This is a genomic window from Pantoea dispersa, from assembly GCF_014155765.1.
Taxonomy (GTDB): domain Bacteria; phylum Pseudomonadota; class Gammaproteobacteria; order Enterobacterales; family Enterobacteriaceae; genus Pantoea; species Pantoea dispersa.
This window is the reverse complement of the sequence record NZ_SCKT01000003.1, coordinates 230,686-288,356: the sequence shown is the minus strand read 5'-3', so window position 1 is coordinate 288,356 and position 57,671 is coordinate 230,686. Positions and strand designations below refer to the sequence as shown.

Here is a 57,671-nt window from a genome sequence, read left to right as displayed (position 1 = left end):
GCAGGCTCACCAGGGCCTGCATCCCCTCCTGGGTTTTACCTGGCTGCTGCAGCACACCCAGCAGCGCCAGAAATCGGGACACCGGGGTGGCGATGTGCTCTGCGGTGCCCGGTATCCCAAGTCCCACCAGACCCAGCAGTGACTGCGAGATAGTATCAGTACCGCCGGGCTCAAATGTGGCCGGGTAGGAGTATTTACGCCAGATACGGTAAAACTGCGTCAGGATACGGTGGCTGAAGATATCCAGAAAACCCTGCAGCGCTTCGTGACCTTCGCGACGCTGAGTGATGTCATCGAGATAGGCGGTCGGCAAGGGGGAATCAACCCCGTACATCCCCATAAAGGTCGTGCGGATGAGCGGTGGCTTGCTGTCATCCTCCTCGTCATATTCGACAGCCTTTATTTCGCTGGCCGGAAATCCCATCCCCGGATGTGGCGCAAACCGCACCGGGTCATCCGCCGGGTGGCTGGTCGAACCCATCAGCGGCCTGCCAGGATTACGCTTCTCCAGCAGCTGGCATAAGCGGTAAAAGTTGATGCGGTGAAGGTCGGCTTCCAGCCGCGGGGTCAGCCGGGAATGCGGCGGTTGTGCTTCTCTTCCCATTCCAGGCGCTCTCCGGTCGGTTGCAGGATGATAATCAGGCGGTTGAACAGATAGATATCGGTATACAGCGCAAAGAAGCGGCTCAGCATCTCGCCGAACAGACAGATGTCGCCGCGCCCGGCAAAGCCGTGACTGTCCAGCGTCACCTCAATCTGCACACCGCGTACCAGATAGCCCTGCTCGAAACGCTCGGTTTCGCGGTGCTTAACGTCAATGATGGCTTCCAGCCGACGGCGGTTCATCTCACTGTCGGTCCATTCGTACAGCGCCAGCGTCCCGCGTAGCACGTCGGCATTGTCCATCATCGACAGGAATCCGCTGCCGAGATGGCTCAGCACGCGCCAGTGGAAACGGTCCTGCGCCGGTGGATAACAGGGTAGTGTCGGCGCACATAGGTTACGCACGGCGATACTGGCTGAGGTGGTTTTCATCACCGTATCAAGCACCGTGCTCTGCAGAGCTCGTCGTGGCAGCTGGCCGTTGGTGCCAGTGAGCGTCAGCGACAGGCTCTCGTCTTCCGGCACCGTGTGGTTATCAAACGCTTCACCGCCGAGGATAAGCCAGGTGTTATGCAGACCAGACGGACCGCGACGTACGCGCGTGTGGTAGTAATATTCGGGGGCCTGATGGCGCATCATGCCGCCTTTATGGCGAAAGCTCGAAAACGGCACATAGCTATGCTGGCTGGATGACATCACCGAATCCACCGCATAAATCTCGGTATGACCATCCTGCACGCGCATCGGGCGCAGCATGTATTCGGTCTGCAGGGAGTTGAGCGTCAGCGGGTCAGATTCCAGCGGGAACAGATTAATCACCGGCACACAGTTCAGGCGCAGATGCTTTTCGGTAAAGCTGAAGTCATGCTCCCAGCGCTCCGCCAGCACCACGTCGATTTCAAACCAGGGGAGTTCAGCCGGAAAGACCACGGTCTCCAGCCCACGCAGGCCCGTGAACATGAATTTCTCGCGGAAGGTGAAATACTCCAGCAACAGCTGATAGCCGCTGAAGCTGCTGCTGCCCTTCTGCCACAGGTCGTCGTTATCGCCAAAGCCCAGCGCGGTGAAATACCCGTTGAGCGGCCTTGTGTCGATGTCACCCGGCAGGCGCAGCCACAGGCGGTCGACATTCATGGTGAAGGCTTCATGCATGGCACAGGCCAGCGGCGCGTCGGCGTTGAAATACAGCGCAATACAGCTCAGATCGATGCGCGTCCAGTCAGCGAGGTCACTGCAGTGAAAACGCAGAGTAATAACCGAACGCCCGTCAGGGTCAGTCGACAGACGGGCATGTTCCAGCGACAACGGCTGAAGCGTCATCTCTCTGGTGGTGGTATACCGGCAGCGCGTGCCCTTCTCGCCGATCGGCCGCGAGTTCACCTCAAAACCTTTGACGATGCGCATCGGCTCTTTCATCTCGCGCCAGTCAGGGGTGAACTCGACCACCGACATTGACGGAATGGTACGCAGGTAATGTGGCCACAGCAGGCTGACCAGCCCTTCGGTTAATTCGGGCAAGTCGTCATCGAGCTTCTCGCGCAGCCGGCCCATCAGGAAGGCAAAGCCCTCGAACAATCGCTCCACGTACGGATCGCGCGCCCCCGCTTTATCGAGATTGAGCATTGCCGCCTGCTCGGGGTGAGCACGGGCAAACTCTTCACCGGCTTCCAGCAGGTAGCGCATTTCAGCGTCGTAGTAACGCAGGGTTAAATCATCCATAAAAACCTGAATATGTGTGTTTGAAAGGTATGCCTGGCGTTTTAGCCGCAAAGCACCGCGCTGCTGGCCGGATCGAGCGCAATCAGACCCGCCAGAAGCTGGTCCATCTCTGGCTGTAACCGTGATTTATCGGTTTCACTGCGTGTGGCTTTCATGCGAAGCAGTCTGAGCCGTCGGGATTTCACTTCAAACAGCAGTGCCGGTGTCCACTGTATGAGGGTGATGGACTGGGCGGCACTGTCGAGCTCTCCCAGCAGATGCAGTGCCAGTTCATTTTTGCCCTTCTGCTCGACCACGCGGGCCATCAGCAGACGCAGCAGCCATCTGTCTTTTGTCGAGTCGGTGCCCGGGCGTGTCTGTAGCCAGCGAAGCGTGGCATCCAGACCGTCGGTGTCCGCTTTATCCAGCGCTTCCGGCTCGAGAGCCAGGATATCGTTATCTGTTTCACCGGCGGCACTGACCGGCTCATCCCGCCAGCCGGACATATCGTCCAGTACGTTCTGATTTATCCAGTTCAGCGTGACCTCATCGGCAAACGGCGTACCGTCATTAAAGGCCAGGGTTTCAAGCCCGGTAAGGCGACGCAGTAATCCTTTCAGGTCGGCGGCGATGATCCCGGCAAGCACCTCCTGCCCCGATTTCATCAGCGCCTGGTGGATATACCACTGCAAATCCAGCCAGAGGTGATTAGCGCCACGCGAAAAGGCGCTGTCTGCCTGCTCCAGTATTTCGCACCAGCTCTGCTGCAGATACAGACGTTTGAGCATGGCACGCTGGTCTGCGCGCGGCGGTTCGATGCGCGTTTTGCCTTGTGCATCCGGGGCAGGAATGCTGTGCAACGTGTCATGACGCAGGCTTTTCATCAGCCGGTGGGCGGCAAGCCAGCCATCGGGTTGCTCACGCAGATATCCGGTCAGTGTACGGGCCTGAGCCAGCAAATCCTGACCGGAGGTAATGCGGCTCAGCACAGGCGCATCTGGCTCCGTCACAGGCGTGGAGATCTGTGACGGTGCCTTATCACCTGCGTTCTGCGGTACCACGGCATCCACACCTCCGGCCTTCATCAGGCGGGATTCCAGCGCGCTGTACAGGGCATTCAGCTCTGGCCGCGACGCTTCCGGCTCTGTATCCAGACTGTCGCGCAACAGCAGCAGCGCACCGGCAGTGCGCAGTGCATCGTCGCGAATCACTTCCGGCCAGAGTGACAAGCTATCCAGAACACGGGAGCCTGCCAGCCACTCCAGCGCCGGTTTACGGCTCCGCTCGCGCTGAGGATGAAGCTGCGTGCCATAACGCTGTAGCAATCCCGCCAGCAGCTCAAGTCCTTCGGCAAAACCGGCTTCGCCGTCCCGGTGCAGGCGCGCCCAGCAGTAATAAGTTGCAACCCGGATATCTTTGGCCGCAGTGGTCAGCAGTTTTTCGGCAAGCGTACAAATCAACCCGGTATCAATGCCGGAGAGCTTATTGACCTCTTCGCGGATACGCTGAAAATCATCATCATAGCCCGGGTCTTCACCGGTCGGACTGGCGCCACCTACCGGCACAAGCCAGGGCTGCCAGTTTTCCGTGCGTACCTGCGCCTGCTGCCGCAGCTGAGTTTCTTGAGCCTGACAGGCGGTGACCAGATTCTGCAGTGTGCTCATTCTTCGACCTCCTCCATGTCACTGTTTGCGGTGTGAGCCATCAGCGCCTGCGCGGTGGCCGCGCTGTCGACACTGAATATCTGATCCGGCAGCGTGAAACCGCGCAGATCCAGCAACGCCAGCGGACCTTTCCCGAGTTGTGAGCGCAGCACCCACTGCAAAGTGCAACCGTCCGGGGCAGTAAAGCTCATCATCCACTGGCTGCGGTCAAGCTGCTGGCGTTTGCCCTGGTCCAGCCAGCGAATAAAGCCCCAGGTCCCGCTGTAATCCCCGAACAGACGCGCACCGGCGTTGACTGAGGTCCAGGTCAGCATCGTCCCCGGCTTGTAAGTGTCACCCGGCCAGCGGAAGCTCTGCCAGTCGGCCATCTGGTTGAAGTAGTGCAGCTTTTGTCCATCAATAATCAACTGGGTTTCCACTACCTGCGGTACAGGACGCGCCTGCAGCTCAAAGCTGATGCCCTGGCTGCCATCGGTGAACAGAATGTCTGACAGTTGGCTCAGCTGATTAATCGCCCGCAGCAAGGCCGGGTTAAAGCTCAACCCCTGGCTGTTGACCTTATCCGGCACCCACTGGCTGCCCTCTTTGTGCAATACCCCGTTGAGCTCTGTGGTCAGGAAGCGCTCGATACGCCCGCTGTCCTTGCGCACAAATTCAGCCAGCATGGGTAAAGAGGCATCACTTTTACTGGCGGCAAACGGGAAACGTCCGTCAAAGGCAGTTTGCCAGTTGGCGACAACCGAGCGGCTCCATTTATCATTCAGGCTCGCCGCCGACGGCTGAAGCACGGTCTCCCAGGCCTGAGTCAGGGGCTGGACAAACATTGTGCTGCCAAAACCACTCCACTCTTCGCCCAGGTTTGCCGAAATCAGACTGCCGTACTGCTGGGTGTCGGTCAGGTCCACACTTTTGCCCTGGAACACGGTCTGCGCCAGAGTCTGCATCATTGCCTGCGGATCAGAGGCGCTGGCCACCTGCTGCAGGCGCAGGCGCACGCGGGTGATGCGGGTCAGATACGTCTGCAGGCTCAGTGAAGTGTCCGCCGACATAACGTTGCTGCCTTTGTTTTTACCTAAAAGCTGAAGCAGCGGGCCAAAGGTGTCATCCAGCGGTCCCTGCGGCCCTGATGCAGACTGGTCAATCGCTGGCTTGTCCTGTCCACTTACGAGATCTTTAGCCGATTTGATAATGGAATCCGACAGACTTTCGCTGTGCTGGCCGGTCTGCCCCTGCCAGGCAATGGTATTCATCAGGGCAATCAGTGGTGACTGGCGGACATCGCTCATCAGCGTCAGCTGGTCGGTAACGTCTGCGATGTTGTTCGCAGGGTTAAGTCGCAAACTATTAAGAAAGCTCAGCCAGCTACCGGCAAAGTCGGTGAAGTAACGTTGCGTCAGACGTGCTTTCAGGGCCTCCGGCGACAGATCTGAGGAGACCGCTTTCCGGCTGTCACTCAGCACCCAGTCAATTTCATCCCGGCGGGAGTTGGCGGCCTTTTCGATAGCCTGCTGAATACCGCCCTCCCACGCCTGACGGGTGAACATGCCCGGTACCACTTCATCAGTGGTGAACAGGCGGCGGGCATCAGTACCGCTGGTCATGTTTTCCAGCGACACATCAGCAAAGTTACGCCGCACCGATGTGAGCATGTTTTCATACAGCGTGCTTTCGGCGTTACGCCGGCCAATTTGCTGCAACAGCACCTGGCGGCTCTGGCTCACCAGCTGCGCATCGGGGGTGATTTTCCACTGTGGTTGCCCGGGCAGTTCGTTGATGTAGAAAGCCCACAAATCCGGCGCCAGGCTTTGCCACAGGCCGGTTGACATGCCCTTTCGCGTCGGCTGCACAGCTTTCATGGTCTGGGCGTAATACGCGCCGTCGGCTTTATCCGGACGCGCCATCATCAGCCAGGCCTTCAGCTGGTCATAGCCCAGCGTCGCCAGCTGAGCGCGCCGATCGCTGTTCGGTTCGGAATTCGCCAGCGCATTGAGTTTTTTAGTCAGCGCAGCACTGGCCGGATCGCGGATCAGGCGGTTGTTCGCCACGCCATACCAGGGCAGCAATGCCTCGAGCAGCTGCGGGTTATGGTCCAGGCCAAAGCGCTGATACCAGGGAGCGCCTTCCTGAATACGGTGCTGCAGGCGGCCGGCATGATTACGCAGCGTATGCAGCGCCGTCAGCTGCTCATCCGATACCGCAGGATGCTCCACCAGGGCATGGGCCTGCTCAGCAACAGAAACGATCTGCTGACGGTTGACCGCGAACGACAGCAGCGTTCCCGCCCCCCAGATACCCATGATGGCCATCAGCGTCCAGGCAAGCGTCTGTTCCCATGCCATACCGACTCGGCGGCCACGAACACGGGTACAGTCGTCCACGATACCCTGCCACGTCACCGGCAAAGTCAGCGCATGGCGTTGTGATTGCGGGATATATTTCTCTGCGTCGGCTGTTTCCTCTGTCGGATGAATTGAGTGCCTGTCCGGCAGGCTGAACATCAGACCACGTAGCGGAACGCGCTGCTGGGAGGCTGCCAGCCATGGCACCAGTTGCTGAGCCCAGCGGGCGATACCGCCGTCTTTGAGGTGCTGACCCAGGCGCAGCAGGAAGTCGTGGCCGTTGTTCTCAGCGACCTGACTCACCCCCTGCGTCCGCAGGTCCGACAGCATCTGTTCAAGCTGACGACAAATATCGTCAGGCTCAGCACGCAGGGGAAAAGTAGCCCCTACCGTCTGTTCAGTGCGTTTTGCCTGCGACCAGGCGCTGTCGCACAGCTGCCACAAATAAACCGGGGCGGAATAGCGCAGCAGTTCGCTGATTTTTTCCAGGCCGCGTAAATCGTTGTCGCTGATTTGCGGGGTCAGATTAAACGACTGCGGCATGACGCGGACAATCCCGTCCAGCGGGCGCCCGCGGCGCAGTTTACGCAGCGCGGTGTATTTTTCCTTATCGGGTTCAGCATTCAGGCTGCCGCCATAAATCAAGACCGTGCGGTTGCCTTCCAGCCACTGGCGGGCTTGCAGGTTGGGCACCAACTGAGCGATGGCGTTTTCACCGCCTGTGACTAACAGCAGGCGGACTTTACTTCGCCAGAAGAGGCTATAACGACGACGGAGATGGTTGCTGATGTCCGCCCTGAGCGGCAGACGGAGCGTTCTTTTCTTTTTGACCGGTCTGGAAGAAGCCTCTCCCATTACTTTTTCCCGAATCATTAAATGAAACGCGATAAACCCCAGCACCAGTACGCAGAGCGACACTCCCCAGACAACAAAACAGGCCGTCATGATTCGACGTATCACGTCCCATTCCGTGGAGAGATCTTCCCCCCAATACCACCACAGTAACCCACCTGCCAGCACAAGTAGCGTGACAGTAGCAACAAACAACACCGCCGTGGCAAACACCGAAAATTCAGCGGGTTTATTTTCCTTCACCATAAGGTTTAATAATTCCAAGAGCGAGAGTATGTAGAGGATCTTTGGCTATCCAGCCGCAGGGTTGTTGATAATTTTTTGCGTAAAGAGCCGCCAGAATCAGCACGATAAGCATTTCCATATCACCGGGGTTCCCCCAGTTGAGGTCCTGAACGTGATGGGTCACATTCCAGCCGCTTTGAGCCAGGGTGGGCAGCGCCGGCTGTGAGAACAGGATGCAGCTGTCATGCGGCGTTTCGAGGTCGCTTTGCTGCTCCGCTCGTTCGCAGACTGCGGTTAAAACCTCTTTCCCGGCGATATCGTAGACTTCCCCCCGGGTGAGGCTGACCAGCCCTTTCTGCGCAACCAGACACAGTGCAGCGGACTCACCGGCAGGCTGCGCAGAATTAAACGAGGCAGCTATCGAATGACACCCGGCGACCAGAATGGCCTCTGTTTCAGGAAGCGTTTGAGCCGTTGCGGCAAGTGCAGACAACGTCTCTTCGCCTTGCCATGTCTCCGGTTTTTCAGGAAGCGCCACGTCAGGAAATGAAACCTGCATTTGGCTACAGAATGCACGCCAGGCATCCAGAGAACCCTGCCAGTAACAGCGCCTTAAGTGTGGCAGAGAGGAATCTGCGCGCTGCGTCCGCCATTGCAGCACCAGCATTTTTGCCAGTAAAGCCTCGCGCTCAGCCACCGTATCGACCAGCGTTCGACCGATACGCAGCGCTTTCCCGCTCGACTCATTTTTTATCTCAGGAACCCGATGCTCCCGCTTTAGCAGCCGCAGCCAGTGTGGCGAATCGGTCCCGGCCGGGCCCAGCAGCACCATTTCACTAAGCGCGAAACGATGTTGATGCTGCTCCCACCAGGCCTGCTGCTGCTGCTCAACCAGTTGTTTGTAGTACCGGGCGTTATGGGCCGACGTCCGGTAATACAGCAGGCGTATTAACCAGAGCACGCCCATCAGAACCACCGCGCCAGCCATTCCTTTTATCACCAGTCCGGCACCGCTCCCGGCAGGATGAAGCAGCGCGCCGCCTCCCCCGCACAGCAACACCATCAGCGCCCCTGCTGACAGCCATCGCTTGCCGTCAGGGGCGCGCGCCACCCGGTAGGGTGGATACTCCGGTAATGGCCTCACAGCTCAATGCCGCAATCGGGAAAGGAGCTCACCAGCGTGCAGCCACAGGCACAACGATGACCATGCAACGCCACCGGCTGTCCGTCCACTTTCGATAACGAACTGCCTTCGCTGATGACCGTGATGCCATGTTTATTGCACTTCACTGCATCGCCTATACAGGCGATCCCTTTACCGAAGCAAAGATAATGCCCGCCCAGCACTTTCCCACCGTACTCCCGCAGGGTATCGCCCTCGCGTATCACTGCTTTCATCCTTCATCACTCCCTGAATCAGGCCGTTACGGTCGCCTTAAGATTTTCCGCCCAGCTGGACTCAATCATCGTTTTTGCCAGTGCCAGCCGCTGATCGCTGATGAGCTGCGTTTGCTGTGCCACCACTGTGCCTGGCTCCATCGTTGGCGCCTGCAGCTGTGCAGCGTTGGGCAGCATTGGCAGCGGTTTGCCGGAAAGCAGATCGATGGCCTGCGTTTCGAGGTAAACGGCACCCACGGTACCGGCAAGCCCCGCGAGTTTGCCCTTCGCGCTTTTCTGTCTGATGATAACGGCCGCGCCTGCGGCAAGGGTCGCAACGCCCACTACCGCTCCGGCAATCATCAACGGCGTCCTCGGTTTACTGCTGCAGCTGCCGAAATAGATCATCCGGTAAAGGAAATAGCTGCCCCAGGGTTCGCGTGAGCCGAAGGCGTTGTGCATAAACCACGCGCGGGAATCGTGGATCTGATCGTCAAACAGTGCCCGCACCAGCCCGCCTGGTTCAGTGGCGTTACTCGCTTCGCCGGCCGCCGGGAAAAGCACTTTTACACGATCGTCTCCGGCGGTTTTCATGCTGAGCCATTCGCCATACTCATTGTCGTTATTCAGCAGGAAGATGGCGTTACTCATTGAATCAACAGCAGTAAAAATCCAGTTGCCGGTACCCGACCGGGAGAGGCCGTGGTAATCCTCTCTGAACTCCTCTGCGGCCTGACGCAGCTGGGTTTGCCCCAGCGCGGCGTCGAAATCCTTTGGCCCCGGTGGGAGCATCAGGAAGCCATCTTCAGGTTTATGTTCGGCAATTATTTCCTTACGAGCATCGTCAACTTTTTTCTGAGCTTCTTTCCAGTCATCCTCAGACTGCTTTCTGACCAGCGGATCGCTGTCTTTATCCAGCCCGTTCGCCGCCGAATCGACATAGAAGCGCTGAGTCTTGTAGGTTCCCCCGGCATAGCGGTTAATACGCCAGGCGGTGATCCAGCCCATCTGATCTTCTAGGGCTTTCTCCAGGCTGACCGGCGCGCGCGGCGGATCGTATATTGCGGCTTGTTCGGGAGAAATGGGTTCGGAGGACGCGGTCAGCCCCAGGGTTATTTCACGCCAGGCGTTAAAACGATTTATGAGTATCGAGTCTGCAAAAAATTCATCTAAAAGATCTGGAGACATTCTTCTCCAATTATCTTTTTTTAAATCTAAAGGTAAGCATTCTTCAGGTACCTTGAATGGGGCACCTTTGAAAAAAGCAGCACTGAATAAGTCATTAAGGACTATCTGAGATAATAAAAGACCATCATCAGATCCATTTGCCTTTCCCTGATCTCCTGGCGGGTAACCACCGCCTATATCCGAGTGCATTCCCGGATAGACGACTTCCTCGCTGTTCGCCGGATACGTACCATCCGGACGGCGGATCGAATCCAGCGGGAAGCACAGCCGCTGCTCGTGGGAAGAGACCAGATGGACACACTTTTTAATCAAGCCGCCGTAGATCTTCTCTGCCGGCAGCTCCTGGCTCCCGTCCGCCCAGCCCATATGCCCTTCTGCCACCGGGGCGATATGCGCCACGCCCACCGAGGCCACCGTATCCAGCAGGCCCAGGAACTCCACACTGAGCGGAATTTTCAGATCGCCCACTGCCAGGCACTGCTCGGGTTTGTCTTTTTCCTCCTTGGGCTTTGGCAGCAACCCGGTGAGCCAGTTGACAAAGGTCCGCGCTGCCGCTGCCCCGCGCGAAAAGCCGTAAACGTACAGCTTGATACTTAATAACTTCGTCTTTCCGGGCTCGGTGGGTACCAAAGCCTTTTGCAGCTCTGGTGCCATATCATTCAGCAGGCTCTGGAAGGTCTCAAAACGGTTGGCAGCGCCGGTCAGCCCAAATGACGCCATAGAGGTCGCCATTTTATCCACCGCGCTCCAGCTCGCACTGTTCGACAGACTCTTCTTAGTTGTCGTCCGCTTCAGGGCATCGATAATTCGCAGCAGACCCCAGTTGATTCTGTCCTCCCCGTGGGTCGCTGTCGCCAGCCCCATCATGCTGAAATCCAGATCGTTCACCTCGGGAAAAGGCGTCCCGACGCCGGGGATATAATATTTGTAGTATTTGTCATCGCCGCTGCCGTCAGCATCCAGCAGCTCCTCCCCTTTTGCTACCCCCCCGGCAGCCCCCTGCCCGATGGTGGCGCGAAACAGACGGGCTATATTGGTGGGATGCTTCGGGTCAGCAAAATATAAGTCGTGATTAAGGTTATTGCCGGTGCCGTCGAAAAACAGGCTGATGTGCACAGTCTTACAGCAGGGCGGTTCCACGCGCCGCCCTGCTGCCATGCACAGCTCCTGCCGGTAGACTAACTCGTGGTTGTCCTGCTGCGCGCAGTTTTTGCCAACCAGCGCAGCCTTGGTGGGTAAACGCCCCTGAGCCGGGAACGCTGGCGGGAACCACGCCAGATCGGTAATTATTTTGGACATACTTTTGGCTCCGGCATCTTAAGGGGCTCTTTGATCGGATGTTCCGGATGGCCATAGTTGGCACAACTGGTCGTCACTTTCACCTCATCACAGGGCAGAAAATGCACCGTGATCCCGCAGATTTCCTGTCCCGTATAGTCCGGAACTGGTACCACCGCACTGTGCTGCTTATTCTGGGCCTTAATTTTATCTCGCCATTCTCTGTATTTTTTTGAATCAGCGAATCCTGGAAACCCTTTTGTTGATGCTTCGCCACTTTCCCAGTCCACCCTCACCGTCATACCCGGCCGCCACTTCGCCGGCACGCCATAGCAACACCCCCCGCCGCCGCCCTGATACGGACCAATAGCATCGATGCCAGACTGACCGTCGACGCTGAAATGGTTGATTGCCCATCTGGTGTGGTTAATTGCCTCTATGGTTCCGCCGCCCCCCCGGCTTTCCGCGTTCGCCACCGGCTGGCTACAGCCCGCCAGCAGCAGAGCGCCCAGTACCACGAGGTAATGTTGTATTTTCATTTTGCATTCCTTTGATGAAGAAACTGATAACGTCCGTCTTGCTCAGCCATGACTTTTCGGGATGGCATGGCTGAGCATTACTGAAGAGGAATAAAAACCAGATCGTGATTAAGGTTATTGCCGGTGCCGTCAAAAAACAGGCTGATGTATAAAGTTTTACAGCAGGGAGGCTCCACGCGCCGTCTGGCGGCCAGGCACAGCTTCTGCCTCCAGACCAGTTCATCGCTGTCCTGCAGCGCGCAGTTCGCGCCAACCAGCGCAGCCCTGGTGGGTAAACGCCCCTGAGCCGGAAACGCCGGCGGGAACCATGCCAGATCGGTAATTATTTTGGACATACTTTTGGCTCCGGCATCTTAAGGGGCTCTTTGATCGGATGTTCCGGATGGCCATAGTTGGCACAGCTGGTCGTCACTTTCACCTCATCACAGGGCAGAAAATGCACCGTGATCCCGCAGATTTCCTGCCCCGTATAGTCCGGAACCGGTACCACCGCGCTGTGCTGACGATTCTGAGCCTTCATTTTTTTTTCCCAGGCAAGATACTCATCCCATCTGTCAAAACCTGGAAAGCCATCCATATCGCCCACTCCAGTTTCCCAGTCGATTTTGACCGTCATACCCGGCCGCCACTTCGCCGGCACGCCATAGCAGCAGCCGCCACCGCCGCCCTGGTACGGCCCGATAATGTCTATTCCCGACTGACCGTCGACGCTGAAATGGTTGATTGCCCATCTGGTGTGATTAATTGCCTCTATGGTTCCGCCGCCCCCCCGGCTTTCCGCGTTCGCCGCAGGCTGACCACAGCCCGCCAGCAGCAGGGCACCCAGTACCACGAGGTAATGTCGTATTTTCATTTTACATTCCTTGTATGGCAGCCTCTCCGGAAGGCGAACTGCCTCATGAACCCACTTTCAGATTTCTGCTGAGGACCGTCCGATCAGGGTCTTAATCACCCAATCCTCGCGCTCTTTATCCAGTATCATCCCTTTAGCGGTGGCTGAAAGCATGCCGTTGAAACAGGCCGTAAACCGTTCAGCCTGAGAAGCAAATCCCGTATCGGGAACGTCCCGATAGCGAAGCATCAGCCTGGCATCGCAGATGCACATCAGAGCTTCAAACTGGCTATCGCTCAAAGCGATGTTTTGGCACTTCTCGTTGATGGCGGGCTGTGCTCCCTGCCCCATCAGCAACCCCGGCTTCTCGTCAGGATCCAGCCAGCTCCAGAAGAGCGCCGGGCGCTGCAACTGGGCCTGCTGATCAGGTTCCAGAATATGAGAGAACAAATAAGGAAAAATACGGGCATCAAAGTATCTGAACAGCCCCGCCCGTCCTTCATGTGTCGCATCGGTGCAGGTTGTTAACCATTCCGCCAGCGTAGCGAAAGGCCAGGGAGAACAGAGCACCAGTAGTGGAGCAGTCTTTTGTACTTTCTGAGCCAGCTCAATCAACCACTGTTTCTGAAGCGGATCGTTCAAAGAGATCCTGATCAACAGCGGCGACTCTTCTGGCAGGGCATCTTCCGGCAAGCCCTGATAGAGAGACTGCCATACCAAAGGTGGTGAAAAATCGTGCAGTAGCGGAATGACGGAAAAATCAATACCGCACTGGTCGAGAATAAAATCAAGGTGGTTCAGGTTTATATCAGCGCAGGTTTGCTGAAGCAGATTCACCCAGTCAGTGATATGGGTCGTGTTCATTTATGCCTCCCTTGGCACAAAGCCCTGTGCCAGCCGCTGCGCCTTTTTCAGACACTCTTTGCATACTGATGAAGGCAATTCAGGCAGCGGATAATCCTCACTCGCCGGGCCCTGTAATTTATGTTGCCCCTTGAGGCTTAACAGGCCTGGACCATGCACGTTGATTTCGCCCTGTGGCGTGAGCTTGATGTAAGCGCCACCGCAGGCGAGCGTGATCCCATTCTTTGCCGTCAGCTGCAGGTGTCCCTGCGTTGACTGGACGGTGACATCCTTCAGGGAAGTCAGCGACAGCACATCACTATGTGATTCAATCTCCAGTGCACCTTTGGCAGATACCAGCCGCATTCCTTCCTGTAGGGCTAGCAGCGAAACCGCCTGACTTGCGTTCACCGAATAGCGCTGTGCTGCGGTGATATTGACTTCTCCCAGGCTCTGCAGGTACAACCCTTTCCCGCTGTGCATCAGAGTCGTTTCAGGCGTAACGGCAGCAATACCCTTAGGTGAAGACAGCAGCAGCGCAGGCTCTTTAAGCTCACTGGCAGCGGAAACAAATGCTCTTAATGGCTCAGAATCAGGCGTTATGTTGTGGTGAGTCTGCGTAATCGTTCCCCATCCAGTTACCTGATTCAACGCTCCTTTTAGCAGACTGACCGCCGGCTGCATCTCCAGCACCTGGCCCTGTGCTTTCGTCTGGCCATCAGCGCTGATAAACATCCCTTTCTGTGCCCGGATGGCGCCCCAGCTGTCGGTTCTGAGCTCGAAACCCTCCCCACGCTTCTGCTTTTCGCTGTCGACCAGGTGCCCCAGATTCAGCTGACTCTTGCCGCCGTACTCGGTGCTGACCTTGACATGCTCTTTTCCGCGCTCGTCGTCGAGGCGGATTTTGTTGTTCGCTGGCGTGCGCAGCACGTTGCGTTTGTAGTTGCGGATGGTGACGTGGTCGCCGTGCGCCGAGTCGTGCAGCACGCCGGCGATGTACGGCCGGTCCGGGTTACCGTCCTCAAAGCCAATCGCCACTTCGGTGCCCGCCAGCAGCGGCAGGTGCAGACCGTAAGTATCGCCGGCATACGGGCGGGACTGGCGCACCCACAGGCTCTCGAACCCGGTTTCCCGGTTATCCCGGTCAAACAGCATGTTGACGCGATAGCGGCCGTCTTTATCGATGTGGCCGTAAGTGTCGTTCTCGGTGGTGCTGGTGACGCGGGCCGGTAATGTGCCGGCCATCACCGGGCGTGAGCCTGGCTCAGGACGGAAACTAAAATCCGAGCTGTCCGGGATCCCGTCAAAATGCACTTCAAAATCCCGGTCACGCCGCGCATGGCTGCGCATCGCCGTGATGACCACGCCCTGAGCAAACACCTCGGCCACTTCATACCCACCGGTGACATTCAGCACCTGACCGGGAGAGAGGATCGGGCAGCTGGTGGTGGCATGGGGCCGGGTCTGGCCATTCAGGTAGCGCTCATGACGAATGCGGGCATAGAACGCCCCCGACTCCGCAGCCGGATTGCGGTCGTACGCATTACCCTGGGTAAGGTAGTTGTCCCCCCAGTGGTAGGCATCTCCACAGGTGGTGGCATCCCCGCGGGTCACATCAACCTCGGTATTCATGTCATCCGTGGCCTGGCGGTAGTTGTAGTCGCGGGTGCTGACCTGCTTCTGCACCACGTTATGGTGGCTCTCCATTCCCCAGACCGCGTCCACTCCGTATGAATGCTGGCCCGACGGCGGCACTGAGGGCAGCGTCAGGCCTTTTTCATACCCCTGCTGACTGTCGTAAAACTCCACCACGTCGATGTTCAGACGCGTATCCGTGGTAAAGCGGAACCAGATACCCACCTCACCCATCAGGCGGGTAATGAAACGCAGGTCATCCTCGCCGTACTGCATCACCTGCTCACGGCGCGGGTACTCTTTTGAGAGCGAGAACAGAAAATCCTGACCGCGCAGGTTGTGACGCTCGCGCAGGATTTTTTCCACAATTTGCGGGACCGACATGTCCTGATAAATGGCGTTCTGATGCGAACGGTCGAGCAGCGCCAGGCGTGGCTGCAGCGTCAGGGCATAATGGGTCTCATCTTTTGAGGTGTTGAGGCGTTCAAAGCCGCTCACTACGCCCTGAAGGGTGCGCACCGCCTGCTGTATTTTGATGCCGTAACCCTGGTCAACCGGAGCCTGCAGCGTCAGGGAGGCCGCTTTCATCAGCATCATCTCTTTGCTGATGGCATGGTCAGAGCTGGTGAATTCAATACGGTAGCTGAACGGCCGGCTGAGCGCCTCATCGCCTTCAAACGCCAGCACATCAAGCCCGGCTTCACATCCCTTCACCGATAACTGGTGATGGCTGTGGCTGAATCTGATCGGGAGACGGGAGTTCATGCGTTATCTCCTTCAGTACGGTCAAACTCCAGCCCGATCCCCTCTTCCTCGCTCCAGCTCAGGCATAGCGACTGTGGTTTCTGTCTGGCAGCCATGTGGGTCAGCAGTTGCTGACTCAGCACCGGCAAAATCTGCTGATTGAGCAGGCTGTCGACGTTGCGTGCGCCGATATCCGGCAGCAGGCAGGCGGCGGTCAGGGCGTCGTACAGGCTCTCATCAATGTGCGTGGTCAAACCGTAGTGGCGATGTAAGCGCTTGCTGACCTGTGACAGCTTCATTTCCACGATGGTGCGCATGGCGGCCTCAGCCAGCGGGCGGTAAATCACGGTCTGGAAGCGCGCCAGCAGCGCCGGCTGGAAGTGGTCGCGCAATATCGGGCGCAGCAGTTCGTGTAAATCGCCTTCGCTGGCATCCGGCCGTTCGTCCAGCAACTGCATCAGGTGGTCGCTGCCGAGGTTGGAGGTCATCAGGATCACGGTGTTGCGGAAGTCAATTTCACGCCCTTCGCCGTCGCGCATAAAGCCGCGATCAAACACCTGATAGAACAGGTTCATCACGTCACGGTGCGCCTTTTCCACCTCATCGAGCAGTACCACGCTGTACGGGCGCTTACGTACCGCTTCGGTGAGGATGCCGCCCTGACCGTAACCCACGTAGCCCGGCGGTGAGCCTTTCAACTGGGAAACAGTGTGCGGTTCCTGGTACTCGGACAGGTTGATGGTAATCAGCGATTTTTCACCGCCGTACAGCACATCCGCCAGCGCCAGCGCAGTTTCGGTTTTACCGACGCCACTCGGACCGACCAGCAGGAACACGCCCTGCGGGCCGTTCTCTGACGTGAGTCCGGTCTTCGCCGCGCGCAGGCGCCGGGCGATGGCGGTCAGCGCCACGTCCTGCCCGACCACACGCTGGCCGATTTCGTTTTCCAGCGTCAGCAGTTCGGTTTGCTCGTCTTTCATCAGCGAGGACAGCGGCACGCCGGTCCAGTCGGCAATTACATTCGCGACGGTGCGGGTGTCTACATCCACCTGAACCAGCACATCGCCCTGCTGCGTCTGTTCGAGCCGCTGTTGCAGGTCGGAAATCTCAGCCTGCTGGCTGATGTCCTGGCGGCTGGCCGTCAGTTGCTGTGCCAGCGCTTTTTCGTGGCTGAAACGTGCTTCCTGCTCTTCGATGCGCGTCTCCAGTTCAGTCCGCTGCTGCTCAATGGCCCCCAGGCGGTCATCATGGCGGTTGCTGCCGGCGGCGATATCTTCCCGCAGCGCCTGCGCTTCCAGTGCCAGTGCGGTCAGCTGTGCTTTCAGGCGCACAATTTGTTCTGGCACCGTGTCGAGACTCATCCGCACACGTGCGGCGGCGGTATCCAGCAAATCAACCGCCTTGTCCGGCAGCTGGCGGCCAGTCAGATAGCGGCGGGACAGCGTGACGGCTGCGCGTACTGCATCATCAGTAATATGTACGTTGTGGTGTTCGGCGTAGCGGGATTTAAGGCCGCGCAGCATCAGGCAGGCGGTCTCGTCGTCCGGCTCGTCCACTTTCACCATCTGAAAGCGGCGCTCCAGCGCGGCATCACGTTCGAAGTATTGCTTGTATTCGGACCAGGTAGTGGCGGCGATGGTACGCAGTTCGCCACGCGCCAGTGCCGGTTTCAGCAGGTTGGCGGCATCGGCTCCGCCCGCCTGGTTGCCGGCGCCAATGATAGTGTGCGCTTCATCGATAAACAGCAGAATCGGTACCGGGGACTGCTGCACCGCATCAATGACGTTTTTCAGGCGCTGTTCGAATTCGCCCTTCACGCCTGCGCCCGCCTGCAACAGGCCGAGGTCGAGGGTGCGCAGAATAACCGGCTTCAGGCTTTCCGGGACGTTGCCTTCGGCGATACGTAAAGCCAGGCCTTCCACCAGCGCGGTTTTGCCGACGCCTGGTTCACCGACCAGAATCGGGTTGTTCTTGCGACGACGCGAGAGAATATCCACCATCTGGCGGATCTCCGTATCGCGCCCAAACACCGGGTCGATTTTGCCTTCTCTGGCTTTGGCAGTAACGTCGAGCGTGAATTTATCGAGGACGTTCTGCAGCGCCGGATTGAGTTCGCCGTCCTTTATGGCCGCGCCGACCGGGCGCCCGACAAATTCCACCTCACCACCATGACTCTGCGCGAGTTCCGCTGCCTGTTGCCGTTCCGGGCGTTCCTCCGACTGCCCATCAAGCAGCGGGCGCAGACGATCCAGCTGACTGTGGCCCAGCGTCAGCAGCGGCCACAGCCCGTCACAGCGCACCAGTTTCTGTTTATCAACCAGCGCCATCAGCAAATGGACGCTGCGGATCTGTTCCTCACCGTTAAGAGAAGCAATCAGCCAGGCTTCCTGCATCAGCGTCTGAAGAGTGTCAGACAATTGCGGACGCTGACGGACTGAACGCGGCAGTTTATCCAGCCAGGCAAGCAAATCCTGCCATAGCATATCCATATCCCACTCATAGCGGCGTGCCAGCACCGTCAGGTCACCTTCCCCCTGTTCGAGCAGCTTCAGCAGCCAGTGCTCCGGCAAAATTTCCGCATGGGCGCGGGTCTGGCACAGGGAGGCGGCCCCTTCCATCGCGCGAGCACAGTAAGGGTTAAGGCGACGTAATAAGGTTGATGAGTGATGCTCCATAAAGACTTTCTCCATTCTGACGCGCACTATCGGGTTTTACCGTATGGGAACTATCGGTTTCAGATATCCCCAACCGGAAGATCCTCACTGCACACAATTAATGCCCTTTCAGGCAGGGTTACAGCATCTGAAACGCGACGATTCAATGGGGTATTTTTGATTTGGGCGGGGTCTAATAATGGCCGCCAATTTCCAGGATCGTTATGGACATTCCTACCACCGAGAATAAAACCCTGTGCTGCTGTGTAAGCCGGACAGAACAGAGGTTACTGTTGCCCTTCAACAGTTCATAATTCATATCTCCGGCAAGTCTTGCAGCATCTGACGGAGAACGGCCGGTTAGAATATATCTACGCCAGTCGTGATATTTCCGCATTCCGGCAGACGGCACACTGATTGATTTTCCTTTTTCCCAGCGCTGCCTGGCAGCTGAATCATCAAAAGTATATGGCATAGTTTTCTCCTTTTATGTCTCAGAAATAAGCCTGATTCATTCAGGCACGCTACCGCCCATCGCTTTTCCTTTTAGTAAGGAACCCTAAGCGCATTAGGTCAGATTTTTGGATGTTAACTTTTACACTGTCCCCTCAGCACAAAGGGGCCTTGCAAAAAGCTGCGGACAGGTTTCCCCATCCGCATCATGCGTTACTCTAAATAACACCCCTGCAGCACCTGGCACGGCAGGTCATTACGCGGTGGCACGTTCGTTCCAGCTATCGGAATGAATGATGTTTCCATCTTTGTAGGTCCAGGTGATTTTTTCGTAACGCAGTTCAAGCTGTTCGAGGTGATTGTGCTTTTCGTAAGAAGGATTCTTAACGTCATGCATCAATGGATTTACTTTCACCACCTTCACATTCTCGAGTCTGGTGTTGAAGTATTCGACTTCCTGACCGGCGTCATTGATTTTGTACCACTTGAACTCTGCTGATTTCAGGGTCTGGCCGGTGGTCACTGCCTTGTACAGATACGGACTGGACGAGTCGATTTCCTTGGTGAACATAAACGGCGTGTGGATACGGGTGCCGGTCAGTTTGCCCGTGTTGTTGTCGGTCGGAATGTAGATATTGTGATCCTGAGCGACAACTTCGATGCTGCCTTCACGGTCCTTAACGTCTACGGAACCTTTGATGTCCGCACCACCGTCGTCTTTCAGCCAAAGATAAACAGGGATTGCCATGGATTACTCTCCGTTGTGTTGTGATACGTCATCATCCTGCGATGACGTCTGGGGGTTGCCCGGTATCTGACAGGCATCAGCCTGCGGTACCAGACTGATTTCGACACGGCGGTTGAGCGCACGCCCATCCGGTGTGTCATTGGTTGCGATTGGGCGGCTTTCGCCATAACCCTGCACCGCAAAACAGCTTTCCGGTACATCACCGGTGTCACGCATCCAGTCACGCACCGCTTCGGCACGTTTCAGAGAGAGCGTCTGGTTCAGTTGCGGGTTACCGGTGTTATCGGTGTGGCCGGCGACCACAATCAGCCAGCCCGGCTTCGCTTTGATGCCGACCAGTGAGTTCACCAGCATTTTGGTGGACCCGGCTTTCAGCGCCGATTTGCCGGAATCAAACAGCGACATGCTGTCGAGGCGGACAATTTTCGGCACCGGTTTCGGCTGCGGTTTTGGCGGCGGTGGCGGGGGTACATACGAACGGATCGCATCCAGCACAGGCATTCGCAGACGCTCGCCCTGATACAGACCAAGGCCCATCCGCATCGGTACGCCATTGCGCGCCTGGTCATTCAGCCCGGCCGCATCGTCACGCAGAACGGCAACAGCGTCGGCTTTGGGTGCGAAATCCTGCATCGGGATGCGTTCATAGCGGGCAATATCGAAGCTGACACGCTGCAGCAACTGGCGATTGTTCCAGCCACTGCTGAGCAGTGCAGCCATGGCCGCCAGCGTGAAAATCGCGAGCGCATAACGGAAGGCTTGCCCACGCGGCGTCAGGCCCCGCCCTTCCGGCAGCAGCGGCAGGATAAAATCCGGCAACGCGGCAATAACCGTACTGTCCGTTCCCACCGGCTGCCAGCCCGCTACCTGTTGCATCGCCGTATGACGGGACAGCCATGCCGTCCAGACCGATGTAGCCAGACTTCCGGCCAGGATCGGTCCCAATCCCCACAGCACCGCAACCGGTGCAATGACCGGAACATCCGGGTTCTCATCAATGAAGACCGCTTTAACGTGCAACCGGAACCAGCTCATCAGGCTGTTCATCAGCACCTGTTGCTGCATCGCAGGCGCGCCACCGATGGTGACCCATGCAGCGACTGAGCCCGGCGCTGAAGACGCACGCCAGACCCTCACCCCTTCCCCAGGGATAGCCGCCTGCCAGAGCAGATCATTGGTCATCGCACTGCCAACCTGACCATTCAGAACCAGCGGCACAGAATGCCCGGTTTCTTTACGCAGCTGGCTGATTTGCCAGCGTAGCGCCAGCAGACGACGGGTAAGCCGCTCGCTGTCGGCGTGTTTTTGCGGACAGACGCTGACCATCACCGACAGCTGTCGGCCCCAGTCAGGACGCAACCCCAGTATCTGACGGGCAACCTGTTGCAGATCCTGATGTTCCTCCACGCGGATCCAGCATCCCTGTGTCACAGTAAGCACCGGTGACTGCTGCATACATGCCAGCGGCAGATCGCCACAGACCAGCACCACAGGCTGACGGTAAGTGGCTTCCGGGAGGTCATCCAGATTTAGGGCGACGTCATGCTCCGCACGACGCCTGGCGACAATCCACAACGCCAGGATAAGCCCCAGCACCGCAAGCAGAAAGAGCACCGAAACCAGTCGCGATACCGGCACGAAACTCAGGCAAACCACGGCACTCAGCAGGGCGGCCCACAGCGCAAGCCCGCGCTGCTGTGCAGGACTCATTTCACGGCTCCCGGCAGCAGGGTCACCAGCATCTGATCCAGCCAGTGGCTCAGTCCCCACCACAGCGCAGCCACCAGCACCACGCTCAGGCCAATACGCACGGGCCATGACGCCAGCCAGCCGCCCATTTCTCGTCCGGTACGGCTTTCCGCCAGAACCGGATGGGTTGGTGGATAGCTGAACGGCGTGACATGTTCACTGAGCGCGTTGATAAGCTTCTGGCGCTCCGGATCGTTCAGAGAGCGGAAACTGCCGAGGAACCCCAGCATCATGACCCGCTGAAAGCAGGTCATGACAGCCTGGTCAGGCGCTGGTTCACGCAGCACATCACGCATGCGATCGCACAGCGTATCACCGGCATCCATGGTGCCGAGGAAGTGCCCCTGCAGGGGAATGTCATACCACTGCACGCAGGCGTCATCCTCCACACCACGACCTTTGACCGCCTCATCAAGCAGCGCACACTGTGCGGTGAGAATATGCTGACAGCTGACTTCATCGAGTTCGCTCGCTTTCAGCTCACGCTGCACACGTTCAACATCGGCAATGCAACGCTCCCACAACGTGCGCCCTTCTCCATCCTGAAACGTCGGACCGTGACGCAGGCTGATGACCTGCAGCCAGGTATCCTGCAGCAGAGCATCAATATCAATGGGCGCAGCAGTACTGCGTTTAGGCTCACTCATGTTCTCAGTACCGCAAAAAGTTCAAGTTCAGGCTCGCCGAGCATGCCCGGAACGTAAAACATACAGGTGCCGCTCTGAAGCATTTCACTGGCCAGGGGATGCGAGACATCAAGGCTGAAATACTGGTTTTCCAGACGCAGCGGAATGGCTGCCGGCACATGGCGCAGTGGCGTCAGTGGCACGCCCACCCGTGAGGAATTGACGATACTCCTGACATGATCGGGACTGCCGATCTTGCACTGGCGCGGGAACTGCTCCTGCAGTTGTGCCACCGGCATCGGTGAACGCACGGAAAGGTAGTAATCCGCCCCTTCGCGCAGACGGGAGTCATGCAGACGGGCCTGCCAGACGTGTAGCCGGGCATCGTGCTCAAGCTCAATCGCCACCACCCGCGACGGCAGGCTGGCTTCCAGCAGATCGCCCAGTAAGTCGAACAGCGGCGGGAAGACGCTATTCAGCTGTTCATGCTGCCAGATCGGAATAGCACTCACCTGATGTTCCAGCGAGAAAGTCAGCAGGCTGCCCGCAAGCCGCGCCAGTTCCGGGTACAAACGCTCCGGTGGACTTTGCAGGTTACGCTGAAACTGGCCGAGCACCGGTTCTGCGCTGTTCAGGGCATTGAGCAGCCAGAACAACGACACATCAGCCACGGCAAAGTCGGCCATGCGCTCGTTACTTTCACGTCGCATGGCCATCAGTCGACCCAGACGGGCACGCAGTTGCGTCATCAATTGTTCCAGCTGGGTTACCAGCCAGCGGCTGCCCTGCAGAGCCAGCAGTGGCGGAAGCCAGGTTTCATCGAGTGCCCAGCTGCCCTGGGAATCCTGCTGCAGACGGGCGACCGGACAGGTCAGATAATCACTGTTGTTCTGATGGGCAAAACGCAGCGTCAGCTCTGGCTGCATCACTGCAATCTGCCGGGTATCGTCGCCAAAGGTGTTGCGGACATCCCGCCAGCGCTGGCGATAACGCACAGGGCGCTCGGCCACCTCATCGGGTTTAAGACAGTTGCCGCCATTTGCCCGCAGCAGCGGAAGCGCCAGAACCACCACCACGTCCTGTGATTCGCCCTCAAGCATCAGCACCGGCGGCAGGTCATCGGCATTATCGGTGTCGATAAGCGTGCCATCGGGGAAACGGATGTGCAGATGACGGGCCTGCAGGCGGCCCAGCTTCAGTGCATCAGGTTCGAAAGTGGCAGCAATCATCCCCCAGGGATGGGAGAGGCCCAGCCGGGCGATGCATTCCGCAGACCAGGCCGCATAGGCGACCTGTTGCTGGAAGTGCTGGGGAGAGACCATAACGCCCCTGCCCCATAACGGTTGTTCCGTTTTCATTGGCTTCCTGCCTTAGCTTACGATTTCGCCTTCGGCATCTGGGAAACCAGTGACAGGTTGACGTCCATGCCCTCCACCTGGAAGTGTGGGATGGCGTACAGCCTGACGCGGAAGAAGCCCGGGTTGTCGTCGATATCTTCCACTACCACCTTCGCGTCGCGCAGCGGGTGAGAAGCCTGCAGCTCATCGCCCGGATCGGTCATTTCGGTCACCAGACTGCGCACCCAGGTGTTCAGCTCCAGTTCCAGCAGACGTCGATCCTTGGTGGTGCCGATGTTTTCACGCTGAATCAGCTTCAGATAATGCGCGATACGCGACAGCAGGAAGATATACGGCAGACGGGCGTTAATGCGGCTGTTGGCGGTGGCATCCGCAGTGTCATACAGCGCAGGTTTCTGGGTGGAGTTGGCTGAGAAGAAGCAGCTGTAGTCGCGGTTTTTGTAGTAGGACAGCGGAATGAAACCGAGATTGGCGAACTCAAATTCGCGGGTTTCCGGGATCATTACCTCACTCGGGATCTTCACCTGATTGCCGGTGCCCAGATCGTACAGATGAATCGGCAGATCTTGCACCGCACCACCGGCCTGTGGACCACGGATTTGCACGCACCAGCCATTGTTGATGAAGCTGCGCACCATGTTGGATGCGAAGGCAAACGAGGCGTTGGTCCACAGGTATTTGTCGTGATCCGGACCTTTGACTTCTTCAACGTAGTTGAAGCTGCGCACCGGTACGGTGTCCGGGCCATACGGCAGGCGACCCAGCACACGCGGCATCACCAGACCGATGTAGCGCGAATCGTCCGTCTCGCGGAAGGATTTCCACTTGATGTATTCAGCGCGGTCAAAATAGTTACCGATATCTTTGATGGCCGCTACGTCTTCCATTGAATCCTTGAGGAAGAATTGCGGGCCGGCAGAGCCGATAAACGGCATATGCGCCGCAGCAGACACTTTTGAAATATTGCGCAGCAGGGCAACATCCTGCGCAGACGCATCAAACTCATAAGCGGAAATCAGCGCCGCAATCGGCTCGCCGCCTGGTGTGTCATACTCATCAATGTAGGTGTGTTTATACAGACCGCTCTGGATAATTTCCGGGCTGTCTTCGAAGTCCTGACGCAGGTCTTCTTTAGACATATCCAGCAGTTCAACTTTCACGTTCTGGCGGAAATCGGTTTTATCAACCAGCGATTTCACGCCGCGCCACAGGCTCTCAACTGCCTGGAACTCTTCGCTGTGCATGACCGCATCCAGCTGACGACTGATCTGGTGATCCAGCGCGGCGATATGATGGTCAATCAGGTTTTTGTCGAGTTTTTCAACTTTTGCGCCTGATTTTTTTAGGCATTCCAGAAATACCTGCATGCCGGCGGTTAAACGCTCATCCGCCGTTGCATCCTACATCGCCTGCGCATCCTGCCAGATATCCAGCGCGCTCAGTTCAGAAACCGGGTTGAGATTGATTTTTTCAAACAGGGTGGCATAAACCCCACCGGCTGCCGGACGTTCCAGCGCCACGCTCTCGCCACCCGTCGCATTCTCATTGTTTACAGACATCAGCATCTTCCTTATTAATCCGTTAAATCATCGTGATGGTTATGGCTGTTTTGGTGCCAGGGTTGAGAGCTCAGCGCGCAGTTCTGCGCTTAACGCCGGGTCCAGCAGGATTTTTTCCAGCTCTTTTCGGAAGGCCTGGTTATCCAGCAGGTTGGCTTTTAAATCACGCAGTAAATTACGCATGGAAAGCATGGCCTTCAGCTGAGGTATTTGCCGGGAGACCTGTTCCGGAGAGAAATCTTTCATGCTCTGGAAAGTCAGACTGATGCTGTCTTCGCTGCCGTCATCGGCCAGCGTATTTTTAACGGCAACCGTGACTTTTGGCGAATATTCGGAAAGCACTGCGTCAAAATTATTTTTGTTCAGATTAACTTTGGCTCGCTCTGATAATGGTGCGGTCGTCTGACCATGACTGAAGTCGCCTGCCACCAGTAATTTCAGCGGAAGCTCGGTTTTCTTGCTTGCGCTCCCGGTATGCAGGTCAAGTTTTAAGTTAATACGTGCCTTTGGCACTTCATTCTGGAAACTATCTGCCATTTCATCATCCCTCTGTTTATCTCAGCGCACATTTTTCGCGCCATACTACTTTAGAGGTAACAACAGAGCAATGATCGATAAAAAAGCAAATGAACAGATCTTTAAGCTGCAAAAGTTACGCACACAAGCCATTAACACTAAAAAAGGCAGATCATTGTCACCTGAAACCAGCTAAAAAAACTGGCAAAGACATTAAAGGCCACACATTAATGCCAGTAAAAAATAAAGATGTGGATTAATATTAACAAAGCGTAAATTTGTTGATTCAGGTCAAAATAAAAAATCCGCCCAAAACCATCACACCATTAAGAAAGAAATGACATAAAAAGATAAAAATTGCGGATAGCAGCAGTGCGGAATTTCATACAGGAGGGTAATGAGATGAAGTAAAGATTTCAGGTAAAACAGAGCGCACTTAAGCCCCGTGCTACATCCGTTCAACGTGACCGTATAAATCACCACTCATGTGGGAAATTTCGTATAAATAACGTTCGGGTGCGACCAGAGGGAATCAATCAGGATAGCGTGGTTTACGACATAATGACGTGCGCGATCAATCGCGCCGCTGCTAATTCAGTAATCTATTCCTCACGAACTTCATTCCAACTGCCCCGTCAGCGCTGACGCCATGCCGAGGGTGCCATGCCGTGCAGTTGGCGGAAGCGGTTGCTGAAATGGCTGGAGGAGTGGAAACCGCAGCGCAGGGCAATCTCGGTGAGCGACAGCGTGCTGAATTGCAGCAGCTGCTGCGCGGCTTCCATACGGCGGCGCATCACATATTGGTGCGGCGCTTCGCCGGTGCTACTGCGGAACATACGTGCAAAATGGTATTCGCTAAGCGCCGCCTCTGCCGCCAGTTGGGCCAGCGTTAACGGCTGATCCAGCTGCGTATCGATTAGCGCCAGCACGCGGCGCAATACCGCCGGCGCCAGTCCGCCGCGTACCTGCGGCAGCTGCCACTGCACTTCACTGTAGCGCTGTAGCAGATGGGTCATCAGCAGTGTTGAGGCGCTGCTCAGCAGCATCTGGTTGGCTGGCTGCTGCCAGTCGGCGCTCAGCAGAAAATGACGATACAGCTGGGTGATGCGGTCATCGTCGGCAAAAATCTTCTCATGCAGGTTAAGCTGCGCCGGACTGCGATCCCACACCTGCTCACCGAGGTGACGCAAATGCGCATCGGTGCAGTAGAGGTGCACGAAGGATAAATCCGCGCGCAGATCCCAGGTCGACTCGGTGCCAGACGGCATCAGGCAAAAGCGATCCGGCGCGCCGCCGTTGCGCCAGCCGTGCGGCGTTTTGTGCCAGGTATCGTAACCGTCAGCCACATAAAGGCTAAGCGTATGGTGATCGCTGAGGTTGGTCACGCGATCGCCACTGTTGAACCAGGCCGCCAGCCGAATGCCGCCGCTCAGCTGCACGCTATCGCGCAGCTGTGCTTTGTGACGCTGAAGCATAGTAAACGTCTGATATTCCGGCATGGTCTGACATCGCTCTCTGGGTTGATGTCTGTAGTTTACGCAACTGACCGGACAGAAAACAGGCCAATGCCGGACCAGGCGGGAAAAAGCGCAAGAATTTGCAAGTGCTGCGCAAAGCCATGCAAGCCGCGCTCCTGTCACTCAGGCACACTGCGAGCCTGATTCCGCCGGAGAGTTTCTGATGAACCTGATGTTATACCTCGCGGTGGTGCTGATTTGGGGCACCACCTGGATTGCGATTTTTCTGCAGCAGCAGGCCGCCGATACGCCGGTACTGGTGGCGGTATTCTGGCGCTTCCTGTTCGCCTCGTTGACCATGCTGGTGCTTCTCCGGCTGTTGAAACGTCTGCGTACGCTGGATGCGCGTGACCACCTGTTTTGTCTGTTACAGGGCGGCTGCGTATTCGGTTTTAATTTTGTCTGCTTTTACCATGCGGCAGCGATGATCAGCACCGGACTGGAGTCGGTGATTTTTTCGATGGCGGTGCTGTATAACGCGCTCAACAGCTGGATCTTTTTCCGCCAGCGCCCGCCTTTCCGCCTGCTGCCCGCCGCCGCGCTGGGTCTCGGCGGAATTGTTGCGCTGTTCTGGCAGGATATTCAGTCAGCCCATGTTGCGCCGCAGCTGCTGTGGGGCGTGGGGCTGAGCGCGCTGGGCACGCTCGGTTTCTCCTTCGGCAATATGATTTCTACCCGCCATCAGCGTCGTCAGCGCGACGTGCTGACCACCAACAGCTACGCCATGCTGTACGGTGCGCTGATCATGGCCGTGCTGGCGCTGGTGAATGGCGACGCGCTGGCACCGGCACTCAATCTGCAGTGGCTGGGGGCAATGAGTTATCTGGCTTTGTTTGGCTCGGTGCTGGGCTTTGGTGCCTACTTCACGCTGGTGGGGCGCATCGGTGCCAGTCAGGCGGCTTACAGCACCCTGCTGTTTCCGCTGGTGGCACTGACGCTTTCGACGCTGTATGAAGGCTATCAGTGGCATAGCAATGCTATCGTCGGGCTGGTGATGATTCTGGCAGGGAATATGGTGATGTTCGTGCGCTGGCCGGCTCATCGCCGGTTACATCTGGCCTGAAGCAAGAGCGGGCATGACGCCCGCTCTGTCACTCCTCTAGCGCCAGCCCCCGACGCCGATGTTGAGCTGGTGAGGTTGGTTAATGGCTTTTCTGGCAATCCAGTAAAGCAGAACGCGTTCATCATCTCTGTCGCGGTCGGCCATCGCCAGTAATTTCAGCGACAGGGTGGACCTGGTCACAGGCTGCTGTTCATCGCTTAACTCGATAACCGCCTGACCGATGATGCAGCAAACCTCATCCCCGCTGGATACGGATTCATATGCCCGGTCTTTCATATTTCCTCCTGTTGAGTGAACTATAAGCATGGCAAAGTTCCTGTGTTTTGCCGCGCAGATGCTGCGCTTAAAACACCCTGTTACACATGCTCACCTGTCGCAATGCCTGTTCATGTGACGACATCCGCGCTGCGCTTAAGCAAAGGCGCAATGCCATTCATACCGTTTTCACAGCATTTCATTCCGTCTCCCGCTCCGTTCACGCCCGTCCGCACCACCCGCGCCCGCGTGAGGCTTATTATCGCTGCAGATTCCGTATTCCCGGATGGGAGAGAGAAAAATGACAACAGCCGTTACCCCTAATCATCAGCGTGTCCGTATCCTTACCCTCGCAGGCACCATCATTACCCAGTTCGCGCTCGGCTCGGTTTATACCTGGAGCCTGTTTAATGGCCAACTGGCACAGAAACTGGATGCGCCGGTCAGCCAGGTGGCTTTTTCCTTTGGTCTGCTCAGCCTCGGTCTGGCGATTGCCTCCTCGCTGGCCGGCAAGCTGCAGGAGCGCTTTGGCGTGCGCAATGTCACTATCGGTGCAGGCATTCTGATGGCGATTGGCTTCTGGCTGACCGCCCATGCTGACAACCTGATGATGCTGTACCTGAGCGCCGGCATTCTGGTCGGGCTGGCCGATGGCGCGGGCTATCTGATGACGCTCTCTAACTGCGTGAAGTGGTTTCCGGAGCGCAAAGGGCTGATTTCGGCCTGTTCGATCGGCGCTTACGGCCTCGGCAGTCTCGGCTTTAAATTTATCTGTGGCGCGCTGCTCAGCACTCAGGGGCTGGAAAATACCTTTGTGATTTGGGGTGTGCTGGCGATGACGATGATTATTGCCGGTGCCCTGATGATGCGCGATGCGCCGCTACAGCAGGCCGGCTCACGTCAGCAGCAGGCGGCACAGGAGTTTACGCTGGCGCAGTCGGTGCGCCTGCCGCAGTACTGGATGCTGGCGCTGATGTTCCTGACGGCCTGCATGAGCGGTCTGTATGTGATTGGCGTCGCGAAAGACATTGGTGAAGGCCTGGTGCACCTGACTACGCAAACGGCGGCCAATGCGGTGACGGTAATTGCCATTGCCAACCTGAGCGGACGACTGATTCTCGGCGTACTGTCGGACAAAATGGCGCGCATCCGGGTCATTTCGCTGGCACAGCTGGTTTCGCTGAGCGGTATGAGCATCCTGCTGTTCACCCACATGAATGAAACCACCTTCTTCCTGTCGCTGGCCTGCGTGGCGTTCAGCTTTGGCGGCACCATCACCGTCTTTCCGTCACTGGTCAGCGATTTCTTCGGCCTCAACAACCTGACCAAAAACTACGGCCTGATCTATCTCGGCTTCGGCATCGGTAGCGTGCTTGGCTCGCTGGTGGCTTCGGTGTTCGGCGGCTTCACCGTGACCTTCAGTCTGATTATGACACTGCTGGTGATCTCGCTGGTGCTGTCGCTCAGTATCCGTCTGCCAAATCGTCAAAACCTGGCCGCGCCGGTACTGCATAATTAATTCACCACCCTGCCGTGTAATTGCACGGCAGGCTTTTTACTGATGACCACAGAATTGATCACGCGTTGAGAATGACTGTTATTTAACCTTGCATTTCAGAGTAATCGGGTTATTATCAGGCGCTATTCAGCTTATTCCGATTGGTTTATTTCCCGCCCTGTCACTTTTAGCTTTTAATTGACATATCTGGTAATAATTACGGAAATAACTCTACATTCACTGCATCTTCACTCCACTTTTCCCGGTTAATCTGGCCTCATTGGAAAAGAGGAGGACTCTCCATGAAGAAGTTAATAAAAGTCGCTTCGGTGGTGGCGATTATGACCATGCTAAGCGGGTGTATTATCGAGCACGACCATGGACGCGGTCCCAGCTGGGGCCACGGGCACGGCGGCGGCTGGCATCACGGCCATGGCGGCTATCGTCACTGGTAATTGGGCAAAGCACACACAGCACATAATAAAAAATGAATAAAGAAAGGGCGGGAATCAATCCCGCCCTTATTTTTTAGCTTTTCACCGCGTAATTACATTGATACCAGACTTTCTTCAGGCCAGGCAAATTGCTGTCCTGCGCCGGAAGCGACTCGACTTTATCGAAGCCGCGCTGGTTACAGTAATTCGCCAGATCAAGTTCCAGCGCATCTTTATCCAGCTTCTGTGGATCGTAACGATACTGTACGGTATTTGAACGGGCATCTTCATCCACGCGCTCAAAACCCCCGGGTTTGCTGACACTACAACCGGCCAGCATAAAAAGCGCTAACGCGCTAATAAGCATTTTATTCATTAGGGTGTCCTCATCAGACGTTGCAGTGTAAAAGGCAACGCCACACGCCTCTATAGGAAAAAGACGCGAAATGTCCGATTAATGCAAAGCTTTCGCCAATCAAATCAATAAAACCAAACGGTTTTCCTTATCACATCAGCAGTGAGAAGATGACTTCAGACAAAACGAAGTCTGCACCACACCAGGTGATACCCACAAAAAGACATACTGAAAGTGACCTTTATGCCCGTGCTGAGCGGGCTTTTTTTTCGCCCGTTATCCGGTAAGGCTGACCATCTTACGCAAAAGATTGGCCGCTTGTTTGTCCGGCAATGCGAGAATTCCGCTGTAAAGATCTATCGACATCGCGCACATCGTGCTGCGATCCACCGCCGTATCCGCCGGCATATTCAGCTGCTGCAGCTTATCGCCCCACTTGCCATACAGCTTTTCCACCACGCGCTGCAGATCGCGCTGCGCCTGAGGCTGATCCACCGCCAGCTCATCGCCGGTACTGTTTTGCAGCAGTGCCTCGAGCGCTTCACCATCGCGCTGATTAAGCTCCGGCGACAACACCTGTTGCAGATTGACGCCACCGCTGACCTGCGGATAGAGGAAACGGAAGCAGCGCTGCGTATCCTGCTGCTGCAGCGCCTGCATCTCCTGCACCGAAACGCGGATATAGTTGATGATCGCCGCATCGCTGGCGCGCGCCATGCGCTGATTCACCAAATCCATCAGCCAGCCGCGCATATCGCCCAGCGCCTGCTCCGCAGGTACGCCCTCTGCCAGCTTGTGCTGCAGCTCGCGATTCAGCAGTTGCCACAGCGCCGGCTCCTGCACTTTCAGCACGCGATAACCCGGCGCGTCGCTCAGTTGGGTAGCCACCTGCGCCGCCAGCGCCTCGCGCTCCTGACGCGGATGCAGCCAGCTAAACCACAGCAGATTGGCCAGCAGCACAGGCAGCAAAAACAGCAGGACACCCTGCCAGACGCGCAGCGCAGTGGTGCGCAGCAGTATCACGATGATGATCGCCAGCAGCACAAAAGCAGCCAGCGTGAGCGGGAAAAGCGAGAACATGGAGCGACATTAATCCTTGCGAACGTCAATTAAAACCGGACAGCTGGCGCGTTCAATCACTGCTGCGCTTACCGAGCCTTTCAGCAGGCGGTTGAGCGGCGACAGGTGACGACGGCCCATTATAATCATACTGGCGTGCAACGCCTCAGACTGCGCCACAATGGTTTCCGCCGCTTCACCGGCCAGAATCAGCCCGCGTGCGTCAATGCCAGCGCGCAGCAGCGGTGCCAGCGCATGGCGTACCACCATTTCAGCTGTATTTTGTTCATCCTGCGCCACGACAAAATCGTCCGGATCTTCCCCGGCGTCGATCTCAATCGGCTGATTGCACGACGAATAAGCCGGATCGACACAGCACAGCACGGTGACCTGCGCCTGTTGCGCCAGCGCCTGTTCAATGGTCAGGGCGATCACTTTTTCCGCCACCGGTGAGTTATCGATGGCCATCAGCAAGGTTTTCATCAGTCGGTTATCCTTCCGCAGCAGTTATTTTGCCAATTTCGCGAATCAGCGCCTCTTTACACTTTATCAGCGCTGTCCGGTAATGCGTTTCCTGGCGGTGAAAACGTGCCGTCGGCACCAGCAGTGAGATCGAGAAGCGCCCGAACAGCGTATCAATCGCGACCGCCATGGTGGAAATGCCCTCCAGCGTTTCGCCGCGATCGATAGCCAGTCCGCTGGCGCGCACCTCCGCAATCAGCGTCAGCAACTGCGGCAGCGTTTTTACCGTCATTTCCGTCAGTTCCGCATAGGCTTCACCGACCATCACCCGCACATCTTCGTCGCTCTCCAGCGCCAGCAGCGCCCGGCCACCGGACGTACTGTAGAGCGGCAGATTCAGGCCGATGTGGGGCACCACGCGCAGCTCACGCGTGGCCACCACGTAATGGACAATCGCCAGCTGCGTTCCGCTGGCTCGCGCCAGCGATACCGTTTCATTGATTTCCGCCGAGAGTTGTTCGAGGAACGGCCGGACAATTTCCACCACGTCACTGTGCACGCTGGAGATCAGCTTCAGCAACGCCGGACCGAGGCGCAGCCCGCCTGCCCCGCCGCTGCGCACCAGCTGTGCGCTATCCAGCGCCGCCACGATGCGCTGCACCGTCGAGCGCGGCAGATCGACCACCTGCGCAATTTCACCCAGACTCATGCCGCCCGGATGCTCACCGAGCGCATTTAAAATTTTTGCCGCACGCGCAATGACCTGAATGCCACCCGCTTTTTCATCCTCACGGCTTGAGGGAGGTTCTACCATGATACGTTCCTTTTTGGCCTGCCCTACTTTAGCGCGAACGATCGCACTTTTACACCCTGTATCACATTGCAATACACCATATCGAAATGTAAGATGCGAGCTGTATCACATCGCAATACACTGCATCAACTAATAACGAGACACCTCCTATGAATGCCCAGCCCGTCGCGGCACCGGCACCGCATCCTTTTACCCTGCGCCTCGCGCTGGGGCTGGTGGGGGTGCTGATCGCCGCGCTGACCTCCGGATTAAACGATCGCGTCACCGACATCGCGCTGGCCGATATCCGTGCCGCAGTCGGCATTAGCTACGATGACGGCAGCTGGATTATTTCGGCCTATCAGGCAGCGGAAGTCGCCGCGATGATGATTGCACCGTGGTTCGCCGTCACCTTTTCGCTGCGCCGCTTCGCGCTGGCGGTGTCGGCCGGTTTCATGATGTGCGGTGTCCTGCTGCCCTTTATGCCCACGGCCCCGCTGTTTATTGCGCTGCGCGTGGTGCAGGGACTGTTTGGCGGCGCCCTGCCGCCGCTGCTGATGACAGTGGCGCTGCGCTTTCTGCCACCGCCGATCAAACTTTATGGGCTGAGTGCTTACACCCTCACCGCCACGTTTGGCCCGAATCTGGCGGCGTCGCTGGCGGCGTTCTGGACCGATGACGTCAGCTGGATGTTTGTGTTCTGGCAGGTGGTGCCGGCCATGCTGATCGCCATGCTGCTGATCGGCTGGGGTCTGCCGCAGGATCCGCTGCGCACTGAGCGATTTAAACAGATTGACCTGTTCGGCATGCTGAGCGGCTGCTCGGGCATGGCGCTGCTGATTCTGGCGCTGACGCAGGGTGAGCGTCTCGACTGGCTCAGCTCGCCGCTGTTTGTCGCCCTATTATTCAGCGCGCTGGCGTTGCTGATTGTGTTCTTTATTAATGAATGGTTTCACCCGCTGCCGCTGTTTAAGTTGCAGATGCTGCGCCGGCGTAATTTGTCGCACGGTTTGCTGGCGCTGGCGGGTGTACTGATTCTGGCGCTGTCCGGTTCGGCGCTGCCGTCGGCCTATTTTGGTCAGGTGGAGGGGTTTCGCACGCTGCAGTTCGCGCCGCTGGCGTTGACCATCGGCCTGCCGCAGTTGCTGATTGCACCGCTGGTCGCCAGCCTGCTGAATATCCGCTGGATTGACTGCCGCTGGGTGCTGAGCGCCGGTGTGCTGCTGCTGGCGACCGCCTGCCTGCTCGGCATGCAGATCACTACCGACTGGGCGCGGCAAAACTTCTGGCTGATGCAGATCTTGCAGGCGTTTGGTCAGCCGATGGTGATTCTGCCGGTGCTGATGAGCGCCACCAGCGTGGTCGCGCCGCCGGAAGGGCCGTTCGCCTCCGCCATGTTCAATACCGTACGCGGCTTTGCCAGCATTGCCGCCAGCACGCTGGTGGAGTGGTTTATCAGCCATCGCGAGCAGTTTCACTCCAGCGTGCTGGTCGATCAGGCTGCCAGTCGCAGCTGGCTGATGACCGCAGCGGATAGCCAGCAGGCCAGCAGCAGCCTGCCGCTGTTGGCCGACGGCAGCGCCAGCAGCGCGGCCAATCTCAGCGGCTTCGCCACCCTGCTGAAGCATCAGGCCATGGTGCTGAGCCTGAGCGATGCGTATCTGATGCTGATCGCTTTCGCTGTCGGGCTGTTAGTGCTGACGCTGTGCCTGGCGAAACGCGTCTGGCCACCGCAAACCCTGATTCAACCTGTTACCAAAACTCCGGAATAACTGTTATGCACGCTTTTGCTATGAAACGAACAATCCTGCTGAGCGCCCTGCTGCTGGTTTTGCTGGCGATGGCGTTCTGGCTGTGGTCAGCCATGACCGGCAACGACCATCGCACTGATGATGCCTGGGTGAATGCCGACTACACGCTGGTGGCCCCGAAGGTGTCCGGCTATATCGCCCACGTCAACGTGCAGGATAACCAGCGCGTGCGGGCTGGTGACGTGCTGGCGACGCTCGACGACCGCGACTATCGCGTGGCGCTGGAGACCGCGCGGGCGAATCTGCAGGTCAGCGACGCCAAACGGCTGAGCGCGCAGGCGCAGCTCGACCAGCAGCAGTCCACCATTGCCGAGGCCCGCGCCACGCTGGCCGCCAGTCAGGCATCGGCGCAGTATGCCGGACAGAGCGCGGCGCGCTACAACCAGCTGTACAAGAGCGGCACCATAGCCGCTGACGACCAGCAGAAAGCCAGCTCAACCCAGCGTTCCGCCGCCGCCACGGTGCGCCAGAGCGCAGCGGCGCTGGCGGCGGCCGAACAGCAGGTGAAGGTGCTTGAGGCCGCGCTGCGTCAGGCGGAAGCTGATGTCGCGGCGGCGCAGGCCAGCGTCGACCAGGCCGGGTTGAATCTCTCTTATACGCGTATTATTGCGCCGGTGGATGGCATGGTGGGTCAGCGTTCGGTGCGCGTGGGAGCCTGGGTCAGCGCGGGTACGCGTCTGCTGGCCGTGGTGCCGCTGCAGCAGACTTACATCACCGCCAATTATCTGGAGACGCAGCTGGCGGATGTGCGCCCGGGCCAGAGGGTAGTGGTGAAGATTGATGCATTGCCCGGCAAGACCTTCACCGGTCACGTTGATAGTATCGCCCCCGCTACCGGCGCCACGTTTTCCGCGATTGCCCCCGATAACGCCACCGGCAACTACACTAAAGTGGTTCAGCGTTTGCCGGTGAAAATTGTGCTGGATCCGCATCAGAGCGATCTGGCGCAATTACGTGTCGGCATGTCGGCGATTCCGCAGATTGAGACCCGATGAAAATGTGAGCAACTTCTCAGAAGTGACCTATTTATTTTCGGATCGATTCCGCGTAAATTAGCGCTCGATCCTGTTTCGGGGCAGCCCGAAGCGACCTGAGTAGAAAGCGTGTAGCGATGATGAACTCCACCTTTCTCTTATTCTGTTCGGGTTACGCTGGTTTGGGATCGCCATCATTGTAACCGCTCAGAGGAGTTGTTTTGTGAAATACGCCTTGATGGGAATATCTTTCTTCGTCTTACTTTGGGTCGGCACCTTCGTGCTGATGCTGTAAAGACGCCAGCCGGGGCGACCGCTCAGTCGCCCCGATTTGTAGTTACTCTGCTTCTTCCACCGCTTTTACCGTTCCCGGCAAAATACCGTCGGCGCGGAACATCGCTTTAATGCCACGCACCGCCTGACGAATACGATCGCTGTTTTCAATCAGGGCAAAACGCACGTGGGTATCGCCGTAGTCACCAAAGCCAATGCCCGGCGAGACGCACACTTTCGCCTCCTGTAGCAGCCGTTTGGCAAATTCCAGTGAGCCCAGATGCGCATAGTGATCGGGAATTTTCGCCCAGACGTACATGGACGCTTTCGGCAGATCGACCATCCAGCCCGCTTCATGCAGCCCTTTCACCAGTACATCGCGCCGGCGTTTATACTGCTCGGCGATATCACGCACGCACTGCTGATCGCCCTCCAGTGCCGCAATCGCTGCCACCTGCAGCGGTGTGAAGGTGCCGTAATCGTGATAGCTTTTGATGCGTGCCAGTGCCGCCACCAGCTCTTTGTTGCCGACCATAAAGCCGATGCGCCAGCCCGCCATGTTGTAGCTTTTTGACAGGGTAAAGAATTCCACCGCCACATCGCGCGCGCCCGGCACCTGCATAATCGACGGCGCTTTCCAGCCGTCATAGGTGATGTCAGCGTAGGCCAGATCGTGGATGACCAGCACGTTGTAGTGCTTCGCCAACGCGATGACGCGCTCGAAGAAGTCCAGCTCTACGCACTGCGATGTCGGGTTGGACGGAAAGCCGAGGATCATCATCTTCGGTTTCGGGTAGCTTTCGCGGATGGCGCGTTCCAGCTCATTGAAGAAATCGACGCCCGCGACCAGCGGCACCGAGCGCACCTGCGCCCCGGCGATCACCGCACCGTAGATGTGAATCGGGTAGCTGGGATTGGGCACCAGCACGGTGTCACCGTGATCGAGCGTCGCCAGCATCAGGTGCGCCAGGCCCTCTTTCGAGCCGATGGTAACGATGGCTTCAGATTCCGGATCGATATCCACCTGGTAACGCTCGGCGTACCAGCGCGAAATGGCGCGACGCAGGCGCGGAATCCCTTTGGAGGTAGAGTAGCCGTGCGTGTCTTCACGCTGTGCCACCTGACAGAGCTTTTCCACGATGTGCGGCGGTGTCGCGCCATCCGGGTTGCCCATGGAGAAATCGATGATGTCTTCGCCGCGCCGGCGCGCAGCCATCTTCAATTCAGCCGTGATGTTAAATACATAGGGGGGCAGACGTTCAATACGCGAGAAACGACGGGGTGTGCTGTTATCAGCCATGATGTCCTCTGGATTACGTTAGCGCCCGGACCGTCCGAGCGACGCTGATCACTGCCGTGACCGAAACAAGAACATAACGCGCTGATAACAATATTGTCGAGGGGGGACGGCAAATTTTCTTAGCCCATTTCGTTTAAGCGCCCAAACACCCAATCGTTTACCCACTGGCCGTTGAGGCGGTAGTTATCGCGCAGCGTGCCTTCCAGCGCGAAACCGTTCTTTTCCAGAATGCGCCGCGACGGCCAGTTGCCCTCAATCACCAGCGCTTTGAGTTTGTGGAAGTCGGCCTGCAGCAGGAACGTGCACAATGCCTGCAACGCTTCACTGCCGTAGCCCTGACCGGTACAGGCGTGGCGCAGCATGTAACCCACTTCGGCCTGACGATACGGATGCCACTCGGCGCTGCAGCCAAACAGGCCAATCGCTTCACCGCTGTCGCGCAGGCGCGCCACCAGGCACAGCATGTGAAAACTGCTGGGTTGCCACGGTGCCAGCCGCTCGTTAAAGCGCTGGCGGATGTCGTTTTCATCGGGGATCTCGCTCACCCAGGTCATGGTCGCGGCATCTTCATGGACCGCTTTGAAAATCTGCCAGTCTTCCGGCTGTAACCGGCTGAGGGACAAACGAGGGGTGAGTAATTGCATGGCCACGCTCCGCTGTTGTGCTTACGGCAACATAGCAAACCGCATCCGTGACAACCAGTGACCGCTGCACGCTTTCAGCAATCCTCTTTTTGGCACTCAGGATTTCCTCTTTTCAGGTTTCATAGCGGATAATCTGCCTTGCTCCCCTTCAGGGGCGGGTGTTATGGGCGGATCTGGTCGCCATAAGTGGCGCCCCTGCGGTGTGTTAGCGGCCCATTTTACACGGCGCGCACCTTCCAATCTGGTCGCCATAAATGGCGCCCCTGCAATGCATCTGCGGTCCTGTAGGGTGCGCATTGATGCGCACCGGCAGCGCGCACCTTAAAAATTGATCCAGGCTATGAGAAACGTCTGCAGCTTGCCGGGACGCTGGCGGATCGCGATCACATTTTTTATCATGTCCGCAACCTTGCCTGCTCCGGAGAACACCGTGCCTTCCCATTTCGACATGCTGCTGGCGGTGTTTGACCGCGCCGCGCTGATGCTGATCTGCCTGTTCTTCCTGACCCGCACCCGCGTATTTCGTCAGCTACTGCAAAAAGATGAACACTCAATCGGCGAAAAAGCCGTGGTGACCGCCATCTTCTCGCTGTTTGCGCTGTTCAGCACCTGGTCCGGCATCAACGTTGACGGCTCACTGCTCAACGTCCGGGTGATTGCGGTCATGGCGGGCGGCATTCTGTTCGGGCCGTGGGTCGGCATTGCAACCGGCGTGATTGCCGGCGTGCACCGCTTCCTGATTGATATCGACGGCATCACCTCGGTGCCCTGTCTGATTACCAGCATCATCGCCGGTATCGCCGCCGGTGCCATCAACCGCTTCGTTAGCAAAGAGCAGCGCTGGCGCGCCGGCATCCTCGGCGGCATGCTGTGTGAAAGCCTGACCATGCTGCTGATCGTGCTGTGGGCGAAACCGATGTCACTCGGTTTAACCATCGTGTCGGAAATTGCGCTGCCGATGATTCTCGGCGCGTCGAGCATTGGTTTGATTGTGCTGCTGGTGCAGAGCGTCGAAGGGGAAAAAGAGGCGATTGCCGCGCGTCAGGCCAAGCTGGCGCTGGAGATTGCCAACAAAACCCTGCCGCTGTTTCGTCAGGTTAACAGCGACTCGCTGCGCAAAGTGTGCGCCATCATTCGCAGCGACATCCATGCCGATGCGGTGGCGATCACTAACACCAAACAGATTCTGGCTTACGTCGGCTACGGCGAGCAGAACTACCACAACGGCGACGACGGCATCAGTCCGACCACCGCGCAGGCGATCGCCAGCGGAAAAATTATCATTAAGAATAACGATGAGGCACACCGCACCAAAGACATTCACTCAATGCTGGTGATTCCCCTTTGGGAAAAAGGGGAAGTGACCGGCACGCTGAAAATCTACTATCGCCGCGCCCATCGTATTACCGGTTCACTGAAAGAGATGGCGGTCGGTCTGTCGCAAATCATCTCGACGCAGCTGGAAGTCTCGCGTGCCGAGCAGTTACGCGAGATGGCCAATAAAGCGGAACTGCGCGCGCTGCAAAGCAAAATCAACCCGCACTTCCTGTTTAACGCGCTGAATGCCATCTCCTCATCGATTCGCCTCAATCCGGACACAGCGCGCCAGCTGGTGATTAATCTGTCGCGCTACCTGCGTTACAACCTGGAACTCAATGACGATGAACCCATCGACATCAAAAAAGAGCTGTGGCAGGTGAAAGATTACATCGCCATTGAGCAGGCACGGTTTGGCGACAAGCTGTCGATGATTTACGACATCGATGAAGATCTGCACTTTTCGCTGCCCAGCCTGCTGATCCAGCCGCTGGTAGAGAATGCCATCGTGCACGGTATTCAGCCCTGTCGCGGCAAAGGCGTGGTCACGCTGAGCGTGAAAGATCTGGGCGATCGCGTGCGCGTGGCGGTGCGCGATACCGGTGCCGGCATCAGCGAAGAGGTGGTCAGCCGGGTAGCGCGCAACGAAATGCCGGGCAATAAAATTGGCCTGCTGAATGTGCATCACCGGGTGAAACTGTTGTCCGGCCACGGCTTAACCATCACCCGTCATCAGCCCGGTACGGAAATCGCCTTTACCCTCAGCAAAAGTGGTCAGCGGCTGTCCGGCCCGCTCACCCCGTTAGCGGAAACCTCAGCGTGAAAGCCATTATTGTCGAAGACGAATTCCTGGCGCAGCAGGAGCTAAGCTGGATGATCCAGCAGCATAGCCAGATCAGCATCGAAGCCTGCTTTGATGATGGGCTGGAAGTGCTGAAGTATCTGCAGACTCATCGGGTGGACGTGATTTTTCTCGATATCAACATCCCGTCGCTTGACGGCATGTTGCTGGCGCAGAACATCAACCAGTTTATCCATAAGCCGCTGATTGTGTTTATCACCGCGTGGAAAGAGCACGCGGTCGAGGCCTTCGAACTGCAGGCGTTTGACTACATCCTCAAGCCGTATCACGAGTCGCGCATCATCACCATGCTGAACAAACTGGAGGCCAGCGCACAACAGCAGCAGGCGCAGCAGCACAATCCGGCAGCCAGCGCGCCGCAAACGGTGAATTTAGTCAAAGATGAGCGCATTATCGTGACCGATATCAACGATATCTATTACGTTGAAGCACATGAGAAGCTGACGTTTGTCTACACGCGGCGCGAAGCCTATGTGATGTCGATGGCGATCAGCGAGTTTTGCAGCCGTTTGCCTGAGTCGATGTTCTTTCGCTGCCACCGTTCCTACTGCGTTAATCTGAGCAAGATTGGCGAGATCGAACCGTGGTTTAACAACACCTATCTGGTGAAGCTGCGCGATATGGATGCGCAGGTGCCGGTGAGCCGCAGCAAGGTGAAGGCGTTTCGCCAGCTGATGCATCTTTGAAGGCGAACGGCACGGAAAGCCGTTCGCCCGTCAGATTACAGCACGCGCCCCAGCGCCTGGCGCAGATGGGCACCGGCGCCAAGCAGGCCCGGCTGGTCGTGAGTAATCATGTAGACCGGGATATCAACGAGGTAATCGCGGAAGCGGCCTTTGTCTTCAAACGCCGCGCGGAAGCCGGACGCTTTAAAGAACTCGAGGAAGCGCGGCACGATGCCACCGGCAATGTAGACGCCGCCAAAGGTGCCGAGGTTCAGCGCGAGGTTGCCGCCAAACCGTCCCATGATGACGCAGAACAGCGTCAGCGCGCGGCGGCAGTCAATGCAGCTGTCCTGCAGTGCCCGCTCGGTGACATCTTTTGGCTTGAGGTTTTCCGGCTCGCGCTGATCGGATTTCACAATCGCGCGATACAGGTTAACCAGCCCGGAACCCGACAGCACGCGCTCGGCAGAAACGTGACCCAGTTCGGCGCGCAGCACTTCGAGAATTGCATCCTCTTCTTCACTGTTTGGCGCGAAGTCAACGTGACCGCCCTCGCCCGGCAGGCTGACCCAGCGCTTATCGACGTGCACCAGATGGCTGACGCCGAGCCCGGTGCCGGCACCGTAGATGGCAATTGGCTTATCCTGCACCGGCGATTTGCCGCCGAACTGCAGGACGTCCTGCGCCGTCAGCATCGGAATCGCCATGGAAACCGCGGTGAAATCGTTAATGATTTCCAGCGTAGTAAAGCCCAGACTTTCCTTCATCTGACGCGTTGAGAAGGCCCAGTCATGGTTGGTCATCTCCACCCAGTCGCCGGTGATCGGACAGGCGATGGCGATGCAGCCGTCGGTAATGTCCTGTTTTTGCTCATCCAGATAGTGACGGATAACTGCTTCAAGGTTGTCGTAGTCTGATGTTGAGAATGTTTTGGCCTGGGAGATGGCGCCGGTCTCCACCTCACACAAGGCGAGACGAGCGTTAGTGCCGCCCACATCGCCGACCAGGGCGTATTTTGTCATTCTTCTGCTGCTCCGCTTGGGTCATAAACAAGTGCAGGACACTATAAAAGCCTGCCAATAAAACAACAACGCTCACCTTGCACGATGAGCGTTGGTCATTCAGTGCGACGCACAGCCTGACTGTCGCCAGCCCAACTGTACAGAGGCAACTGTCCTAAACTTTGTGGCTATTGCGCTGGTGCAGCGCCGCCGTGACGGTGCGCAGCAGCGGCGGCAAATCCTGTTTCTCCATCACCACTTCAATCAGTGACAGGCAACGCGCCTGGCTGAGCAGCGCCATCACGGCGTCGAGCTGCGCCGTTTCACTGATGCGCCAGCTCTGAGCCGCACAATTCAGGCTCATCGCCTGCGGCAGCGCGGTCCAGTTCCACTGCGCGATGTCGTTGTAGCGCTGTTCCGCTCCATGGATCGCGCGTTCGACAGTGTATCCCTCATTATTCAGCAGAAAAATGATCGGGCTTAAGCCGTCGCGCTGGATCGATCCCAGTTCCTGAATGGTCAGCTGCGCCGATCCATCGCCGATGATCAGAATGACGCGGCGGTCAGGCTGCGCCGTCTGGGCACCAAAGGTGGCGGGTAAAGTATAGCCAATGGAACCCCATAAAGGTTGTACCAGCAGCTGCGCATCATGCGGTAAACGCAGCGCGGCAGCGCCAAACGCCGCCGTGCCCTGATCGGCAAGGATAATATCACCGGGCTGCAGGAAACGCTGCATCGCCTGCCAGAAAGCCTGCTGACTGATTACGGCGGCAGCAGCGGGCGGTGCATCGTCCGGCATGTCAGCCACGCCCGTAGCCCAGTGCGCGCAGTGGCGCTGATAAACCGGCAGCAGCGCGGCCAGCGCCTGCGCCATGCTCAGCGGTGCGAAGGTTTCTCCGGCGACGCTGGCATGAAACGGCTGCAGATCAATCACCCGCTGCGCCGACAGCTGCTGGGTAAACCCGGCGGTCAGGGTGTCGGTAAAACGCACGCCGACGCACAGGGTGACATCGGTGTCTTCAATTGCCGCGCGCACGGTTTCGCGGCTGCCGCTGGCGGCGTAGGTGCCGACGAAGCCCGGTTGCTGCTCATCCAGCACGCCCTTGCCCATCAGTAGCGTGGCAGCCGGAATGGCGCGCAGCGCACGCAGCTCAGCCAGCGGTGCCTGCAGCTGCCAGCGGGCAGCGAGAAAATCGGCCAGCAGCGCCACGCGCTGCGCCGGTGCCAGCAGGCGCTCCGCCGCTGCGGCAAACGCCTGCGCCACGTCGAGGTTTTCAGCCGGTACCGGGCTGGCGCTGGCTGACGGCAGCGTTACCGTGGCGGCGGCGACATCCACCGCCAGCAGCAGATAGCCCGGACGGTGCTGCTGTAGCGCGCCAGCGATGACCCGATCAATTTCAGCCACGGCGTTGTCGGCGCTCAGCACCGCGCTGGCGGCACTGACTTCCTGGGCCATGCGCAGAAAATGGCCAAAATCGCCGTCGCCGAGCGAATGATGCACGCAGTCGCCCTGCTGCTGGGCGTGGCTGGCGGGAGCGCCGACGATGTGAATCACCGGCACATATTCGGCGTAGCTGCCGGCGATGCCGTTAATCGCACTAAGTTCACCGACGCCAAAGGTGGTCAGCAGCGCGGCCGCGCCGTTGCAGCGACCGTAACCATCGGCCGCATAGGCGGCATTGAGTTCATTAGCGCAGCCGACCCAGGTAATACCGGGATGGTCAATGACGCTGTCGAGAAATTGCAGGTTGTAGTCGCCGGGTACGCCGAACAGATGGCGGATACCCGCCTGGTGCAAACGATGCAGTAAATAGTCGCCAACGTTAAGAGTGTTCATCGACCGCTCCTGTGAGGGGGAATGATCAGGAGTATTAGCGATGTGGCTGAACTGGCGAGATTTTTACCATCATCGCGCTGTCATGCATGGCAAGCATTCGTTACGACGACAGAAAATTCTGTAAGTTGCGATCTTTGCCGCGTTACGGCGCAGTGTAAACGCATACACTGCTATGCTGATGCCACTTTCTCCCACCTGAGACAGGAACGCTGCATGAGTACTTTCCCCCACGCCGAACGTTATCACCAGATGCAGTATCGCCGCAGCGGCCGCAGCGGCCTGAAGCTGCCGGCGATTTCGCTGGGTCTATGGCACAACTTTGGCGACAGCACGCGCGTCGACAACAGCCGCGCGCTGCTGCGTCACGCGTTTGATCGCGGTATTACCCATTTTGATCTGGCCAATAACTACGGGCCGCCGCCCGGTTCTGCGGAGAGCAACTTTGGCCGCATTCTGCGCGAAGATTTTCACGGCCTGCGCGACGAGCTGGTGATCTCGACCAAAGCGGGTTACACCATGTGGGACGGTCCGTACGGCGACTGGGGCTCACGCAAGTACCTGATTTCCAGCCTCGATCAAAGCCTGAAGCGCATGGGGCTGGAGTACGTGGATATCTTTTACCACCATCGTCCGGATCCGGAAACGCCGCTGGAAGAGACCATGCGCGCGCTCGATCAGGTGGTGCGTCAGGGTAAAGCGCTGTACGCGGCGATCTCCAACTATCCGGCGGATAAAGCCGCCGCCGCTATCGCCATGCTGCGCGATCTCGGCACCCCCTGCCTGATCCACCAGCCGCGCTATTCGATGTTCGAACGCACGCCGGAACTGGGTCTGCTGGACGTGCTGGGTGACAATGGCGTCGGCTGTATTGCTTTTTCACCACTGGCAGGGGGCGTGCTGACCGACCGCTATCTGCAGGGCATTCCGCAGGATTCGCGCATCGCCAGCGGCAGCAAATTCCTTAACGAAAACCAGCTGACGCCAGAGAAGATGGCGAAAGTGCAGCAGCTGCAGGCGCTGGCGCAGCAGCGCGGTCAAAAGCTGGCGCAAATGGCGCTGCGCTGGGTGCTGCGCGACACGCGCGTCACGTCGGTGCTGATTGGCGCCAGTAAAACCGCGCAGATCGATGATGCCGTCGACATGCTGAGCCAGCCTGAATTAACGGCGGACGAGATCGCCGCCATTGAGCAAATTTTGGTGTAACCGTTTACCCGCCCGGACTTTTCCGGGCGCTGTCCTTAGCAGAAAACGCTGCGCAACCTTTCGCTGGCACTTTTTCAGACTAAATCTCAAGGCGTGTCTGGTCCGATATGGCACACTAGCGCCACGGTAGCCTCGATGCTATCGATGAGGAGAAAGTATGAAACGTGCAATTTTGTTTGCCGCTTTGCTGGCAACGTTATCCCCTCTGGCGCTGCACACAGCTGAAGCCAGTAGCGCTACCATCAATCTGGCCCCTGGCGTCACGCTGCATCTCGGCGATCGCGATCGTCGCGGCTACTACTGGGACGGCGGTCGCTGGCGTGAACCGCGCTGGTGGCACGATCGCTATCAGTACAACGATCATCGCTGGTGGCGTCACGAAGAGTGGAAACGCCATCGAGCCTGGGAGCGTGAACGTGAGCGCCGCTGGCACGAGCGCGAACGTCGCGAACACTGGCGTCACGATCACCGGCACGATCGGCATGACCGCCACGACCATCATCACCATTAAAAAAAATCCCGGCGCAGACGCAGCCGGGATTTTTCTATTCAGTCATTTGCTTACCAGCCGAGCGCTTCGCCCACCAGCAGATAGATATTCAGCGCCACCACCAGCACCACAATCAGACGACCGGCATTTTGCATCAGGCGTGAGTTCACCAGTTCATCGCCCATGATGTCACGGTTCCCGGTGAACGACAGCAGCGGAATCAGCGCCAGCGCAATACCGAAGCTCAGCAGCACCTGGCTCATCACCAGAATGCGCGTCGGATCCCAGCCCGCCCAGATAACAATAAAGGACGGCAGCATGGTAATGGTACGACGGAACCACAGCGGAATGTGGAAGCGGATAAAGCCCTGCATCACCACCTGGCCGGCCAGCGTGCCCACCACGGTAGAAGAGAGGCCGGCCGCTACCAGACTCAGCCCGAACACAATCGCCGCCGCGTGACCCAGCAGCGGTTGCAGCGTCAGATAGGCCTGGTCGAGATCGACAATGCTGGTGTGACCGCTAAAGTGGAACGCGGCCGCTGCGGTGGCCATCATCGCCAGATTAACGAAACCGGCAATGGTCATGGCGATCGCCACGTCGAGCTTGGTGGAGGAGTAGCGCTCCGCCTTGCTGCCTTTATTACCGTACTGCGTCAGCGCCGAGTGCAGATAAATGACGTGCGGCATAATGGTCGCGCCCAGCACGCCAGCCGCGAGGAATACCGCGTCCGAAGTGGGCAGGCTCGGCAGCGCCATGCCCACCACCAGATCGCTGACGCGCGGCTGCGAGAAGAACAGCTCAACGATATAAGCGGCGGCGACAAACAGCAGCAGCCCGCCAATCACCAGCTCCAGCGGCTTCTGTCCACGGTTCTGCAGCATCAGAATCAGGAACGTGGCGATACCGGTTAACACCGCGCCCTGCAGCAGCGAGATGCCGAGCAGCAGCTTAAAGCCGAGCGCAGCCCCGATGAATTCCGCCAGATCGGTGGCCATGGCGATGATCTCCGCCTGTACCCAGTAGAACCATACCGCCGGGCGCGGGAAGCGATCGCGAATATGCTCGGCGAGGTTTTTACCGGTGGCAATGCCCAGCTTGGCGGACATCAGCTGGATCAGCATCGCCATGATGTTGGCCCACACCACCACCCACAGCAGTTTGTAGCCGTACGCGGCCCCCGCCTGGATGTTGGTGGCAAAGTTGCCGGGATCGATATAACCAATGGCCGCGATGAAGGCCGGTCCCAGCAGCGCGAGCTTGATCTTTCTGGCTCCGCGAGCGGCGCGCTCGGCGGTGCGACTTTCTGACATAGTTTTGACCCTGTCCTAACGCTTGTCTGACCCATCCAGCTTACGGGGCATTCAAGGCAAGTGAAATTTGGTTATAGTTATCGCATTGATAGATGGTGCTATAAAGTATAGCCATTGCTATACCACAAGGTAAAGTTAGCGCTTGCTAAAAATTATGCAACAGGTTTCACTCTACTCCCGGGTTAAATTATAGACAATCTCTTTGTGGATATTTCTTGTGATCGATTTGTAAACAGGTTGTGAGCGGTGAGACTAATCTGAGAAATAAAGCGATACCGAATACTTATATTGTGGTTTTGATCTCGTTTTTAAGTAACGCGTTACATAGAATACGCAGCAAAATACAACCCTCCTCAAATTTGGAGCCGATATGTCCCATATTTTGCACTTCCTTTTAGCATTGGTGGTGGTAGCCGTGCTGGCGTTACTCGTCAGTCACGATCGTAAGAGTATCCGGATTCGCTATATCGTTCAGCTGCTGGTAATTGAAGTGCTGCTGGCGTGGTTCTTCCTTAACTCCGAAGCAGGCCTTGGTTTTGTTAAAGGTTTCGCCGGGCTGTTTGATCATCTGCTCAAATATGCAGCAGAAGGCACCAATTTCGTGTTCGGTAACATGAACGAGAAAGGTCTGGCCTTCTTCTTCCTTAATGTTTTGTGCCCTATCGTCTTCATCTCGGCCCTGATCGGTATTTTGCAGCATTTCCGCATCCTGCCGTGGGTGATTCGCGCTATCGGTACCGTGCTGTCGAAGATCAACGGCATGGGCAAACTGGAATCCTTTAACGCCGTCAGCTCTCTGATTCTGGGACAGTCAGAAAACTTTATCGCCTATAAGGATATCCTCGGCAAAATGTCACAGCGCCGCATGTACACCATGGCAGCCACCGCGATGTCGACGGTGTCGATGTCGATTGTCGGTGCCTACATGACGATGCTGCAGCCAAAGTACGTGGTAGCCGCGCTGGTGCTCAACATGTTCAGTACCTTTATCGTGCTGTCGCTGATTAACCCGTACCGCGTGGACAGCGAAGAAGACCTGCAGCTGCAGGATCTGCATAAAGGTCAGAGCTTCTTTGAGATGCTGGGTGAATACATTCTGGCCGGTTTTAAGGTAGCGATTATCGTTGCGGCGATGCTGATTGGCTTTATCGCGCTGATCTCCGGCCTCAACGCGCTGTTTGATACCATCTTTGGTATCAGCTTCCAGGGCGTGCTCGGCTATGTGTTTTATCCGTTTGCCTGGGTAATGGGCGTGCCATCCAGCGAAGCGCTGCAGGTGGGCAGCATCATGGCGACCAAGCTGGTTTCTAACGAATTCGTTGCAATGATGGATCTGCAGAAAATCGCCGGTCAGCTGTCGCCGCATGCGGAAGGCATTCTGTCGGTGTTCCTGGTCTCCTTCGCCAACTTCTCCTCCATCGGCATTGTCGCAGGCGCGATCAAAGGTCTGCATGAAGAGCAGGGTAACGTGGTATCACGTTTCGGCCTGAAACTGCTGTACGGCTCGACGCTGGTGAGCGTGCTCTCCGCCGCCATCGCCGGTCTGGTGCTGGGCTTCTGATCTACAGGGCGGGCTGCGGCTCGCCCTTCTCTTCTTTTATATATCTAAGCGTTATATCCCGCGCCAGTCAGCCTACCGCCGCGTCACGCCCTGCTTCACCGTTTCCCGCAAACCCTTTGCACAATATCGAATTTCCGTTGTTGCCGTCTGCGCCCGTAGCTTTTCTTTCTGACCTCACCTCAGGAGAATCGCATGAGCATTCAGTTCCTCGGCATGATTGGCCACCGGCTTGCCTCAGAAATCATTCCCGCGTCCGGCACGTTGTTCGATAAAGATTACATTGCCCGCTTTGCCCGCGCCCATGAAGCGGCCGGCTTCGATCGCATTCTTGTCGGCTACTGGTCCGATCAACCCGATGGCTTTCTGGTCACCGCTCACGCAGCGGCGCATACCCAGAAGATTAAATTCCTGCTGGCGCACCGTCCGGGGTTTGTCGCGCCCACGCTGGCGGCCCGTAAGCTGGCTTCGCTCGACCATCTCACTGACGGCCGCCTGGCCGTGCACATTATCAGCGGCGGCAGCGACAGCGAACAGCGCCGCGACGGTGATTTTCTCAGCAAGGCTGAACGCTATGCGCGCACCGACGAATTTCTCAGCGTGCTGAAACAGAGCCTCGAGTCGCCACAGCCTTACGATCATCAGGGCCGGTTTTACCAGGCTGAGCAGGCTTTCTCTGCCATTAAACCGCTGCAACATAAGCTGCCGATCTATTTCGGCGGATCGTCACCGGAGGCGATTGACGTGGCGGCGCGACATGCCGATGTCTTCGCGCTGTGGGGCGAACCGTTAAAAGGCGCGGCCGAGACGGTACGTAATGTGCGTGCGGCGGCGGCCGCGCAGGGGCGCCAGATTGCGTTTAACATCTCCTTCCGGCCAATTCTGGGTAACACCGAAAAAGAAGCCTGGGAGCGTGCCGAACATATCCGCGCCACCGCAGAGAAGCAGCTGGCGGAGACCGGCTATACCTTTGGTTTGCCGAAGCCGCAGAGTGTCGGTGCGCAGCGTCTGCTGGCGGCGGCGCATGAGAGCGAACGCCACGACAAAGTGCTGTGGACCGGCGTGGCAAAACTGGTGCAGGGCGGCTACAACTCCACCGCGCTGGTCGGCACGCCGGATCAGGTTTCTGAGGCGCTGCTGGATTACTATCGCCTCGGCATTCATAGCGTGCTGATCCGCGGATTTGACCCTCTGAATGACGCGGTGGAATACGGCCGTGAGCTGCTGCCGCTGACGCGTGAGAAAGTGGCTGCGCTCAGCGCAACTGAAAAAAGGAGCGCCTGATGCGTCTCGCCGCTCTGTTTGCCGGTGTTGCGCTGGCCTTCGCGTCACTCCAGCCGCTACTGGCGGCCGATAAAGTCACGCTGCGCCTCGGCGATGTGAAAGGCGATCGTTTTGCCGCCCTGAAAGCCTCGGGCGAACTGAACAATCTGCCTTACGATCTTAAGCTCACCGCCTTTGACTCCGGCGCGCCGGTGCAGGAAGCGCTCAATGCCGGGGCGCTCGACGTTGGCTTTACCGGCGATTTGCCGTTTCTGTTTGTCTATGCGGCAGGCGCGCCGGTGAAAGCCGTGGGTGCCTGGCAGAATAACCCGGACAGCATCGCCCTGCTGACCCGCCCCGACGCCGGCATTCACCGGCTGCAGGATTTAAAAGGTAAGCAGATCGCGGTCAACCGCGGCGGCTGGGGACACTATCTGCTGCTTGGCCTGCTGGAGCGCGCGGGCCTGACGCCGCAGGATGTCACGCTGCGCTTCCTCGGACCGGTGGATGGCCGCGCGGCGCTGACGTCCGGTGCGGTCGCGGCCTGGGCGCCGTGGGAGCCCTATATCGCCACCTCGACCGCCATCGACGGCACGGTGCGCGTGCCGGACGGCGGCGGTAAAGGCATTATGTCTGGTTACTCCTACGCGCTGGCCCGCAATGAAGCGTTGCAGGACGCCGGCAAGCGGGAAGCGATTGCCGACCTGCTGGCGCGACTGGCGAAGGCGCAAATCTGGGCGCAACACCATCCGCAGGAATTCGCCGGCGTGCTGAGCAAAACCCTGAATATGCCCCCCGCCATTACCCGCAGCTGGATTGACGATGCGCGCATCCGCCCGCTGGTGTTTGACACGCACCTGATTGCCACGCTGCAGAAATCCGCCGACTTTTTCCATCGTTATCAGGTGTTGCCAAAACAGGTCGATGTCAGCCAGGCGTTTGACTTCAGCCTGTCCGCCGCCGCTAACCGCATCGCCCAGCACGTGCCGGGAGACAAATCATGAGTGATTATCAGCACCATCGCCTGCGCACCTTCGTCGCCCGGCTGGCCACCCTGCTCGACAGCCAGCCGGACGAAGCGACCATTTTGCGGCAGGGCAGCGGCTGGCTGGCCGAACTGATTCGCCACGATGACTGGCTGGATGAGGCGTTTACCCAGCCCCATCCGCAGCACTATCAGCAATATCTGCTGTATGCCGATGCGCAGCAGCGCTTTTCCGTGGTGAGTTTTGTCTGGGGGCCGGGTCAGCAGACGCCGATTCACGATCACCGCGTCTGGGGCCTGATTGGCATGCTGCGCGGCGCCGAGATTTCACAATCGTGGCAGCCGGGCCCGCACGGTTTACAGGCAGAAGGTGCGCCGGTGCGGCTTGAACCCGGCAGCGTGGAGGCGGTGTCGCCAACGGTCGGTGATATCCATCGCGTCAGCAACGCCTTTGACGATCGCGTCTCCGTCAGTATCCACGTGTATGGCGCGAATATCGGCGCGGTTGAGCGCGCGGTCTACACCGCCGACGGCCACGAAAAACGCTTTATTTCCGGCTACAGCAACCGTTATCTACCTAACATTTGGGACCTTTCACATGACTAAACCGGTTTTCCCGTTTAGCCAGGCGGCGGAACTGCTGACAGCGCTGCGTCAGCAACAGGAAGTGGCGATCATTGACGTGCGCGATGAGGCGCTGTTTGCCACCGGGCATCCGCTGTTTGCCGTCAACATTCCGCTGTCAAAGCTGGAGCTGGAGCTGCTGGACCGCATTCCTCAACGTCACACCGCCATTACGCTGTATGACAACGGCGAAGGCCTGGCGCAGACCGCCGCTGAACGTCTCGCCGCGCTGGGTTATCAGCAGGTCACGCTACTGGCCGATGATTTAGCCGGCTGGCAGGCGGCTGGCGGCGAGCTGTTTATTGATGTTAATTCACCCAGCAAAGCGTTTGGCGAACTGGTGGAACATCATGCCCGCACGCCTTCGCTCTCCGCCGATGAGGTACAGGCGCTGATTAGCGATGATGCCGACGTGGTGGTTTTGGATGCGCGGCGCTTCGATGAATATCACACCATGAGCATTCCGGGCGCCACCAGCGTACCGGGCGGCGAACTGGTGCTGCGCGTGCGCGATTTAGCCCCCTCACCGCGCACCACAGTGATTGTGAATTGCGCCGGACGCACGCGCAGCATTATTGGCACGCAGTCGCTGGTCAATGCCGGTATTCGTAATCCGGTATTCGCGCTGCGCAACGGCACCATTGGCTGGACGCTGGCCGGTCATGCGCTGGAGCATGGGCAGAGCCGCCGCTATGGCAACGCCAGCGAAACCGCGCAACGTCAGGCCGCGAGCCAGGCCCGCGCCATTGCCGATCGCGCCGGCGTGACGCGCATTCCTCTGGCGACGCTGACGCGCTGGCAGCAGGAAGCACGCACCACCTACCTGTTTGACGTGCGTGATGCCGAAGAGTACGCCGCCGGTCATCTGCCGGGCAGCCGCCACGTGGCGGGCGGCCAGCTGGTACAGGAGACCGATCATTACGCCAGCGTGCGCGGTGCGCGTATCGTGCTGGTGGATGATGACGGTGTCCGCGCCAATATGACCGGCTCCTGGCTGGCGCAGCTTGGCTGGCAGGTGGCGGTGCTTGACGCATTGCAGGCCAGCGATTTCAGCGCTGTCGGTAGCTGGCAGCCGCAGGTCGCGCCGGTTGCTGCGCCGGAATCGATCTCCCCCGCGCAGCTGGCCGAGTGGCTGGCGGCTGGCGACACGCAGGTGCTGGATTTCACCACGCTCGCCAATTACCGCAACAGCCATATTCCCGGGGCGGCCTGGCTACTGCGTTCCACCCTGCAGCAGCAGGGCAAGGCACTACTGCCCGATGCTGGCCGCTATGTGCTGACATGCGGCAGCAGTCTGCTGGCCAGCTATGCCGTGGAGCAAATTGCCACGCTGACCGGCAAACCGGTGCGGGTGCTGGCGGGAGGCAATGCAGCCTGGCGCGCAGCCGGTCTGCCCACCGAACAGGGCGAGCAGCGCCTGCTCTCGTCGCCCATCGATCGTTATCGCCGCCCGTACGAAGGCACCGATATTGAACCGGACGTGATGCAGGCCTATCTCGACTGGGAATATGGTCTGGTGGCGCAACTGGATCGCGACGGTACCCACGGTTTTCGCGTGCTACAGCTGCAGCCACAGGCCGTGACGGTTTAACACGGAAAGGCGCTGCAGGTCAGCGCCATTGCGCGCAGCCAGTCGGCGAATGCAACGTCACACTGCGCAAACGGCAGTATTATTATCGGGTTTTGAATACGTTTGTTCTGAACGAACAGAGAATTGGTGGAGATAAGCGGGATCGAACCGCTGACCTCTTGCATGCCATGCAAGCGCTCTCCCAGCTGAGCTATACCCCCACATCTGGAATTCGTTTTTTCAGTGCAAACCGTTGGGAGCGGTTTGGTGGAGCTAAGCGGGATCGAACCGCTGACCTCTTGCATGCCATGCAAGCGCTCTCCCAGCTGAGCTATAGCCCCGTACCGAAAAAACCGCCGAGTTGCCTCGACGGACGGCATAATATGAGACCGCTGTTTGAGTGTCAACGGCAAATTCTCGTTCTGCGTGCGATCGCTGAAAAAGGCGGCAACCCTGTGTCGCCGTGGCTTTTTTTTCAGCGCAGCGCGTACTCGTCATCCCTGCCCTCAGCCGTTATATCAACGCCGCCTCAACGGTGGGCCACGCCGAGGTTAACTTTAGGTTAAAGATGTTAGCGTCAGGCTTGTTTTCGTTAATGGTGCGTGTAAAACTTAGCGCGCTAATTAACCGGTTAGCCGTCCAGGGTATTCACTCGCTAACCGGCCAGCACGTCCTCCTTGTTTAATAAAAGAAAAGTGAACTATGTCGCTGCATACACCTAAAGAGATCGCGCAACTGGCGATTCAGGCCGGCGTGGCTAAAAGCCGTCTGCCGGTTTCCACCTTATTAATTCTTGGCTTTATGGCTGGCGCGTTTATCGCCACCGGCTTCCTGCTCGATCTGCACGTTATTAACCAGCTGCCTGCTGAATGGGGCTCGTTTGCCGGTTTCCTCGGTGCGGCGGTATTCCCGGTCGGACTGATTCTGACCGTGCTGGCGGGTGGCGAACTGCTGACCGGCAACATGATGACGCTGCCCATTGCCTGGTTCGCGCGCCGCATTAGCGGTTTCAGCGTGCTGCGCAACTGGTTTTGGGTCACCATCGCCAATTTTATTGGCAGCGTTGCGGTAGCATGGTTCTTCGGCCATCTGCTCGGCATGACCGAAGGCGACTATCTGAAGAAAACCGTGGCGATCGCCCATGCCAAAGTGAACGCAGATTTTATGCACGCGTTCATCTCCGGCATCGGCTGCAACTGGCTGGTGTGTCTGGCGGTGTGGCTGGCCTTCGCCAGTAAAGATATGGTCGGCAAAATCTTCGGCATGTGGTTCCCGGTGATGGCCTTCGTGGCAATCGGTTTCCAGCACGTGGTGGCCAACATGTTTATCGTGCCTGCCGCAATTTTTGCCGGTCAGATGAGCTGGGCAGAATTTGCACCTAACGTGGTTGCGGTATTTTTAGGCAATGGTGTGGGCGGTGCGATCTTTGTCGGCCTCACCTATTTCCTCGCCTTCCGTCCGGCACAGGCGGCGGTCAGCGAAGCGCAGTAAACCGATTTTGCCTTTTGTCGTACAGCAAAAGGCATTTTCTGCCTTGATTACTTTTCCCCGTAACGTTTTGTTGTAATATGTAGAGCTAATGTATTTAACAGGGACAGCATCGTGAAAAAGGAATGGCTCACTCCCGAAGAGCTCGCGCTGGAAACGGGCTACAGTCGGCAGACGGTGAATAAATGGATCAAGCGTGAAAACTGGACGACCACGCCTAAGCCCGGTGTACAGGGCGGTAAGGCGCGATTAATCCACATTGATGAGCGTGTCAAAAGCTTCATTCAGTCCACCCGCCATGCAAACGAACCGGCGGCAAATTATGGCGCTCAGCAAAATACGTTACCTGCGTTATTAATAAATTCTGTCCAGCAAATGACGGCCACCGAACAGGAACAACTGGCGGCGCTGTTATTGCGGGAAGGGATCAGGGGCGTATTACAGCGGTTAGGAATCCAGGAAGAATAGAAAAGCCGGAAGCAGTGAGATGCTTCCGGCTTTTTTGTTGCCTGCCTCATCACAGCAGCCTGACAGGCCGCTGTTCAGCTCAATCAGGCCTGTGCTTCACGCTCCGCGATGAACGCCAGCGCTTTTTCGATACGCGCCACGCTGCGGCTGCGGCCGATGGCTTCCACCGTCACGTCGAGCCCAGGCGACTGACCGGCACCGGTTACGGCAACGCGCAGCGGCATACCGACTTTGCCCATGCCGAGCTCAAGTTCATCCGCAGCAGCCTGAATGGCGTTATGCACGTTTTCCGCATTCCAGTCGCTGTCGCTGATGGCCGCCAGCTTGTCGCGTACCACTTCCAGCGGCTGACGCGCCACCGGACGCAGATGCTTTTTCGCTGCATCCGCATCAAACGCGTCAAACTCTTCATAGAAGTAGCGGCAGGACGCGGCGATTTCGACCAGCGTTTTGCAGCGCTCACCCAGCAGCGTCACCAGCTTCGCCAGCTCCGGTCCGGTGCGGGTATCGATGTTCTGCTGCTCAATGTGCCACTGCAACTGGGTCGCGACATATTCCGGCGGCAGCGTATTAATGTAATGGTGGTTGAGCCACTGCAGTTTCTCGGTGTTGAAGGCGCTGGCCGATTTGCTCACCGCATCGAGGGTGAACAGTTCGGTCATTTCCGCCACGCTGAAAATCTCCTGATCGCCATGTGACCAGCCGAGGCGCACCAGATAATTAAGCAGCGCTTCCGGCAGGTAGCCGTCGTCGCGATACTGCATGACGCCCACTGCGCCGTGACGCTTGGACAGCTTTTTACCGTCATCGCCAAGGATCATGGATACGTGCGCATAAGTTGGCACTTCCGCACCAATCGCTTTCAGGATGTTGATCTGACGCGGCGTATTGTTGATATGGTCTTCACCACGAATAACGTGCGTGATGCCCATATCCCAGTCGTCGACCACCACACAGAAGTTGTAGGTCGGTGAACCGTCGGTACGGCGGATGATCAGATCATCCAGTTCCTGGTTGCTGAATTCGATCGGACCACGAATCTGATCGTCAAAAATTACCGAACCGTCCTGCGGGTTGCGGAAGCGCACCACGCACGGCTCATCGGCAGCATGATGTTCATGGCTGTCGCGGCAGCGGCCGTCATAACGGGGCTTCTCGCCTTTTTCCATCTGCTCTTCACGCAGCGCGTCCAGACGCTCTTTCGAGCAATAGCATTTATAAGCAGTACCGGCTTCCAGCATTTCGTCGATAACGTCGTTATAACGGTCGAAACGTTTGGTCTGGTAGTACGGGCCCTCATCCCAGTCGAGATTCAGCCAGTTCATCCCATCCATAATGGCTTCGATCGCTTCCGGCGTGGAGCGCTCCAGGTCGGTATCTTCGATACGCAGGACGAATTCGCCCTGGTTATGGCGAGCATAAAGCCATGAGTAAAGCGCAGTACGCGCACCACCGACGTGCAGGTAGCCCGTCGGGCTGGGTGCGAAGCGAGTTTTGATTTTCATTCAGCATTGCCTTAAATGCGCAGGTTTCGTTGTCTGGATGACAAAAAAACGGGTTAACGCGGAAAAACAGTGCGCATATTCTAGCAGGTGAGGCTGATTCCTCAATCACTGTCACGCTGGCGGCGCGGGCAGAAGTGCGTTTTTCTGCTAATAAAACCAGCACATTGGCTAAAAGCGCTGCATGATGTCTAAATTTAAAGCGAACGCACATTTATGTTTTAAAAAGCGTTGACTCACTTCGAAGGATCCCTATAATGCGACTCCACACAGCGGGGGTGATTAGCTCAGTTGGTAGAGCATCTCCCTTACAAGGAGGGGGTCGGCGGTTCGAGCCCGTCATCACCCACCACTCTTAATGAGATGGCCCGCAGTGAACAAGAGATAAGATATGGGTGATTAGCTCAGTTGGTAGAGCATCTCCCTTACAAGGAGGGGGTCGGCGGTTCGAGCCCGTCATCACCCACCATATCTTAGTCAGATGACACTCTTGTTAAGCAGTACCGAAGTGGGTGATTAGCTCAGTTGGTAGAGCATCTCCCTTACAAGGAGGGGGTCGGCGGTTCGAGCCCGTCATCACCCACCACTTCGGGTCGTTAGCTCAGTTGGTAGAGCAGTTGACTTTTAATCAATTGGTCGCAGGTTCGACTGAATCGCCGGGAGCGATTCAGGCTGATGCGCCAGCATCACCCGCAGGGCGAGGCCCCGGATGGGCCGAGGCATATCCTGCACGACCCACCAAATTCAGGAAAAAGCGCCCTCAGGGCGCTTTTTTCGTTTCTGTGCGCCGATGCTGAACGTGCAGGATGAGAACCTGCTGCAGGTTCGACTGAATCGCCGGGAGCGATTCAGGCTGATGCGCCAGCATCACCCGCAGGGCGAGGCCCCGGATGGGCCGAGGCATATCCTGCACGACCCACCAAATTCAGAAAAGAGCGCCCAATGGGCGCTTTTTTCGTTTCTTCACATCCCACTCCCCAGGCTGCCAGTGAAGCTGAAACTGCATTCAACTACGGTTGCACGTTTGGTAGCGGCGCAATTTATTGCGCGATGAATCGCGCCGCTACGAATAATGTGCGATTTGCGATTGCTATATCTGAGCGCTCTTACGTTCTCACGGCGCCTTTTTTCGTTTCTTCATATCCCACTTCCCAGGCTACCAGTTAAGCTGCAACTGCGTTAAACCATGGTTGCACGTTTGGTAGCGGCGCAATTTATTGCGCGATAAATCGCGCCGCTACAAATAGGGTGTGACTTGCGGTTGCCATATCTGACCGCTCTTACGTTCTCAGGGCGCCTTTTTTCGTTTCTTCATATCCCACTTCCCAGGCTGCCAGTTAAGCTGCAACTGCGTTCAACCACGTTTGCACATGTTGTAGCGGCGCAATTTATTGCGCGATGAATCGCGCCGCTACAAATGGTGTGCGATTTGCGGTTGCCTTACCTGGTTGCCCTTACGCCCACCGGGCGCTTTTTTCGTTTCTTCACATCCCACTTCCCAAACTGTCAGTTAAGCTGCAACTGCATTCAACCACGGTTGCACGTTTGGTAGCAGCGCAATTTATTGCGCGATGAATCGCGCCGCTACAAATGGTGTGCGACTTGCG

The 57,671-nt window shown here is 57.6% G+C and carries 47 protein-coding genes, 6 tRNA genes, 1 other RNA gene and 2 pseudogenes (1 of these 56 running past the window's edge); 22 read left to right on the top strand and 34 right to left on the bottom strand.

All coding sequences use genetic code 11. The annotated features are described in order from the left end of the window. The 21 genes and pseudogenes from tssG to H7K56_RS11290 form a co-directional block, all read right to left on the bottom strand. A protein-coding gene (tssG, locus tag H7K56_RS11390; RefSeq protein WP_150361579.1) for a type VI secretion system baseplate subunit TssG crosses the window boundary here: on the bottom strand, window positions 1-604 show its 5' portion. 482 nt of this gene lie to the left of the window's left edge; 604 of the gene's 1,086 nt are visible here — the first part of the coding sequence; the start codon lies at window positions 602-604; its stop codon lies beyond the left edge, outside the window. Beyond that, window positions 568-2,322, bottom strand: coding sequence for a type VI secretion system baseplate subunit TssF (gene tssF, locus H7K56_RS11385; protein ID WP_150361581.1), 1,755 nt, complete (start codon window positions 2,320-2,322; stop codon window positions 568-570). The genes tssG and tssF overlap by 37 nt, the downstream gene beginning before the upstream one ends. 41 nt (window positions 2,323-2,363) lie before the next feature. Then, complete coding sequence (gene tssA / locus H7K56_RS11380) at window positions 2,364-3,965, bottom strand: type VI secretion system protein TssA (protein WP_150361583.1); 1,602 nt, start codon at window positions 3,963-3,965, stop codon at window positions 2,364-2,366. Continuing rightward, complete coding sequence (locus H7K56_RS11375; RefSeq protein ID WP_150361585.1) at window positions 3,962-7,402, bottom strand: ImcF-related family protein; 3,441 nt, start codon at window positions 7,400-7,402, stop codon at window positions 3,962-3,964. The genes tssA and H7K56_RS11375 overlap by 4 nt, the downstream gene beginning before the upstream one ends. Beyond that, entirely contained in the window at window positions 7,386-8,525 is a 1,140-nt protein-coding gene (locus H7K56_RS11370) for a KPHS_23130 family T6SS system protein (RefSeq protein WP_497816643.1), read from the bottom strand. Before H7K56_RS11370 ends, H7K56_RS11375 begins: the two co-directional genes overlap by 17 nt. Further along, on the bottom strand, window positions 8,522-8,779 hold the full coding sequence (locus tag H7K56_RS11365; RefSeq protein ID WP_058758393.1) for a PAAR domain-containing protein: 258 nt from the start codon (window positions 8,777-8,779) through the stop codon (window positions 8,522-8,524). Before H7K56_RS11365 ends, H7K56_RS11370 begins: the two co-directional genes overlap by 4 nt. Window positions 8,780-8,797: 18 nt before the next feature. Beyond that, entirely contained in the window at window positions 8,798-11,245 is a 2,448-nt protein-coding gene (locus H7K56_RS11360; protein WP_150361588.1) for a Tle1 family T6SS lipase effector, read from the bottom strand. Continuing rightward, entirely contained in the window at window positions 11,233-11,763 is a 531-nt protein-coding gene (tli1a, locus tag H7K56_RS11355; protein WP_150361590.1) for a Tli1a family immunity protein, read from the bottom strand. Before tli1a (H7K56_RS11355) ends, H7K56_RS11360 begins: the two co-directional genes overlap by 13 nt. 98 nt (window positions 11,764-11,861) lie before the next feature. Continuing rightward, window positions 11,862-12,098 (bottom strand): annotated as a pseudogene (locus H7K56_RS11350) (hypothetical protein); the annotation flags it as partial. Continuing rightward, window positions 12,086-12,616 (bottom strand): Tli1a family immunity protein, encoded by a 531-nt coding sequence (gene tli1a, locus H7K56_RS11345; protein ID WP_150361591.1) that lies wholly within the window; start codon window positions 12,614-12,616, stop codon window positions 12,086-12,088. The pseudogene H7K56_RS11350 and the gene tli1a (H7K56_RS11345), both read right to left, overlap by 13 nt. Before the next feature lie 57 nt (window positions 12,617-12,673). Beyond that, window positions 12,674-13,459: a toxin Tle1 chaperone Tla1 gene (gene tla1, locus H7K56_RS11340; RefSeq protein WP_150361593.1), complete on the bottom strand. Its 786-nt coding sequence runs from the start codon at window positions 13,457-13,459 to the stop codon at window positions 12,674-12,676. Beyond that, complete coding sequence (locus tag H7K56_RS11335) at window positions 13,460-15,838, bottom strand: type VI secretion system Vgr family protein (protein WP_150361595.1); 2,379 nt, start codon at window positions 15,836-15,838, stop codon at window positions 13,460-13,462. Beyond that, on the bottom strand, window positions 15,835-18,492 hold the full coding sequence (gene tssH, locus H7K56_RS11330) for a type VI secretion system ATPase TssH (RefSeq protein WP_150361597.1): 2,658 nt from the start codon (window positions 18,490-18,492) through the stop codon (window positions 15,835-15,837). Before tssH ends, H7K56_RS11335 begins: the two co-directional genes overlap by 4 nt. Before the next feature lie 172 nt (window positions 18,493-18,664). Then, window positions 18,665-18,946: a type II toxin-antitoxin system RelE/ParE family toxin gene (locus H7K56_RS11325; protein WP_071813636.1), complete on the bottom strand. Its 282-nt coding sequence runs from the start codon at window positions 18,944-18,946 to the stop codon at window positions 18,665-18,667. Window positions 18,947-19,180: 234 nt separating this feature from the next. Beyond that, the gene (hcp, locus tag H7K56_RS11320; RefSeq protein ID WP_021509115.1) at window positions 19,181-19,672 is read right to left on the bottom strand and encodes a type VI secretion system effector Hcp; all 492 of its coding nucleotides are present in this window, start codon (window positions 19,670-19,672) and stop codon (window positions 19,181-19,183) included. A gap of 3 nt (window positions 19,673-19,675) precedes the next feature. After that, window positions 19,676-21,382, bottom strand: coding sequence for an OmpA family protein (locus H7K56_RS11315; protein ID WP_150361599.1), 1,707 nt, complete (start codon window positions 21,380-21,382; stop codon window positions 19,676-19,678). Then, on the bottom strand, window positions 21,379-22,068 hold the full coding sequence (tssL, locus tag H7K56_RS11310; RefSeq protein ID WP_058781797.1) for a type VI secretion system protein TssL, short form: 690 nt from the start codon (window positions 22,066-22,068) through the stop codon (window positions 21,379-21,381). Before tssL ends, H7K56_RS11315 begins: the two co-directional genes overlap by 4 nt. Further along, window positions 22,065-23,405, bottom strand: a complete 1,341-nt coding sequence (tssK, locus tag H7K56_RS11305) for a type VI secretion system baseplate subunit TssK (protein WP_150361600.1) — start codon at window positions 23,403-23,405, stop codon at window positions 22,065-22,067. Before tssK ends, tssL begins: the two co-directional genes overlap by 4 nt. A 17-nt stretch (window positions 23,406-23,422) precedes the next feature. Then, window positions 23,423-24,970, bottom strand: a pseudogene (gene tssC, locus H7K56_RS11300) (type VI secretion system contractile sheath large subunit). A gap of 33 nt (window positions 24,971-25,003) precedes the next feature. Continuing rightward, window positions 25,004-25,501: a type VI secretion system contractile sheath small subunit gene (gene tssB / locus H7K56_RS11295; protein ID WP_150361602.1), complete on the bottom strand. Its 498-nt coding sequence runs from the start codon at window positions 25,499-25,501 to the stop codon at window positions 25,004-25,006. A gap of 614 nt (window positions 25,502-26,115) precedes the next feature. Continuing rightward, complete coding sequence (locus H7K56_RS11290; protein ID WP_058781793.1) at window positions 26,116-26,979, bottom strand: helix-turn-helix domain-containing protein; 864 nt, start codon at window positions 26,977-26,979, stop codon at window positions 26,116-26,118. Between the two features lie 181 nt (window positions 26,980-27,160). On the opposite strand from H7K56_RS11290, the gene H7K56_RS11285 reads away from it, so the two are divergent. Beyond that, entirely contained in the window at window positions 27,161-28,060 is a 900-nt protein-coding gene (locus H7K56_RS11285) for a DMT family transporter (protein WP_150361603.1), read from the top strand. A gap of 36 nt (window positions 28,061-28,096) precedes the next feature. Here H7K56_RS11285 and H7K56_RS11280 read toward each other — a convergent pair whose 3' ends face one another. Next, on the bottom strand, window positions 28,097-28,336 hold the full coding sequence (locus H7K56_RS11280; RefSeq protein ID WP_021313687.1) for a hypothetical protein: 240 nt from the start codon (window positions 28,334-28,336) through the stop codon (window positions 28,097-28,099). A 280-nt stretch (window positions 28,337-28,616) separates the two neighbouring features. On the opposite strand from H7K56_RS11280, the gene H7K56_RS11275 reads away from it, so the two are divergent. Both H7K56_RS11275 and H7K56_RS11270 read left to right on the top strand, forming a co-directional pair. Beyond that, complete coding sequence (locus H7K56_RS11275) at window positions 28,617-29,834, top strand: L-lactate MFS transporter (RefSeq protein WP_150361604.1); 1,218 nt, start codon at window positions 28,617-28,619, stop codon at window positions 29,832-29,834. Between the two features lie 281 nt (window positions 29,835-30,115). Then, a complete protein-coding gene (locus H7K56_RS11270) occupies window positions 30,116-30,268 on the top strand; it encodes a hypothetical protein (RefSeq protein WP_170264768.1) in 153 nt (50 codons plus the stop codon). A 73-nt stretch (window positions 30,269-30,341) separates the two neighbouring features. Here the strand turns inward: H7K56_RS11270 and H7K56_RS11265 are convergent, their stop codons facing one another. From H7K56_RS11265 to H7K56_RS11250, 4 genes are all read right to left on the bottom strand, one after another. Continuing rightward, on the bottom strand, window positions 30,342-30,623 hold the full coding sequence (locus H7K56_RS11265) for a membrane lipoprotein lipid attachment site-containing protein (protein WP_021509105.1): 282 nt from the start codon (window positions 30,621-30,623) through the stop codon (window positions 30,342-30,344). 255 nt (window positions 30,624-30,878) lie between these two features. After that, window positions 30,879-31,682, bottom strand: coding sequence for a hypothetical protein (locus H7K56_RS11260; protein WP_150361605.1), 804 nt, complete (start codon window positions 31,680-31,682; stop codon window positions 30,879-30,881). Between the two features lie 9 nt (window positions 31,683-31,691). Continuing rightward, window positions 31,692-32,144 (bottom strand): universal stress protein, encoded by a 453-nt coding sequence (locus tag H7K56_RS11255; RefSeq protein WP_058758371.1) that lies wholly within the window; start codon window positions 32,142-32,144, stop codon window positions 31,692-31,694. Window positions 32,145-32,151: 7 nt separating this feature from the next. Then, window positions 32,152-32,937 (bottom strand): IclR family transcriptional regulator, encoded by a 786-nt coding sequence (locus tag H7K56_RS11250; RefSeq protein WP_058776553.1) that lies wholly within the window; start codon window positions 32,935-32,937, stop codon window positions 32,152-32,154. A gap of 149 nt (window positions 32,938-33,086) precedes the next feature. On the opposite strand from H7K56_RS11250, the gene H7K56_RS11245 reads away from it, so the two are divergent. The 3 genes from H7K56_RS11245 to ypdK all read left to right on the top strand — a co-directional run bounded on the left by H7K56_RS11245 (window position 33,087) and on the right by ypdK (window position 35,996). Further along, the gene (locus H7K56_RS11245; protein ID WP_150361606.1) at window positions 33,087-34,688 is read left to right on the top strand and encodes an MFS transporter; all 1,602 of its coding nucleotides are present in this window, start codon (window positions 33,087-33,089) and stop codon (window positions 34,686-34,688) included. 5 nt (window positions 34,689-34,693) lie between these two features. Beyond that, window positions 34,694-35,722 (top strand): HlyD family secretion protein, encoded by a 1,029-nt coding sequence (locus tag H7K56_RS11240; RefSeq protein ID WP_058758369.1) that lies wholly within the window; start codon window positions 34,694-34,696, stop codon window positions 35,720-35,722. Window positions 35,723-35,924: 202 nt separating this feature from the next. Then, window positions 35,925-35,996 (top strand): membrane protein YpdK, encoded by a 72-nt coding sequence (gene ypdK / locus H7K56_RS11235; RefSeq protein WP_006120362.1) that lies wholly within the window; start codon window positions 35,925-35,927, stop codon window positions 35,994-35,996. A gap of 42 nt (window positions 35,997-36,038) precedes the next feature. Here the strand turns inward: ypdK and alaC are convergent, their stop codons facing one another. Together alaC and H7K56_RS11225 are read right to left on the bottom strand one after the other, a co-directional pair. Next, on the bottom strand, window positions 36,039-37,274 hold the full coding sequence (gene alaC, locus H7K56_RS11230) for an alanine transaminase (protein ID WP_150361607.1): 1,236 nt from the start codon (window positions 37,272-37,274) through the stop codon (window positions 36,039-36,041). Window positions 37,275-37,393: 119 nt separating this feature from the next. Beyond that, window positions 37,394-37,918, bottom strand: a complete 525-nt coding sequence (locus H7K56_RS11225) for a GNAT family N-acetyltransferase (protein WP_059012158.1) — start codon at window positions 37,916-37,918, stop codon at window positions 37,394-37,396. A gap of 448 nt (window positions 37,919-38,366) precedes the next feature. Here H7K56_RS11225 and H7K56_RS11220 point away from each other — a divergent pair, with 448 nt between their 5' ends. Then, window positions 38,367-40,058 (top strand): sensor histidine kinase, encoded by a 1,692-nt coding sequence (locus H7K56_RS11220; RefSeq protein WP_021508253.1) that lies wholly within the window; start codon window positions 38,367-38,369, stop codon window positions 40,056-40,058. Then, a complete protein-coding gene (locus H7K56_RS11215) occupies window positions 40,055-40,783 on the top strand; it encodes a LytR/AlgR family response regulator transcription factor (protein WP_021508252.1) in 729 nt (242 codons plus the stop codon). Before H7K56_RS11220 ends, H7K56_RS11215 begins: the two co-directional genes overlap by 4 nt. Before the next feature lie 35 nt (window positions 40,784-40,818). Here H7K56_RS11215 and glk read toward each other — a convergent pair whose 3' ends face one another. Beyond that, entirely contained in the window at window positions 40,819-41,784 is a 966-nt protein-coding gene (gene glk / locus H7K56_RS11210) for a glucokinase (protein ID WP_058781785.1), read from the bottom strand. A 154-nt stretch (window positions 41,785-41,938) separates the two neighbouring features. Next, entirely contained in the window at window positions 41,939-43,600 is a 1,662-nt protein-coding gene (locus tag H7K56_RS11205) for an alpha-keto acid decarboxylase family protein (protein WP_182689012.1), read from the bottom strand. A gap of 213 nt (window positions 43,601-43,813) precedes the next feature. Between H7K56_RS11205 and H7K56_RS11200 the strand changes: the two genes are divergently transcribed. Further along, a complete protein-coding gene (locus H7K56_RS11200) occupies window positions 43,814-44,803 on the top strand; it encodes an aldo/keto reductase (RefSeq protein ID WP_150361608.1) in 990 nt (329 codons plus the stop codon). Between the two features lie 157 nt (window positions 44,804-44,960). Further along, window positions 44,961-45,314: a DUF2502 domain-containing protein gene (locus H7K56_RS11195; RefSeq protein WP_058758363.1), complete on the top strand. Its 354-nt coding sequence runs from the start codon at window positions 44,961-44,963 to the stop codon at window positions 45,312-45,314. Between the two features lie 50 nt (window positions 45,315-45,364). On the opposite strand, the gene H7K56_RS11190 is transcribed toward H7K56_RS11195, so the two are convergent. Further along, the gene (locus H7K56_RS11190) at window positions 45,365-46,606 is read right to left on the bottom strand and encodes an Nramp family divalent metal transporter (RefSeq protein ID WP_021508247.1); all 1,242 of its coding nucleotides are present in this window, start codon (window positions 46,604-46,606) and stop codon (window positions 45,365-45,367) included. 370 nt (window positions 46,607-46,976) lie between these two features. On the opposite strand from H7K56_RS11190, the gene H7K56_RS11185 reads away from it, so the two are divergent. From H7K56_RS11185 to H7K56_RS11165, 5 genes are all read left to right on the top strand, one after another. Next, window positions 46,977-48,167 (top strand): NupC/NupG family nucleoside CNT transporter, encoded by a 1,191-nt coding sequence (locus H7K56_RS11185; RefSeq protein WP_031279840.1) that lies wholly within the window; start codon window positions 46,977-46,979, stop codon window positions 48,165-48,167. A 192-nt stretch (window positions 48,168-48,359) separates the two neighbouring features. Next, the gene (locus tag H7K56_RS11180) at window positions 48,360-49,448 is read left to right on the top strand and encodes an LLM class flavin-dependent oxidoreductase (protein WP_021508245.1); all 1,089 of its coding nucleotides are present in this window, start codon (window positions 48,360-48,362) and stop codon (window positions 49,446-49,448) included. Continuing rightward, window positions 49,448-50,431, top strand: a complete 984-nt coding sequence (locus tag H7K56_RS11175) for an ABC transporter substrate-binding protein (RefSeq protein WP_150361609.1) — start codon at window positions 49,448-49,450, stop codon at window positions 50,429-50,431. Before H7K56_RS11180 ends, H7K56_RS11175 begins: the two co-directional genes overlap by 1 nt. Next, on the top strand, window positions 50,428-51,018 hold the full coding sequence (locus H7K56_RS11170; protein ID WP_058770806.1) for a cysteine dioxygenase family protein: 591 nt from the start codon (window positions 50,428-50,430) through the stop codon (window positions 51,016-51,018). The genes H7K56_RS11175 and H7K56_RS11170 overlap by 4 nt, the downstream gene beginning before the upstream one ends. Further along, complete coding sequence (locus H7K56_RS11165) at window positions 51,011-52,627, top strand: rhodanese homology domain-containing protein (RefSeq protein ID WP_150361610.1); 1,617 nt, start codon at window positions 51,011-51,013, stop codon at window positions 52,625-52,627. The genes H7K56_RS11170 and H7K56_RS11165 overlap by 8 nt, the downstream gene beginning before the upstream one ends. Window positions 52,628-52,751: 124 nt before the next feature. Here the strand turns inward: H7K56_RS11165 and H7K56_RS11160 are convergent. Next, a tRNA-Ala gene (locus H7K56_RS11160) sits at window positions 52,752-52,827 on the bottom strand. Between the two features lie 44 nt (window positions 52,828-52,871). Continuing rightward, window positions 52,872-52,947 (bottom strand) — tRNA-Ala (locus tag H7K56_RS11155). A 361-nt stretch (window positions 52,948-53,308) separates the two neighbouring features. Between H7K56_RS11155 and H7K56_RS11150 the strand changes: the two genes are divergently transcribed. After that, the gene (locus H7K56_RS11150) at window positions 53,309-54,097 is read left to right on the top strand and encodes a formate/nitrite transporter family protein (protein ID WP_021508241.1); all 789 of its coding nucleotides are present in this window, start codon (window positions 53,309-53,311) and stop codon (window positions 54,095-54,097) included. A gap of 111 nt (window positions 54,098-54,208) precedes the next feature. Then, window positions 54,209-54,562, top strand: a complete 354-nt coding sequence (locus tag H7K56_RS11145; protein ID WP_058758359.1) for a YfeC-like transcriptional regulator — start codon at window positions 54,209-54,211, stop codon at window positions 54,560-54,562. Window positions 54,563-54,645: 83 nt separating this feature from the next. Here the strand turns inward: H7K56_RS11145 and gltX are convergent, their stop codons facing one another. Continuing rightward, the gene (gene gltX / locus H7K56_RS11140) at window positions 54,646-56,067 is read right to left on the bottom strand and encodes a glutamate--tRNA ligase (RefSeq protein WP_132464861.1); all 1,422 of its coding nucleotides are present in this window, start codon (window positions 56,065-56,067) and stop codon (window positions 54,646-54,648) included. 273 nt (window positions 56,068-56,340) lie between these two features. On the opposite strand from gltX, the gene H7K56_RS11135 reads away from it, so the two are divergent. The 5 genes from H7K56_RS11135 to H7K56_RS11115 all read left to right on the top strand — a co-directional run bounded on the left by H7K56_RS11135 (window position 56,341) and on the right by H7K56_RS11115 (window position 56,986). Beyond that, window positions 56,341-56,416 (top strand) — tRNA-Val (locus H7K56_RS11135). Between the two features lie 41 nt (window positions 56,417-56,457). Next, window positions 56,458-56,533: transfer RNA gene (locus tag H7K56_RS11130), tRNA-Val, on the top strand. Window positions 56,534-56,574: 41 nt separating this feature from the next. Next, window positions 56,575-56,650 (top strand) — tRNA-Val (locus H7K56_RS11125). Window positions 56,651-56,654: 4 nt separating this feature from the next. Then, window positions 56,655-56,805 (top strand) — tRNA-Lys (locus H7K56_RS11120). A 44-nt stretch (window positions 56,806-56,849) separates the two neighbouring features. After that, window positions 56,850-56,986, top strand: a non-coding RNA gene (locus H7K56_RS11115) — RtT sRNA. The last annotated feature ends 685 nt before the right edge of the window (window positions 56,987-57,671 follow it).

What these genes read in the sequence shown, in the direction of transcription:
- tssF (WP_150361581.1), bottom strand. Translation starts at nt 2,322, where the DNA reads ATGGATGATTTAACCCTGCGTTACTACGACGCTGAAATGCGCTACCTG.
- tssA (WP_150361583.1), bottom strand. Translation starts at nt 3,965, where the DNA reads ATGAGCACACTGCAGAATCTGGTCACCGCCTGTCAGGCTCAAGAAACT.
- H7K56_RS11375 (WP_150361585.1), bottom strand. Translation starts at nt 7,402, where the DNA reads ATGGTGAAGGAAAATAAACCCGCTGAATTTTCGGTGTTTGCCACGGCG.
- H7K56_RS11365 (WP_058758393.1), bottom strand. Translation starts at nt 8,779, where the DNA reads ATGAAAGCAGTGATACGCGAGGGCGATACCCTGCGGGAGTACGGTGGG.
- H7K56_RS11360 (WP_150361588.1), bottom strand. Translation starts at nt 11,245, where the DNA reads ATGTCCAAAATAATTACCGATCTGGCGTGGTTCCCGCCAGCGTTCCCG.
- tli1a (WP_150361590.1), bottom strand. Translation starts at nt 11,763, where the DNA reads ATGAAAATACAACATTACCTCGTGGTACTGGGCGCTCTGCTGCTGGCG.
- tli1a (WP_150361591.1), bottom strand. Translation starts at nt 12,616, where the DNA reads ATGAAAATACGACATTACCTCGTGGTACTGGGTGCCCTGCTGCTGGCG.
- tla1 (WP_150361593.1), bottom strand. Translation starts at nt 13,459, where the DNA reads ATGAACACGACCCATATCACTGACTGGGTGAATCTGCTTCAGCAAACC.
- H7K56_RS11335 (WP_150361595.1), bottom strand. Translation starts at nt 15,838, where the DNA reads ATGAACTCCCGTCTCCCGATCAGATTCAGCCACAGCCATCACCAGTTA.
- tssH (WP_150361597.1), bottom strand. Translation starts at nt 18,492, where the DNA reads ATGGAGCATCACTCATCAACCTTATTACGTCGCCTTAACCCTTACTGT.
- H7K56_RS11325 (WP_071813636.1), bottom strand. Translation starts at nt 18,946, where the DNA reads ATGCCATATACTTTTGATGATTCAGCTGCCAGGCAGCGCTGGGAAAAA.
- hcp (WP_021509115.1), bottom strand. Translation starts at nt 19,672, where the DNA reads ATGGCAATCCCTGTTTATCTTTGGCTGAAAGACGACGGTGGTGCGGAC.
- H7K56_RS11315 (WP_150361599.1), bottom strand. Translation starts at nt 21,382, where the DNA reads ATGAGTCCTGCACAGCAGCGCGGGCTTGCGCTGTGGGCCGCCCTGCTG.
- tssL (WP_058781797.1), bottom strand. Translation starts at nt 22,068, where the DNA reads ATGAGTGAGCCTAAACGCAGTACTGCTGCGCCCATTGATATTGATGCT.
- tssK (WP_150361600.1), bottom strand. Translation starts at nt 23,405, where the DNA reads ATGAAAACGGAACAACCGTTATGGGGCAGGGGCGTTATGGTCTCTCCC.
- tssB (WP_150361602.1), bottom strand. Translation starts at nt 25,501, where the DNA reads ATGGCAGATAGTTTCCAGAATGAAGTGCCAAAGGCACGTATTAACTTA.
- H7K56_RS11290 (WP_058781793.1), bottom strand. Translation starts at nt 26,979, where the DNA reads ATGCCGGAATATCAGACGTTTACTATGCTTCAGCGTCACAAAGCACAG.
- H7K56_RS11285 (WP_150361603.1), top strand. Translation starts at nt 27,161, where the DNA reads ATGAACCTGATGTTATACCTCGCGGTGGTGCTGATTTGGGGCACCACC.
- H7K56_RS11280 (WP_021313687.1), bottom strand. Translation starts at nt 28,336, where the DNA reads ATGAAAGACCGGGCATATGAATCCGTATCCAGCGGGGATGAGGTTTGC.
- H7K56_RS11275 (WP_150361604.1), top strand. Translation starts at nt 28,617, where the DNA reads ATGACAACAGCCGTTACCCCTAATCATCAGCGTGTCCGTATCCTTACC.
- H7K56_RS11270 (WP_170264768.1), top strand. Translation starts at nt 30,116, where the DNA reads ATGAAGAAGTTAATAAAAGTCGCTTCGGTGGTGGCGATTATGACCATG.
- H7K56_RS11265 (WP_021509105.1), bottom strand. Translation starts at nt 30,623, where the DNA reads ATGAATAAAATGCTTATTAGCGCGTTAGCGCTTTTTATGCTGGCCGGT.
- H7K56_RS11260 (WP_150361605.1), bottom strand. Translation starts at nt 31,682, where the DNA reads ATGTTCTCGCTTTTCCCGCTCACGCTGGCTGCTTTTGTGCTGCTGGCG.
- H7K56_RS11255 (WP_058758371.1), bottom strand. Translation starts at nt 32,144, where the DNA reads ATGAAAACCTTGCTGATGGCCATCGATAACTCACCGGTGGCGGAAAAA.
- H7K56_RS11250 (WP_058776553.1), bottom strand. Translation starts at nt 32,937, where the DNA reads ATGGTAGAACCTCCCTCAAGCCGTGAGGATGAAAAAGCGGGTGGCATT.
- H7K56_RS11245 (WP_150361606.1), top strand. Translation starts at nt 33,087, where the DNA reads ATGAATGCCCAGCCCGTCGCGGCACCGGCACCGCATCCTTTTACCCTG.
- H7K56_RS11240 (WP_058758369.1), top strand. Translation starts at nt 34,694, where the DNA reads ATGCACGCTTTTGCTATGAAACGAACAATCCTGCTGAGCGCCCTGCTG.
- alaC (WP_150361607.1), bottom strand. Translation starts at nt 37,274, where the DNA reads ATGGCTGATAACAGCACACCCCGTCGTTTCTCGCGTATTGAACGTCTG.
- H7K56_RS11225 (WP_059012158.1), bottom strand. Translation starts at nt 37,918, where the DNA reads ATGCAATTACTCACCCCTCGTTTGTCCCTCAGCCGGTTACAGCCGGAA.
- H7K56_RS11220 (WP_021508253.1), top strand. Translation starts at nt 38,367, where the DNA reads ATGCTGCTGGCGGTGTTTGACCGCGCCGCGCTGATGCTGATCTGCCTG.
- glk (WP_058781785.1), bottom strand. Translation starts at nt 41,784, where the DNA reads ATGACAAAATACGCCCTGGTCGGCGATGTGGGCGGCACTAACGCTCGT.
- H7K56_RS11205 (WP_182689012.1), bottom strand. Translation starts at nt 43,600, where the DNA reads ATGAACACTCTTAACGTTGGCGACTATTTACTGCATCGTTTGCACCAG.
- H7K56_RS11200 (WP_150361608.1), top strand. Translation starts at nt 43,814, where the DNA reads ATGAGTACTTTCCCCCACGCCGAACGTTATCACCAGATGCAGTATCGC.
- H7K56_RS11195 (WP_058758363.1), top strand. Translation starts at nt 44,961, where the DNA reads ATGAAACGTGCAATTTTGTTTGCCGCTTTGCTGGCAACGTTATCCCCT.
- H7K56_RS11190 (WP_021508247.1), bottom strand. Translation starts at nt 46,606, where the DNA reads ATGTCAGAAAGTCGCACCGCCGAGCGCGCCGCTCGCGGAGCCAGAAAG.
- H7K56_RS11185 (WP_031279840.1), top strand. Translation starts at nt 46,977, where the DNA reads ATGTCCCATATTTTGCACTTCCTTTTAGCATTGGTGGTGGTAGCCGTG.
- H7K56_RS11180 (WP_021508245.1), top strand. Translation starts at nt 48,360, where the DNA reads ATGAGCATTCAGTTCCTCGGCATGATTGGCCACCGGCTTGCCTCAGAA.
- H7K56_RS11175 (WP_150361609.1), top strand. Translation starts at nt 49,448, where the DNA reads ATGCGTCTCGCCGCTCTGTTTGCCGGTGTTGCGCTGGCCTTCGCGTCA.
- H7K56_RS11170 (WP_058770806.1), top strand. Translation starts at nt 50,428, where the DNA reads ATGAGTGATTATCAGCACCATCGCCTGCGCACCTTCGTCGCCCGGCTG.
- H7K56_RS11165 (WP_150361610.1), top strand. Translation starts at nt 51,011, where the DNA reads ATGACTAAACCGGTTTTCCCGTTTAGCCAGGCGGCGGAACTGCTGACA.
- H7K56_RS11150 (WP_021508241.1), top strand. Translation starts at nt 53,309, where the DNA reads ATGTCGCTGCATACACCTAAAGAGATCGCGCAACTGGCGATTCAGGCC.
- gltX (WP_132464861.1), bottom strand. Translation starts at nt 56,067, where the DNA reads ATGAAAATCAAAACTCGCTTCGCACCCAGCCCGACGGGCTACCTGCAC.